Origin of the sequence: Paenibacillus sp. FSL F4-0125, from assembly GCF_038008565.1 — a bacterium.
Lineage (GTDB): Bacteria > Bacillota > Bacilli > Paenibacillales > Paenibacillaceae > Paenibacillus_AQ.
Genome location: NZ_JBBOZJ010000001.1, coordinates 5,940,163 through 5,995,223 on the forward strand (window position 1 = coordinate 5,940,163; position 55,061 = coordinate 5,995,223).

Here is a 55,061-nt window from a genome sequence, read left to right on the forward strand (position 1 = left end):
CATTTATATTCACTCCCTTTCTTAGCCCCAAGCCACTCATTTATATTCTTGAGCTACAATCTGATTATATGAATTAGTTACGGTAATACCGCCTGCAGTCGTTGTGATAGATCGCGTAAACTATTTTGATGCTGTTGTATGCGCAAAAGTACATTACTATTTTCCTCCTTCTAATTCCATACCGCGGCTCCGCGTGCAGAGGCAGTAGAGTAACCTCCACCGAGCGATGCTACTACGACGTGAACCAACATTACCTCACCATCCATATTGAACGGCTTCGAGAAAGATCCGTCCGCCGCAATGTCCCCATCGTGACCGAAGCCCTGCATATATTGGGTACTAGGCATTGTAATTCGCCGCGACCGCTTATCTACTATTAGCCCCGTAGCTTGCTGTGTTGTGCTCATCGACCATCCGTCCACAAAGTGACGAATTAGCACTAACCGATTTCCATGGATGTCCTGCAGCACGATTGAATGATCCTGGTGGCTGTTGTTGTTCGACGTTCCGAAAAGAATCGAGCCAGCAAACGATCCGATAGTGAACCCGGCTGGAAATCTAAACATTTCCTCAGTCTTACCGTTAGCCCCTGCCTGCGTTTCAAAGTCAACCGATGTAAGCCCACCGACCCAGGGTTGGAGTGTGCCAACTAAGGTTCCAATAGAGACACCCGCGCGGACGTTACTAGGTACGAGAGTTGGAAATGTACTTTTTGTCCAGGTAACCCCATTATAGTAGCCCGCTTGCGGCATTAAGAACACCTCGCCTGTCGCCCATATCTCTGCGGCATTTGACGGGGAGTGATTATTCTCCACAGATCTATTGACTATAGCTCCATCCTGCCCAAACATTGATACCCCTCGTAGCCAATTTGCAGGAACAACGTTAGGATCAGTGACTCGTATTTCGGGGTTTCCTACCGCCGTAGTTTTCAAATATGCCCCCGCTGGTATTCGGACCCAGCATCCACCACCCGCTGCCCATGCTGCACTAACGGAATTAGTGTATCCTTCCGTAGCACCTCTTTGTACTATCGCGCCATCAATTAGCCCGCCCTCTGTCCCTATCGTCTTACCCGCTAGCACGTCCGCTGCTGTCGCTGTTCCATAATCACCTCCTTCACCCTGTAAGATAAAAGCCGTCCCATCATATACAACCGTGTAAACTCCGTTCAGGGCAAGTGTTGCCGCATTTCCATTGGGTTTCTTGATTGCTTTGGCCCCTAAAGTATTAGGATTGAGTGTAGGATTGGCTCCGCTAGCAATATGTGTTTTGAAACTAAATTTAAATCCTGCTATCAGCACCGTAGGTGCTGGGCTAAGTGTAAGGGTATATGCGGTGGCTGTACCAGCCGTAGTACCGAATCCAGTGTTGTTATTCAGTAGTGTCTTGTCCGCAGCAGACATCAAGCCATTCGTAGCAGTTGTAGCTACGGCTGTACCGGCTTTAGCATTCCACGCCGTTTTTTCAGCATCAGTAACAAACCGATTACTCGCGTCTTGAGCAATAATAGCTGGTGGGTGGGTAGCCGGGTGTGTATAGTTAGTTGCACCCGCAGCAACACCCGCCAGCTTAGTTTTCTCCGCCGTAGTGTAATCGTTCGTAGACAGCTGTTTGCCAGTAACTTTATCGACCTTGCTAGTAACGGCATTATCCAAGATGTCCATATTCCCATTCAGATCGGCAATATCAACAATATCTGTTCCCTCGGGCTTCTTTAATCCCAAATTTCCTGTGGTTTGCATGTGTCACTCTCCTATCTATAAGTTCTTAATTCGTTCCATGTCTTACTGTGAGCACTCTCCCAAGTCAAAACCTTAACGGAGTCCCACCAGGTATAGCTGAACACAAATTCATAAGCTAAATGCGCAGGTTTTATCTCTTCGATAATTTGAATCAACCCTGCCATATTCGGAGGTATGCCCAGTGTACTCACAAAATGAATCTCAAAACGGTACTCATCAGGCACTTCCTTAACTTCAACCACTCCACCCGAAAAGGCGGACGCCGTCCGCTGGATCATCTCCGGCGTTGTCGTCCCGTTTCCACGCAGCTTCGCTTTAATCATCTCACGGCGTGTGGCATATGACTTGGATGAATCGATATTTAATCCAAGCTCAGCCTCCCAACGTCCAAGACTTACCGTTGCCGTTTCAACAAACGCCTGATCCAGTACATCTATAGTGCCTACCTTCAGTCCACCAATTTCTAGCCCGATGGTCTCCTGAAGCTTCTCCATTTCACGGACACTCTTATAATAATCCGGCAAATACTGCATTAGATCAGGCGCCTCGACTTCACCCGGATGATTCGAATCTTCATCTGCGGAATACAATAATTCGCTGAATAAAGAGTTGCCATAGCTCATCCCCTACACCCCCTTCATTTGATTCCAGGTTAGAGGGCCTTTAGGCAGATAATCATGTGTATGCGTCGCTGGAGGAAACACTGATGGCTTCCCCTCTACCCCCGCCCAAGCTACACTATCCGCTTGTTGAGCAAAATCTACCTTGCCATTGTTATTCGTATCGTAAATGCTTTTCAGCATGTCTCCGGTACTTTGTGCCGCAACTAGCAAGACATTCCCAGCAGCAGAACCGATATATAGCTTACCTGTGTCTGTACAGTAGCCAAGCTCACCAATAGCCAGTGCTCCAATCGCACCTTCCAATCCGCGGCGTATTTGAATCAATGTCTTTAAAGTCATTGTCCCGCCCCCTAGAAAGTTCCGCCATCAATACTGGCTACGGTAAGTTTATTGCCATTCGCCGCATCATAAATGATGCTGCTTCCATCCACACTTACAGCTACACCGGTACCATCTACAGTGATCCCTTTTCCAGCTGTAACCGCAATCGCGTCTGCAGTAACCGTGATCCCATTGCCTGCACCAATATTCAGCGTCACAGCATCGGCCTGTCCACCACCAATCAGTCCGTTTCCAGCTGTAATGGTCTGTAATGCACCACCCGTTCGAACCCATGCGCTGCCGTTCCAGCTATAAATCTTCTGCTCATCATCAACATAAGTGGTCCAGCCTACGGCAGGAACATAAAATACCCAAGCAGCAGATTGGTACTCCACGATTTGATTCGTTTTTCCCGCCCATGCCCCAGTTGCTCCAGCTGGAATAATGTATCGATCACCCTCAACCGGACTGGCTGGTGGAGCCAGCAGGTTCTGATCTTTTACCGACGCTTGCGGTTCGATGTTATGCTTAGCCAGCTCAATTTCATTTCTAATCTTTTGTGCAGACCACAAGTCTGTAATCGTAGTCCCGGCATCATTGATTGTCCGGTGCTTGGTCACATCGTCAATGTGAGTCTTGATCTCAGCGGCAGTCTTTACATTCGTGCCATCTGATACTTTATTGATATGTCCCGCACTAATATCCGCTTTAAGCACCTTCGCGTAGGTTGCTCCATCAGCGATATCGTCAATTGTACCCGTCAGGTCACTAAGCTTCTGCGCATTCACCCGCCGCCAAGCTGCCCCATCATCAAAATATAAATATCCGCTATTCGAACCCGTAGTCACGTAATACAACCGGCCAACGGCTCCAGCAACTGGACGCGAAGCTTCTGGACCCGATAGCGCCCTTCCGACCATGGAATTAGACGTGCCGTCACCAATATAAACTTCCTTAGTATCATTGCAAAAACCAAGCTCACCCGCCTTCAACACGCCATAACTCGTTAGCTCAGCCTTTGTTCCCCGCTTTATTTGTATGGTCTGTGCCATTTTACACCTCTCTTCTGAATGATCCTCCGTCAATCTGACCCTTGTTCTTATACCGTTCTATTTCAGTTTGAACAGCAGTAAGACTTTCCTGCAAACCGTTAATATCCTCTGCTTCAACGGTATCGCCGGGGGTTTCATAAGTCACATAAACCTCGGGCACATCGGCAAAAATCTTGATCAACCGTCGCCACGGCGCTTCATCCGGAAAAGACACCGTAAAATTACGTAGCTCGATCCCGGAATACTGTGACCCTGTGTACACTGCGATGCTCTGATTATTGATGTTGTCATGCGCAAGTGCACCACTATACATGCCATTTACAAGCGATAATCTCTCTTCAATAACATAACTGGCACCGTTTGCTTTTTTATTAAGCTTTTCTTGAAAAATATCAATTTGCTCTGGATAACCCATGCTACACCTCCAGTAAAACATTGCCGAACAACGGCACTTCTTCTTCGCTCAACATTACGTTGCCCGCTCCACTGTTCAGCTTCAGCTCACTGTAATCTGCGACTCCCTCAGTAGCTAGCAATAGTGCACCAATTACAGACTGACTAATATAGGTTGCTGAAAAAGCCTTCTCCTTGCGATAGCTCTCAAGAGTCGCCTTGAATTCTTCATTAACAGCTTGCAGCGCATAACCTGAAGCAAGGGTTACTTTTGCACTTATACTGATGCTTTTGCCCGTTGCCGACGCCACCGATACAACAGCACCTACAGGGGCTTGCCCCTCACCCTCTCCAGAGACCGGATCAATGTAATGCTGAACCTTAGTCACCAGCAGCTCAGAAGCAGGAAGTTTCTCGGCATCTACGATAATCACCTTCACCGTCTTAGGACCATTCCATAATGGAAAAACACGAGCGCCACCTACCCCTGCAACCTGCATTGCCCACTCCATGTAGTGATATTTATTGCCGCTAGTAGCTGGGCGTCTGGCTGAATCCAAATAACGCTGGCGAAGCGATTCATCACTTTCGGCGTTCTCCCCAGGGATCAGAAGAGAAGCTATTTCTCCGCGTGCAAGGTCTGAAATATAATTCACCGGCAGCAAAGAGCCAAAATATCGGTTTCCTTCTTCTCCAGCGGTTTCACTCTCCAACCGATACAATCCAGGAGATAACTTTTCCACAGCCGTATAATTCAGCATATCGAGAGAAAAACGGCTGCCGAGAGGTACATCCAGAAGTCCCCCATCCGCTTTATAAAAAATCCCCTTCAGCTGCGCCTTGCTCGCTTCACGCCTTACAATTCCTGACCAGGCGATACTTCGCTCCAAGTACTCACCGGTAGCCGTATCTGCAAAATACAGATTATTATTGACATCCAGCTCAATGTACATTTGCGCCAGCTCTGCTGCTGCCGGAGCGAGCGCGTCATAAATGATGCTGCCCTCGCGTTTATCCAGACCTGACGGAACCCGGTCCAGCATCCGTTCCAAAAGAGCCTCATACGTCTGATCCTCATACATCCTCATTCCACTCCTTTCTCAGCTGAAAATTCCCATAACGTGTGACCACCTTACAATCAAAGGTTAGATTATCCCCGTTAAAAGAGACCTCAATATTTTCTAAGCTAAGGATTCGTTCATCCTGAAGTAAGGCTTCACTAACGACACGTCTGATTTCAGCTCTGACTAACAGCCGATCCTTACCCAAAACCAGCTGCCACTCTGTTCCGTAATCCGAACTGTAAATCAGATGTTCAAATCTATCGGTTCGCAGAATTTTGGCCGCTGCCTGCTGCACTGCCTCAAGTCCATCCGCTTGGCCAGTGATCCTTTTTCTGTCCCAATCCATTCGGTAGGTGAGACTAGGGTTTTCCCCACGCTCAAGGTTGACCTCGCCTTCAAGAAGGGCAGTTATCGGTCCAGCTTTTCCAATCGCAGGAATCATATTGGACTCACCAGCCGATCCAGAACAATATAACTTTGCCCACCCTGCATCCGAACCATCAGAACCCGATCACCAGAGGCAAGTCCTCGACGCACTACCACTTCTCTACCCTCTAGCTCGACTTTACATTCCATTACCGATTCAGGCAGCACTAGCGCATTCCCCGATAAAATAAAACGTTGATCCACCTGGATCTGTAAAGGAACTGCCTCCGTTACTGTCCCATAAGAAAAAGCCACTGGATTTGTATTTCCCACGGCTCCTAAGCTTGCTTTTTTTATAATATCCAACATCATTTCTACACCACCTTTATATCGAGGGACATCGTATGCTCCCCACCGGAAATCTTATGACTGCATTGATCCACCAGAAACACCTGAGTCTTAAATTCATCAAGCAGGACATATATGAAATTACCAGCCCTTACGCGCATATCACCAATCGCCTGTACGGAGAGACTAAGCTTTTCGCGGTTGTGCATTTTTAGCAGATTATTTGCCTTCTCCTGAATTTGTGCAGCATTCGCTTTGTCATCAGCCTTCTGATACAAGTGGAGGATACCCCAGCGTTTTACATTATCCTTATCGCTAACCGGAAAGAAATCACGCTTACCAGACTTCTCATTATCCTTGTATAAAAAGATCGTGTTGTACGTATCATCATCAATACTTTTTTTGAGCGAATAGTCATACAGATAATGCCCCGCTCCCAACACCAGATTAAGCAGCATAGACTCCGGTTTTCGCAGCGTTAGCTTACCAAAATCATCGTAAAAGGCCATCAACCGCCCCTTATACTGAAGCTCACTGCCGATCGCTCCCATAATGATGTCCAGCAGCTTTTTGTCATCCTCGATTAAAGAGGGAATCCGATACTCTGTATCCTCCAGCACACCTGTCTGCAGTCCGTAGTCTTGCGTTATTTTTTTGATAACATCATTAGCCGTAACACCCTGCAAAACATAACTGCCATTACCCAGCAAATAACGCATCTGATCATAGGCAGTCAGCTTAATCTCCTGATCCGAGCCTGTATCAATACTGAACACAAACCCGTAGAATACATCCACATTATCTTTGCTGAACTGAATAATATCACCGTTACTGATACCGAACTTAGGATGCTGATAGATTCCACTGTCCACAAGTGTTAACTCTAGCGTTGCCGGTTTTCCTGAGCGGGCCGTTTTCCAAGAAATATCGGAGACGATGCCAGAAATATCCCATAGATTACCTTCCTTATTCTTCACAAGCAGTTCCATAACAGCCTCCTACGGCAGCTTAATGACCTTACCGATTGGAAGCTTCCTCAGCTCACTATCTTTAATGCCATTAAGTCTCTGGATTTCCCAACACCTATTACCATCTCCAAGGATTTCTTTAGCGATTTTCCATAGATTATCTTTAGATTTCATGATATACGTTTTAGGTTTGGGAGTTTCGTTCGCCCGCTTCTGTTCTACCTTCACTTCATCCTTGACGACTTTAACAGCTACCGCCTGATAAAATACATACTTTTTGAGAGATAACGAATATTCAATATCCCCTGATGTACCTGCACTCAGCTTCCAAGAGAAGCTTTCAATACTCATAGCCATATTCACACCGAAATCAATCTCTATGGATTTATCCTCACTAGTCGATGAATCCTTTAACCATTTATTGGCGTCGTTTAGCTTCCCATCGGCTTTTTTCAAGTCATCAGTATAGCTCACCCCGGAAAATACAAAACGAATAGGTCTGCGACTAGTCATCCACTTCTTAATCAGCTCCACATATTCAAAAGGTCTCTTCAACCCGTCCTCTTGTACTAATACAAACGGATACCTTTGTGCCGGAAAAATACTTTCGATTGTGATCTCCGTCAGCTTCGGATAAGCAATCGTATTAATCTCACCTAGATCGATAATGGTATAGCTCTTCCCATCCCCGCTTTCCTTAATTTCCAAGGTCTCTGGATTGACTGGCAGTCGGAATGCTTCCGCCTGATTATTAAAACCAAGAAATATCCCGTACTCTTCCACGTTACGTATACACCCCCTGCGCCGTAGAGACAAACTCCTCGTTCAGCTTTTGCCCAATCTTGTTGATAATCGTATCAATGTCTCCGGCATTATTAATATTTCCAGTCGTCACCTGTACCGTAGGCGTCAGCTCCACAAAATTCTGGATCGCCTGAATCTCCGCCAGCTCCCTCAGCATTTTCAGATCATCGCTAGAGATGTCTACAGTGTCGTTGATGGATCCGAGTTCATTCACACGGTTGACGGTGTTTAGATTACCCGGAGCCCCTGCATTTTGAAAAGAACCCGTAGATGAAGGTGTATTCAACGTAGGAACTGCTGGAATTTCAGGTACGGTAGGCGTTTGCAAAGGTTTTGACAAATCCCCTGGATGAGTAGTATTCCACTGATTTAATGTGTTGTTATTACTCTTATTTCCACCTACGTTCAGTTTTTCTTTAAACTTATTGATATCAAAATTTTGGATGTTTTCTGCCCCTGAATTATAAGAAGCTCCAATGTCCATTTGCAAATCCTTTTTGAATTGACTGCTATCAACCTCTTCAATATGAAGATTGATCTCCGACTCTATACCAATAAATTTACCAACAGCTCCAACTACTTTATTTATACTATCTAGCAAAAAGTTCACGGCGCCAATAATACCATTAACAAATCCGGTCCAAAGATCGATAACAAAGCCTACGAATTCTGCAACGAGCTGTCCCAGTCCTCTGAACATATTCGCCAAAAAGTCCCTAACCGGTTGAAGTGCCGCTACTATCCCTAAAAAAGCTACTATTAGCGCAACTATAAGTCCAATTACAAGTGCAATTGGATTAGCACTCATCACAGCGTTGAAAATGCCTTGGGCTGCGGTAGCAATTCCGGTAGCAATAGATGAAATTCTAGTTGCAATTGTTGAGGCATTCATCGCGATTGCTAATGCAATAACTCCAGCAACAACACCCAAAACAATCGGCAAAACAACAGGGTTGCTAAGAACACTCCAGAGATACAATGCACCTTGTACGACCTGCGAGAATACTTGTGCAAGTATCGCCAGTCCAATCGCTATCCCATCGATAATTGGCTGAAAGCTTCCATCTGAAAATGCCTGGTTAAGAATGCCTAATAGTGGTGACAATGCCGCAAGAGCACCTTCTCCCATACCAGCCAGAGAGTTGTTATAGTTTCCAAGAAGAGCTTGCCATTGATTAACGGGTGAATCCATCATGGTTTGCAGCGAATCACTCGTCATACCTGACGTTGTCATAATATCGCCCAAAGTACTCAAAAAGGCTTCCATATTACCTGTTCCGGCCACTAGATCAAGTCCGCCCAGATCCTCTTTATCCACCTGAAGCATGGACGCTAAATCACTGGAATCGCCCTCAAAAGCAGAAGTAATCGCCGATGAAGTATCACCAATATCCTTTCCCTCCGGAGACATCATGCTTAGCCTTGTGGAATAATCCATTAGCTTATCTAGCTGATCTGTATTTTGAGTTTTAGGATAAAACGATAAGACACTCTCCATGGACTTGTTGACATCCTGCCCGGTATCTAGTGCTCTCTTCTTGAATTTATCAAACATAGCCGTACCAACATCAGCATTTCCGGTTTTGACTTTAAAAAGATCTTCCCACTTTTGCTGTTCGGCCGCAGGCGCAAGCACCTTTTCCATAACTCCTTTAACTTTATCCAGCACACCCTTGGCTTTCCCAAAAGCACCTGTAATCTTTTCCCAAGTGCCCGCCTGCTGTTCAGCCCCTGCTGCTCCTTGTTCTGCCGCATCGTTCAGTCTCTCCTGAGCTTGTACTGCGCCTCCAATAGAAGCTTGAATTCTGGTATAAGCTGCACTGTAATTGTTAGTGATGTTGTACACGGGTTTATTGACTATTTTCATACTTATTCGGTTTAAAGTTGCGGAAAAGGAATTTGAAATATTTGCAGAAACCTGAGTTGTAATTTGATTGGTTATATCATTGATCCATTGGTTGGAGACTTGCTGGATTCCAGCTATATTGTTTTGCATACCTGCCATTCATTCACCCCCTATCTCTTCCTCGCCTTACTCCGTGCCTGATCCCGCTTCTCCTTCTCCACCCGAACAGCGATCATCGCATAAATTGCGGCTCGTTCACGTGAGGACAGCTTCATTAGCTCATGCGGTAAAATATGAAGCTCGTGGAGGGCGTAGTAAGCTAAGTTAGCTTCGCTGTCGCCCTCGTTGATTAGTTTTTTACTTCATCCACCAGCTCGTTCATATCTGTACCAAAGCCATTCAAGGCCTGTACCCGTTCACCCAGCGCGGCGAATTCACCTGGGAGCAGCATTTTACGCAGGAGCGTCTCAGCACCAAGAACACCATAAGAACGTTGTAACTCGGCATTTTTCAGATCTGGATGCACCACACTTGAAGTCATCAGCTTAGCCATATAATCATTCGGTTCAATCTCGGAGGTATACACTCCGTTTTTACCTTTGACCTTACGAGTAGCTGCTTTACGGCATTCCTGATTCTCATCCTCGTTCATACTGCGTAGCTCCCAGGCAACTGCGTTCCCTTCCTTATCCTTAAAACGCTGCGATACCACAAACTCCTCGGTCGTGTCACATGCTACATTTTGCGCAAAAAACAAACTTAATTCACTCATTGTCTTCCTCCTAAAATGATTTAGTTTCTTCTAGTACTACTAACTAGACAGAGAAGAGACCCGCCGCTCACCTGCACGCCCGGGCCTTACTTGCTCCTATCTAGTTGTCTTTATTATTTTCCTGAGCCGGCCGGAGCGCCAAAAGCTTGCACAATCTGCACGTCTTCAAAGGTAAAGCTCACTTCTTCTTCCAGCGCATCTGATTCTGTATCAAGAGAAGCCATGATGACACTATCAAGGTTCACGCCTTTTAAGATAATACGTTGTGCTCCCACACTGGACGATGGGTCTTCGTTCGTAACCTCAATATCGAAATACTGATCGACACCTGTGTTCATATAATCAAGCATCATCTGGCGGAAACGGCTAGTCATATAAAAAATCGTCATCGAACCGCTGCCCGACCATCCAGTCGCTTTATGCTGAACACCACGTCGGCCGAGTGTCTTCACTTCCGCCTTTGTTTTTTCTACCGTTGCTTCAAGCGTCTTCACATAGAACATCTCTTCAGTTTGCGTGCCAATCACCGCATACGCACGGCCCTCCTGGCCGGAAATCGTATCGCTAGCTTTTAAAAATGCCATCTTAAACCACCTTCACTTTCATATATACTTTTTCTACGGAATCAACTGGCTTCACTGCTACGTCGAGTACAATACTATCGCTATCGGTACCTGCCACAACGACAACGTCGGTCTGCGCATTAAAGCTTTCAATCGCCCCAATATCCTGCAGATCATTCATGTAAGTTGCACACTGCGACCAGAACAGAGCCCGTCCATCTTCATTATTGGCTACCTTACCAATGTAGTAGTTCTCAAAAATACGCTTCAGATCATTCGCAATCCCATCCAGCACACGCAGCACACGATTTTTGGAGAACGCTTTGCCTTTATCCGGAGAGAATGCCGTAAACGTGTTAATATCCTGTTCCACCACAGCTCGCCCTCCACTGTAAGTAAAGAGCAGTTCACCTTGCAGCAAAGCTGCTGTCGTTTCAGAATGGCTAAGCCGTACATCAGCATCAACCGAGTCGTCATAGCCCTGATAAGTCAGCGATTGATTCACCGCAGCAGCAGCCGTAGCACCGGCCACCCAAGCAACAGCATTGTTGTTATCAATCGTAGTTCCGTCACTCAGTACTACCCCATTCTTCACGCTGATCACACCCTCATGACCCGCAGTAGCATAATCCGATAGTACAGCCTGCACTTTCTTACCTTCCGCATCCCGCAGTCGTCTCACCCAAGAGCTATACAGTGCCTTAAGCGTACTATCCTGCGATACTAGTCCAACCGTTTGGAACTCAAGCACCTCAAGAGCAGATAAGAAATCGCTGTGTGCACCATTTGTCACCGTACCATTAGCTCCGCCAATAAGCGGCATCCCTGCGGTTAGCTTCAAGCCTTCTGCGCCATTTTTCTGGAATTGTACATAATCGTTAGCGACCAACTCTTCAGCCGTTCCAACCGTTTGTTTATTCAGTTCAGCTCCATTCAGCAGTGTCTTTACATCAAAAAGAGCATTATTCTCAATATTCTTCTCAATAACAACAGAAAGATCGTTTCCGCGTACACCACCGTATTTAGCCGTAACCTGTAGACCATTGTTCGTGACCGCCGCTTTAACCCCTTCATTCAATCGATAGAGCAGTAACGTTCCCGCATGTTTCAGCGCTTCGCGTACTGGCAGCAATGTTGGATGTTCCAAATCATAACCTAGTAGCTTATTCACGTCGTCCTGCGGGGTAATCTCCATGATCACTCCAGCTTCTCCCCAAGATAAAGCAAGTGCCAAAGCAGTAATCCCGCGTTCTCCCATTTTGCCGATGGCACCTTGATTCGATGCTACATTTACGTACACCCCTGGGCGCACTTTGTTTTGAGTTGTCCATGTTCCGCCTGCCATTAGTTCAAAACCTCCTTATTATTAAACAATCCCATAGATTGCTTCGCTTCTTCGATCGTATAACTTTTGTTATCCTGCAAAATAACGTTCAGCACATCCTTTTCCTTAGCCGTAAAAAGCGATGAATTCACAATCTGCTCTTTACCAAAACGATCTCCATTACTCACCTTTGTGCTCATTTCAGTCTTTCTCCTCCAATCATTTGCCCCATCTTAATGGGGTCAGGCTTCTCACTTAGCAAATACACCATATAGTCCGTTGTAAAAAGCGGCCCATGCCCCTCTACCCCAGCTTCCCAGGCTTGCCTAGCTACACGAAAGGAGCCACTCTCTTGCTCCATCCCTGCCATTGCCTCACTCAGCTTATCTGCCATTCTCTCAGCTTCCAGCAGACTTCCTTGTTCATAACGGATACCGAAGCGATAGACCGCCAAATATCTGCCTTCCCGCTGCCGATCCAGAGTCGCTGAGATCAGTCCGGGATAAAAATAAGCCGTCTGAGGTTTCTCTCCCTCCACATATACAGGCACATCTGGAAAGTACTTCTCCAGCGCACTCGTAATGTGTTCTCGTAATTGTTGTACCGACATCACTCCATTCCTTTCTGAACTGCGGCGGTTCGCCGATCTTTGATGGTGTTAATCTTCAATTGCATTAACATTAAAGACACCTCCTCTACTAAAACTAAGAACAAAAAAAGGATACTATCCGATGTTGGATAATACCCTTCTATACCAGGCCAATGCCAAAAGAATCTTTCACCGCTAGATTTGTTCTTATCACCACTAGGGTTGAACTATTAGTAGAGCATTCATGCTCTTGCGGTGTTCTTTTTGCTTCATTTGCCATGTTATAAATATACACCCCTATTTGCCTTGCAGAGACGGTATACCGACGAGGTTTAAGCTAGCTTTGGGATGGTATAGAGCGGTTTTTCAGAGGGGTTATCTGTTCATAAAAAAAGACCGCATCATCCGCTCGGATGACACAGTCTCTTAAGTAACCATCTATATCTCTTAGGTAATACTAACCTTCTCTTTCTTCACTCTAGGTGCTGTTATTAAGGTGTTAAGGGACAGTAGACCGAGATCCGTTAAAGCCAAAGCCATCTTATAAAAAGCCTTCGAGCGTATCTTCACGTAAGTGTCCTTACTTACCGGTGGATCAAACACATGATTGTAAATCGTATAATCGTACGTTTCGTCTCTTTTCATATAACGCTCTCTTACTAATTGCTGTTCCCTCGTATCAAGTCTCTCTACCACAGAGTCTATCGCCGAGCAAAAAGCCCTCCTAGCAGCAGGTATATCCACATTATAAGAAGCTATCGCAGCAGTCTGATCAGTAACAGTATTCGTAGGACCATGAAATCTTTCTGTATAAGAATAAGTAGTACTAGCTTCCTTAGCCTCAAATGTAACGGTCTTAAAAATACGGTATTTCTCCAACATACTCTCTATAGCGACCTGGGTTCGGCGACGGTCTAGCTCCGGTAAAGCGGATAAGTTCATCATTTTATGCACTCCTTTAGGTTTGACAGAATGAGATTAAATTGCGGAAGTTTCCTAAGCAATGTGCTAAAATATAAAAGTGTTCGTATTCTGTTCGTATTTTTCTATAATATACCACTTCTCTACCAATCTCGTAAAACCCCGTTTTAGTCTGTTTTGGGCGAAAAAGAATAGCTTTTCCTCCATTATCTTGCCTTTTGGCAATAATATACGCTTTGTTGTTTACCAATTGGCAAAAATGGCTTATATTAATATCATAAGCTTCAGTCTATAAGGAGTGGTTGAGATGAAACAAGAATTTGGGGATTACATGAAGCAACTTCGCGAAACAAAGGGACTCACCATTAATCAATTGGCAGCAGCCGCGGGGATTAGCGGATCACAGATTTCACGGATTGAAAATGGTCTAAGAGGCGTTCCTAAGCCAACTACGTTACGCAAAATAGCTGAGGCCTTAGGTGTCCCGTACGAGCAGCTAATGGATCAAGCGGGGTATTTGCAGGAGCAAGCCCTTCCAAGCGAAGAGATTGTCCCAGATTGGGCTACAAGCAAGGATAAGCGTGACTTTCGTAAAATGCTAGAGGATGATGGAGAGCTGATGTTTGATGGAATTCCACTAGACAAGGAAGACAAGCAGAGGATTAAAGATGTACTGACCGGCTTATTCTGGGAAGCCAAACAGATGAACAAGAGAAATAAATCCAACAACACTTAATAACTACACTAACATGCTGCAGGTGAAGAATATGGATGAACTGATCAATAATCTGATTAAAAAATATAAAACCAACTGTCCGTTCGAGCTGGCCTCAGCGCTGGGTATTCACATTCGTTTCATGAACCTTGGGACAGGCACAAAGGGATTATATTACCGAAAACTAAGAAGAAGATTTATTGTCATTCATAATGAGTTGCCAGTTGAGTGGCAGCGCTTCGTTTGTGCGCATGAATTAGGACATGATCGACTTCATAAGGGGATTAACCGCTTTTTTCTAGAGGAAAGCTCCTATTTCTCTCCTGGGAAGCTTGAACGTCAAGCTAATGTCTTTGCTGTAAAGCTACTATCCACAGGTAGCAATCCTGAGCAAGAAGAATCATGGAAAAGTTATTATTTACGAATTGGTATTCCACCAGAAGTTCAATTTCTTTTGGAAGAAAGATAGAACATATGTTATATCAATACATGCGTATTAAATCATTACATAACAAAAAAGCTCTTACCGAAGTAAGAGCTTCTAAGAGCGATTAAGCTGAGTATCGGGATGACACGATTTGAACATGCGACCCCCTGGTCCCAAACCAGGTGCTCTACCAAGCTGAGCTACATCCCGTTACTATAAAATTATGGAGCGGGTGATGGGAATCGAACCCACGCTATCAGCTTGGAAGGCTGAAGTTCTACCATTGAACTACACCCGCAAAGGTGAAAAATCGGGATGACACGATTTGAACATGCGACCCCCTGGTCCCAAACCAGGTGCTCTACCAAGCTGAGCTACATCCCGTTATAATGCTATGATTGCTTAATAAAAAAATGGCGCGCCCTGAGAGATTCGAACTCCCGGCCTTTTGATTCGTAGTCAAACGCTCTATCCAGCTGAGCTAAGGGCGCAAAAATTATGGAGCGGAAGACGGGAATCGAACCCGCGACCCTCGCCTTGGCAAGGCGATGCTCTACCGCTGAGCCACTTCCGCAAAATATGGTGCGCGTGAAGGGACTTGAACCCCCACGTCGTGAAACGCCAGATCCTAAGTCTGGTGCGTCTGCCATTCCGCCACACGCGCATGTAATAATAAAAGTGAGCCATGAAGGACTCGAACCTTCGACACCCTGATTAAAAGTCAGGTGCTCTACCAACTGAGCTAATGGCTCGCACTTGGCTGGGGATATAGGATTCGAACCTATGAGTGACGGAGTCAAAGTCCGTTGCCTTACCGCTTGGCTAATCCCCATTGATGCTACCTCTATGTTGCCCATAATCTCTCAGGAAGATTATGGTGGAGGCTGAGGGGATCGAACCCCCGACCCTCTGCTTGTAAGGCAGATGCTCTCCCAGCTGAGCTAAGCCTCCATATCTATGGGACCCTCTAAGGGTAAGTACAAGTAAAAGTTGGTGACCCGTATGGGATTCGAACCCATGTTACCTCCGTGAAAGGGAGGTGTCTTAACCCCTTGACCAACGGGCCTTGCAAATCTGTGGAGCTCTCAACCGGATTCGAACCGGTGACCTCTTCCTTACCATGGAAGCACTCTACCTGCTGAGCTATGAGAGCATGGCTCCCCGAACAGGACTCGAACCTGTGACAACTCGATTAACAGTCGAGTGCTCTACCAACTGAGCTATCAGGGAATATCCGCTTGGCGGCGTCCTACTCTCCCAGGACCCTTCGGTCCAAGTACCATCGGCGCTGGAGGGCTTAACGGTCGTGTTCGGGATGGGTACGCGTGGAACCCCTCCGCTATCGCCACCAAACGGGCATTACAGCGTAATGCTCAGGCTTAATCGCCTGAAAACTGAATCCGAATTGAATTTGCGTCTTAAGTATAGGATAAGCCCTCGACCGATTAGTATTGGTCAGCTCCATGCATTACTGCACTTCCACCTCCAACCTATCTACCTCGTCGTCTTCAAGGGGTCTTACTAATTGGGAAATCTCATCTTGAGGGGGGCTTCACGCTTAGATGCTTTCAGCGCTTATCCCGTCCGTACGTAGCTACCCAGCCATGCTTCTGGCGAAACAACTGGTGCACCAGCGGTACGTCCATCCCGGTCCTCTCGTACTAAGGACAGCTCCTCTCAAATTTCCTGCGCCCACGACAGATAGGGACCGAACTGTCTCACGACGTTCTGAACCCAGCTCGCGTACCGCTTTAATGGGCGAACAGCCCAACCCTTGGGACCTACTTCAGCCCCAGGATGCGATGAGCCGACATCGAGGTGCCAAACCTCCCCGTCGATGTGGACTCTTGGGGGAGATAAGCCTGTTATCCCCAGGGTAGCTTTTATCCGTTGAGCGATGGCCCTTCCATGCGGTACCACCGGATCACTAAGTCCGACTTTCGTCCCTGCTCGACTTGTAGGTCTCGCAGTCAAGCTCCCTTATGCCTTTGCACTCTTCGAATGATTTCCAACCATTCTGAGGGAACCTTGGAACGCCTCCGTTACTCTTTAGGAGGCGACCGCCCCAGTCAAACTGCCCGCCTGACACGGTCCCCGTACCCGATTAGGGCACTAGGTTAGAACCTAGATACGATCAGGGTGGTATCCCAACGGCGCCTCCACCGAAGCTTGCGCTCCGATTTCTACGGCTCCCACCTATCCTGTACAGATCGTACCCAAATTCAATATCAAGCTGCAGTAAAGCTCCATGGGGTCTTTCCGTCTTGTCGCGGGTAACCTGCATCTTCACAGGTATTAAAATTTCACCGGATCTCTCGTTGAGACAGCGCCCAAGTCGTTACGCCATTCGTGCGGGTCAGAATTTACCTGACAAGGAATTTCGCTACCTTAGGACCGTTATAGTTACGGCCGCCGTTTACTGGGGCTTCGGTTCATAGCTTCGGGTTACCCCTAACCACTCCCCTTAACCTTCCAGCACCGGGCAGGCGTCAGCCCGTATACTTCGCCTTGCGGCTTCGCACAGACCTGTGTTTTTGCTAAACAGTCGCTTGGGCCTTTTCACTGCGGCCCCCTCGTGCTATTCACACTACCGGGGCACCCCTTCTCCCGAAGTTACGGGGTCATTTTGCCGAGTTCCTTAACGAGAGTTCTTCCGCGCGCCTTAGAATTCTCTTCTCGCCTACCTGTGTCGGTTTGCGGTACGGGCACCTTCTCCTGGCTAGAGGCTTTTCTTGGCAGTGTGAGATCATGACCTTCGCTACTACAATTTTCGCTCCCCATCACAGCCCAGCCTTAACGATGTGCGGATTTGCCTACACATCAGCCTCACTGCTTAGACGGACATATCCATCAGTCCGAGTCACTACCCTCCTGCGTCACCCCATCGCTCATAGCGGATTACGGTGGTACAGTAATTTCAAACTGTTGTCCTTCGACTACGCCTTTCGGCCTCGCCTTAGGTCCCGACTTACCCTGAGCGGACGAGCCTTCCTCAGGAAACCTTGGGCTTTCGGCGGATCAGATTCTCACTGATCTTTTCGTTACTCATACCGGCATTCTCACTTGTATGCTGTCCAGCGCTCCTTACGGTACACCTTCAACCCACATACAACGCTCCCCTACCCCAGATACATACGTATCTAGCCATAGCTTCGGTGGTGTGTTTAGCCCCGTTACATTTTCGGCGCAGAGTCACTCGACCAGTGAGCTATTACGCACTCTTTCAATGGTGGCTGCTTCTAAGCCAACATCCTGGTTGTCTGTGCAACTCCACATCCTTTCCCACTTAACACACACTTGGGGACCTTAGCTGATGGTCTGGGCTGTTTCCCTTTTGACAATGGATCTTAGCACTCACTGTCTGACTCCCGGCAATAAGTATATGGCATTCGGAGTTTGACTGAGCTTGGTAATCCTTGCGGACCCCGCACCCAATCAGTGCTCTACCTCCACTACTCTTATACCGAGGCTAGCCCTAAAGCTATTTCGGGGAGAACCAGCTATCTCCGAGTTCGATTGGAATTTCTCCGCTACCCCCACCTCATCCCCGCACTTTTCAACGTGCGTGGGTTCGGGCCTCCAGTGCGTGTTACCGCACCTTCACCCTGGACAGGGGTAGATCACACGGTTTCGGGTCTACGTCCACATACTCATTCGCCCTATTCAGACTCGCTTTCGCTGCGGCTCCGTCTTCTCGACTTAACCTTGCATGTTAAACGTAACTCGCCGGTTCATTCTACAAAAGGCACGCCATCACCCATAAATAGGGCTCTGACTTTTTGTAAGCACACGGTTTCAGGTTCTATTTCACTCCCCTTCCGGGGTGCTTTTCACCTTTCCCTCACGGTACTGTTTCACTATCGGTCGCCAGGTAGTATTTAGCCTTAGCAGATGGTCCTGCTGGATTCATACGGGGTTTCACGTGCCCCGCACTACTCGGGATCCGTCTCGGAGAGAACACAGTTTAGGCTACAGGGCTTTTACCTCTATCGCGGGCCTTTCCAGACCTCTTCGCCTACCATATTCCTTTGTAACTCCATGTGAGACGTCCCACAACCCCTAAGAGCAAGCTCTTAGGTTTAGGCTGTTCCGCGTTCGCTCGCCGCTACTGACGGAATCACTATTGTTTTCTCTTCCTCAGGGTACTTAGATGTTTCAGTTCCCCTGGTCTGCCTCTACATACCCTATGTATTCAGGTATGAGTAACTGCGAATTACCACAGCTGGGTTTCCCCATTCGGACACCCCCGGATCAAAGCTTGCTTACAGCTCCCCGAGGCAGTTTCGTTGTTCGCCACGTCCTTCGTCGGCTCCTGGCGCCTAGGCATCCTCCGTGTGCTCTTATTAGCTTAACCTTGATTTTTCTTTCGAAAAATCTCACTAATAACATTTACTTGTTTGCACAAGTTGCTAAAAGATGTTCTAAAACGCAAATTCGTTTCGGTATCCAGTTTTCAAGGATCAAAGTTAAAGAAAGTATTGAATTTAAAAATTATGGTGGAGCCAAGCGGGATCGAACCGCTGACCTCCTGCTTGCAAGGCAGGCGCTCTCCCAGCTGAGCTATGGCCCCATAAAGGGATATAAGTTATATGGTGGGCCTTGGTGGACTCGAACCACCGACCTCACCCTTATCAGAGGTGCGCTCTAACCAACTGAGCTAAAAGCCCATATAACATATATAACATTGTGAATCAACCAAAGAATGGTTGTTCGCTTGGCGGCGTCCTACTCTCCCAGGACCCTTCGGTCCAAGTACCATCGGCGCTGGAGGGCTTAACGGTCGTGTTCGGGATGGGTACGTGTGGAACCCCTCCGCTATCGCCACCAAACGCATATGAAAGAGACTTGCTCTTTCAAAACTGAACACGAGTGAGTGTTCGAACCCGAAGGTTCTATTGTGGAAGTTTAACTTCCGATTTGAATGTCTTCATTGCAGAAGACGATTCTCCATAGAAAGGAGGTGATCCAGCCGCACCTTCCGATACGGCTACCTTGTTACGACTTCACCCCAATCATCTACCCCACCTTCGGCGGCTGGCTCCCTTGCGGGTTACCCCACCGACTTCGGGTGTTGTAAACTCTCGTGGTGTGACGGGCGGTGTGTACAAGACCCGGGAACGTATTCACCGCGGCATGCTGATCCGCGATTACTAGCAATTCCGACTTCATGCAGGCGAGTTGCAGCCTGCAATCCGAACTGAGACCGGCTTTGATGGGATTGGCTCCACCTCGCGGCTTCGCTTCCCGTTGTACCGGCCATTGTAGTACGTGTGTAGCCCAGGTCATAAGGGGCATGATGATTTGACGTCATCCCCACCTTCCTCCGGTTTGTCACCGGCAGTCACTCTAGAGTGCCCAACATTACTTGCTGGCAACTAAAGTTAAGGGTTGCGCTCGTTGCGGGACTTAACCCAACATCTCACGACACGAGCTGACGACAACCATGCACCACCTGTCTCCTCTGTCCCGAAGGCCGCTGCTATCTCTAGCAGATTCAGAGGGATGTCAAGACCTGGTAAGGTTCTTCGCGTTGCTTCGAATTAAACCACATACTCCACTGCTTGTGCGGGTCCCCGTCAATTCCTTTGAGTTTCAGTCTTGCGACCGTACTCCCCAGGCGGAGTGCTTACTGTGTTAACTTCGGCACCAAGGGTATCGAAACCCCTAACACCTAGCACTCATCGTTTACGGCGTGGACTACCAGGGTATCTAATCCTGTTTGCTCCCCACGCTTTCGCGCCTCAGCGTCAGTTACAGCCCAGAAAGTCGCCTTCGCCACTGGTGTTCCTCCACATATCTACGCATTTCACCGCTACACGTGGAATTCCACTTTCCTCTTCTGTACTCAAGTCACCCAGTTTCCAGTGCGACCTTAGGTTGAGCCCAAGGTTTAAACACCAGACTTAAATGACCGCCTGCGCGCGCTTTACGCCCAATAATTCCGGACAACGCTTGCCCCCTACGTATTACCGCGGCTGCTGGCACGTAGTTAGCCGGGGCTTTCTTCTCAGGTACCGTCACTCCGGTAGCAGTTACTCTACCGGACGTTCTTCCCTGGCAACAGAGCTTTACGATCCGAAAACCTTCATCACTCACGCGGCGTTGCTCCGTCAGACTTTCGTCCATTGCGGAAGATTCCCTACTGCTGCCTCCCGTAGGAGTCTGGGCCGTGTCTCAGTCCCAGTGTGGCCGTTCACCCTCTCAGGTCGGCTACGCATCGTCGCCTTGGTGGGCCGTTACCCCACCAACTAGCTAATGCGCCGCAGGCCCATCCCTCAGTGACAGATTGCTCCGTCTTTCATTCTTCCTTCAGGAGAAAAAAGAAATTATCCGGTATTAGCTACCGTTTCCGGTAGTTATCCCAGCCTAAGGGGCAGGTTGCCTACGTGTTACTCACCCGTCCGCCGCTAAGTTATTTTGAAAGCAAGCTTTCAAAATAACTCCGCTCGACTTGCATGTATTAGGCACGCCGCCAGCGTTCGTCCTGAGCCAGGATCAAACTCTCCAATTAGTATTGAAAAGAGCGATATGCTCATTTTGAAACATCTGACGAGAAAATTAATTCTCACGATGAAATTTCAAAAGCGTAAGATACGCTGTGAAACTCATCAGTTTTGGATATCACTTTCGTGATTTCCCACTCACTCGTTGTTCAGTTTTCAAAGATCAATGTCTCTCATTTCGTCGTCGTTGTTTGTCAGCGGCGACCTTTATAATATATCACAGTGTTTCGTTATTTGGCAAGTCTTTTTTTTGAAAAAGTTTTTTTCAATTTTTCTTGCCTTCCGCTTCCCTTTTACACAAGCAAAAGGAGCGCGAGATATAATTTATCACGAGCACTCCTTTTTAGTCAAGCTATTTTATTAAAAAATCTTAAATTCATATAAGACTCTTGCATTTACCTCCTATCCTTAGTGTTTATACTGAGAAGAACGTCCACCCCACGCATACTTGGAAAGCTCTTTCTGAGGAGCAAAACGAGCATACATACGAAATACAGTCTTATATCTATTGGCGATGGCATGCCTGATATTTTGGTCCAAGCGCTGATCGCTCAAATCTAACAGCATCTCATCAAGTTCTTTCCGCAAAACATAATCCAGTTCCTTGCATTCTTTTTCGTTGAACAACATTCCCAACATATGCTTGGCCTCCTTCATGAAGTTGCAAGTAACACATTCACTAAAACCAAAAACCCCTTGTACATAATTAGTTAGTCCATCTCATGGAGAAAGCTGCCTTAAGATCCTCTTACACTAGATTAACCGGAGTACTCTTTTTATAACCATAATTATTAAAAATTCCCTTTATGGTTTCGTCACGATTATATACTTCTGACCTTTAGGCAATCCTTGGATGAATAGCTTTAATGTTATGCTCCATTCTCGGAAGTTTTATGATAAAAGAGAAAAAGTTATTGTGCTTTCAATGATGGCTGCAACAAATAACAGGATTACTGTCCAAATAGATGCCGTAAGTGTTTGACGCATGAACGAAGACCAATTAACACCTCTGTTCATTTTTTTAGTGGATGAGCTAAACATACTTGAAAGTACTTTCCCGCCGAACTGAAGTCCAAATGCACAAGCAATAATGATCGCTGGAATCTCTATAATCCCATGTGGCAGCAGTCCTTTTACTATTAGTTCGAACAAATCCTGTCCTTGCAGTGCTGATAAATGAATCAGATAGCCGATAACCGCTCCGTTAATAAATAAGAATATGGCTGGCAGTATACCGAACAACGCCCCTAAAAATATGATAAGAACACCCTTGATGCTGTTATTCAAAAATATAAATACAAAGAAGCTCCATTGCGGATTAGAAGAATCTCTAAGGTTGCCACTGATTTCACTGAGCCCCTCTAATTGCTGAACCAATAGCTTTTCCAGACTGCTAGTAGCTACCCACCCTATAACCGCTCCTACTGCGAAGAGCAGACAGGATAGCAATAAAGCCTTCCGGATCGTTTTTAAATCTTTAACAAACGTGAAGAACGACAACATAAATACCCTCCTGAAATTGTGATCTCTGTTTCTTAGGTCATAACCTTGCGGTACGAGCATACATTTAGAACAAACAAGCATTTCGCATGGGAGAGGAGCGCTGTCATTATGAATTCTTTTTATGTATTCAGCGGCAAAAAGATTAAACGATTCATCTATATCTTCGCCGCTGTGCTTCTTGCTGCTGGAGTTGTATACGTCGAGAGGGGAAACATAACCGTTTTTTCTGAATCCGGACCTTCCGCGATCTACAGTGTACCAACAGAGAAGAAGCTGATTGCCCTGACCTTCGATATTAGCTGGGGGGAGAAAAGACCTGAGCCGATTTTGAAGGTACTTGAAGACAAGAAAGTGGACAAAGCCACCTTCTTCCTGTCGTCACCATGGAGTAAGACTCACCCAGACATTGTAACTAACATCAAGAATGCAGGTTTTGAAATTGGTAGTCATGGTCATAAACACGTCAATTACAGCACACTAAGCAACGAAGAAATTCGCACACAGATCTCGACGGCTCACACCGTACTTACCGAATTAACCGGCACTGAGCCCAATTTGATTCGTATGCCTAATGGGGATTTTGACAAAAGAGTCCTTCAGGTTGCCAGCGATCTCGGTTACAAGGTCATTCAATGGGATACAGACTCTCTGGACTGGAAGAATATCGGCGTAGACAATATCGTGAAGCGTGTAACGACAAAAGCGCATCCAGGTGATATCGTCCTTCTACATGCCAGTGATTCCTGCAAACAAACACATGAAGCACTTCCACTCATTATCGACGAGCTCCGCAGACAAGGTTATGAATTCGTTACCGTCTCTGAGCTGATTAGTCAAAGCAATACCGAAGGTAAAGAAGTTCGCGACTCAGCTTCACTTAGTAATGCCATAGAGGACGCAGCTGGACTGTAAAGTACATTTCAATCTCTGGTGCCGTAATGGATGTTGATTCGTCCAAAGGATTAATGACGTGGAGAAATGAGTTCCGATATGTCGGGTGTGGGGGTATTCAGCTTCGGATAGCTCAGATCCAGACTCTCCAGTGTCTTTACTACGATGGATAAGGTCAAATAGTTGCGGTACCATTGATGATTGGCGGGTATCCAGTACCAGGGTGCTTTATCTATGCTAGTTTCCTTAAAAACATCTTCATATGCTTCTTGGTAATCATCCCAATACTCCCGCTCCTGGAGATCACTTGCATCGAATTTCCAATGTTTCTTGGGATCTTCAAGCCGCTCCTTGATCTTCTTTAACTGCTTCTCTTTAGAAATATGCAGAAAAAGCTTGATAATTGTCGTCCCCTCTTCCACCAACATTTCCTCAAACTGCCGTATGTAACGAAAGCGGTGCTTCAAATCATCTTTTTTTATCTCTCCGTGTACCCGTGGTACCAATACATCTTCATAATGTGAGCGGTTAAATGCAGAGATATAGCCCTTAGGGGGTGTCTTCTGATGTACCCTCCATAGAAAATCATGAGCCTCTTCCTCTAGAGATGGTTTCTTGAAGCTGGTAACTATAAATCCTTGTGGATTGATGCCTGAAAAAATATGCTTAACCGTTCCATCCTTACCACTGGAATCCATTCCTTGCAGAATAACAAGCAGCGAATGCTTTTTCTGAGCAAACAAAATATCTTGCAGCTCTGCCAAACGTGCTTTAAGCTCTTCTGTTTTGGCTTCTGCTTCTTTTTTAGATTTAAAAACACCTGTGTCGTCCGGATCCAGCTTGTTAAGCCGGATTTCTTTTGTGTCTTTTATCATATAGCGCTTGATGTCCATATATTCCCCTCCTAAAAGTTTTGTAAAGCATATGCATCATTGAAGAGCTTCGTACAAAACTCACTTCGGAAGCATAGGCTTAGTTTTGTGGTCGTATCGTTCTTTAAGATTAACCTCCATACTCAAATTTTAATCGTTAAGCTACAGTTAGAGCAAAAAACCCCGTCTTCTGAAATCAGAACACGGGGTTCATTGTTTAGCGCCTTCCCCATTCATTATCCGGATGCCGGCTTCAGAATACGGTGTAGCATCAAAATTTGGAATGCATTACAAGCGATTAGTGGAACAACAATAAATACCGTCGCACTATCAACACCTATACGGAGTACACCAATAACTTCCACAATTGAAATAGCGGTCATAAAAAAGAAGGTTGGAATCAAAGCTGAGATGTTTGTACTTCTCACTTTAAAATAAGACACAATAATAGCTGCTAGCAAAATAACGATTCCTAATATTAGATCAGACATCACATTTCTTTCCCCGCCAACGACGGTACGCAGAAAAATCAGTTCAAGCAATGCGAGCACAGAAAGCACTAGTTGTATGTATTTCCAAACCTTTTGAGGAAAAACGCCGTTGCCCATATAATTCAAAATCAAATAGGCAAAAAAACCAAGTTGCGAATAAACGCTTACAAGCATACCGTAGCCAAGCAGAATCAGCGGGTATAAAAAGAAATCCCCGACACTTTTGAAATCAATCTTACCATTTACGAATTGCAGTGCCAGACCTGCGATTACAGCTCCGCCCGCTCCTATAAGGAGAGTAGTCCAAAATAAATGAAACCATTTTTTTATACTCAGCCAATTCACCTCCTCTTGTCAGATTTATTTTACCAAGGATACCGACAAAACACCATTACACTCACAACATAAATGTGCTCTAATGCGGCATAATACATCTGGAGAATCCTATAAAGGAGGGCAGCGCCAATGAAATGGAGATTTATCGGTTCTGTGGGTTTGGCTTTGGGCTTTGTTATGGCCTTAACGGCTTGCGGAGGTGAGCAGACCAGTTCTTCTTCCGGACAAGGCAGTTATAAAGAAACGAAGACCATGGTTTTAGATATATTGAAAAGCGATGAGGGTAAAAAAGCGGTTGAGGAATCATTATCAAGCTCCAGCTCTGGCGGCACCAGTGGAATGAGCATGAAGATGATGCCGCTTCAAACAACAGAGGAAATCAAAACCGCTGTTAAGGATACTCTCACTGCGCCGGAATATCAGAAGGAAATCGAGAAAATAATGACTGATCCCAAGTTCGCGGGTGATTTTGCTAAAGCCATTCAATCGCAAAGCAAGGAGCTACACCTTCAGCTAATCAAAGATCCCACTTACCAGAAATCAGTCGAAGAAATTATGAAATCCCCAGAGATGATGACGATGTTTCTAAATCTCACCAAAACACCTGATTACCGAAAACAATCGATGAAGACTATGCAGGAATCCATGCAAACCCCATTATTCCGTATGGAAGTATTGAATTTACTTAAAAAAGTTGTGCAAGAAGAACTCGAACCAAAGGAGAAAAAAGATAAAGCCAGCGAAGGTGCCGACAAACAGGAAGGCAGTGGCAGTGGCAGTGGCGGCGGTAGCGGCGATGATTCAAGTTCTTAAAAAAGAGGCCTCATCCCACTAATAAAGTGTGGGACGGCCTCTTTTTACATGCACAAAAATTAGTGCTCGTATTTTGCAATGATTTTATCAGCGATATCGGCAAATATCAGTCCTGTCGATGTCTCTTCTTTGTATACAGAAGGTGAGAAATCGGATTCGGAAATATGGTTGTCCGGTGCACCTAGCGGCACTTGAGCAAGCAGCTCCGTATGAAGCGTCTCGGCAAGCCTTGCTCCTCCGCCTCTGCCAAAGATATAATCTTTCTTACCGCAGTCAGTACACTCATAATAAGCCATGTTCTCAATGACTCCAATAATCTCATGATCTGTCTGTAGAGCCATAGAGCCCGCTCTAGCCGCCACAAACGCAGCTGTAGCATGAGGTGTCGTCACTATGATCTCTTTGCTGTGAGGCAGCATCTGATGCACGTCAAGCGCCACATCACCTGTACCTGGGGGAAGATCAAGCAGCATATAATCAAGTTCACCCCAACCGACATCATTGAAGAATTGGCGAAGCATTTTACCAAGCATAGGCCCCCGCCAAATCACTGGACTATTCTCACGGATAAAGAAGCCCATAGACATGACCTTCACTCCGAAACGTTCCACAGGAATAATCGTTCCTTCTTCAACAACCGGCCCCTCTTCAATCCCCATCATATCAGGAATGCTGAAACCATAAATATCGGCATCGATTAGACCCACTTTTTTTCCTTTTCTTGCTAGGGCTACGGCCAAATTCACTGTTACAGTGGATTTACCAACTCCACCTTTACCGCTGGCCACGGCGATAAAGTTCACACCAGAGCTCTCGCTAATTAATTCATGGTCATCAAGGCCCGCAGCATGTCCTTTAAGTTTCCCAGGTTCATCAACTTCCTCTGCACTCTCTCCGCGAAGGATAGCACGTTCATAATCCGTTGCATCACGAAGCCGGATATGTACATTTGAAGCCCCACCCGCTTCAAGCAATTCACGAACCTGTTGTTCTAGATCCATGCGACTTTGCTCTTCAGGATTCAGACATACGATTGATAAAGAAATACGATCTTCTTTAATCATAATGTCACGAATCAGCTGTAGTTCCACAAGGCTTTTTCCAGTTTCCGAGTCTGTTAATGGCTGCAGTATTTCCTGAATTTGTTCCTTAGTCAGCATGGAAAGCACCTCTGTTTCCTTTCCGGTTAAGAAATTCTCCGGAGTTTTTGTCTATTATAACATTACCTGTCTCCCCATGAGTAGTCCTTACTGCTCGGAGGCGTACCGAAGAATGCCGCGATAAATGCTAGTTGCTACCTTCCGCTGGTAGACATCATTTCCGAGTAGAGCGGATTCCTGGGGGTGTGATAAGAAGCCTACTTCTACAAGCACCGCTGGTATTTTTAATGCTTTTAGCAGATATACAGTATTCACTGTCTTCGCCACACGATCGGTATTCTCTAGCGTAGTCTTCAGCTCACTCTGCACAAACTCCGCAATTGCTTTATTATCCTTATGATTGGGGTAGTAAAAGGTCTGCGCTCCGCTCCAACGATTCGAAGGGACACTGTTCATGTGAACGCTTATAAAAAGGTCTGCGCCTTTCTCTTCGATGCTTCTTACCCTTTGTTTAAGATCTTCCGTCTTGCGCTTAGAATAGCCCTTAGTGCCTTCCAGAGCCAAATCGTAATCACCCTCACGAGTCATTACTACAATAGCCCCTGCCTGTTGCAGATAATCACGCAAATACAGCGATACCGCGAGATTAATATCTTTCTCAATTAGCCCTTCCCGGCTAACCGCTCCTCCATCAGCTCCACCATGTCCCGCATCGAGAGCAATAACTTTTCCTGACAAGGGCAGACTCCAATAATTTAGTGTTTTAGCGGTAGGCATGTCATACGCTATAATCCCGATCATTATAGCCAGCAGTGTCGCGCCAAGCATACTTTTTTTGATACTGCTCCATGAAATCCAGACCGAGACTTTATTCTGCTTTCGGCCAGACATAACAAAGACCCCCTCGCCCCGATAGATAATACTCATCTATATGGGACAAGAAGGTCAAATAGTACTAGCTGACAGTGATTAAGCTGTAACTTCTTGAGTCATACCTTCAATCAGAATCTGCGCAACCTCAGGCCGTGTAAATTCTGGCGGAGGACATTGGCCGTCACGGAGCAAAGCCCGTACCTTCGTACCCGACAATGTCATATGATCATCGCTAGGATGAGGGCAAGTTTTACTAGAAGCCATATTTCCGCATTTTTTACAGAAGAAGCTGTGTTCAAAAAATAATGGAGTTATATCAAGCTCCTCAGCACTAAAATTCGAGAAAATTTCCTGTGCCTCGTAAGTTCCGTAGTAATCCCCTACACCCGCATGGTCACGACCCACGATGAAGTGGGTACAGCCGTAATTTTTGCGAACCATGGCATGGAAAATCGCCTCCCTAGGACCTGCATAACGCATTGCCGCTGGAAAAACACCAAGGAAGGTGCGATCCTCAGGATAATAATTCTCCAAAAGCGCCAGGTAGCTCTTCATCCGCACATTTGCCGGTACATCATCCGATTTCGTCTCACCCACAAGTGGATTTAGAAATAGAGCGTCTACAACCTCCATAGCGCACTTTTGAATGTATTCATGAGCTCGATGAACCGGATTACGTGTCTGGAACCCTACAACCGTTCTCCAGCCCTTATCAGCAAATATTTTTCGCGTATCCGCAGGATCAAAATAAAACTCGCTGAACTTCTCAGGCTGTGGTCGATTCAAGACTGTAATCGGTCCTCCAACATAAGTCGAAGGACGAGCCAGTAACTTACTCACTCCAGGATGTTCAGGATCTGTTGTTTTGAAGACATTTTGTGCTTCAATCGTTTGATCAACAGTATAAATACTTTCAATATCCAATAAACCGTAAATCTCGCCATCTTCTTCACCGATTAGAGAAACTTTGTCCCCAATTGATAATCCGGCAGCCACATCATCTTCTACAGCCAGTGTTATTGGAATGCTCCACACAGTGCCATCTGCTAAACGCATGCTTTTTACCACTGAAAGATAGTCTTGCTCATTTAAAAAGCCAGTTAGTGGGGAAAACGCACCTACAGCGATAAGATCCAAATCGGATAAAGTCCAGGTATTCAAGACAATTGCCTTGTTGTCACGTGCGAGATTTAGCAATTCTTCTCTTTCAGTTCCCTCTACTACACGGTTAACCAAAGTTCCGCCATGCGGACGTATTGAAGTCATCTTAGTCTCTCCTTCTATGTTCCCACAGGGATATGTCTTATTTGTGCAAACCGCATTCTGTCTTTTCTGATCCAGACCAACGGCCAGCACGCGGATCTTCACCTGGCATAACCTGACGAGTACATTGTTCACAGCCGATACTTGGATAGTTACGGTCGTGTAGAGGGTTATAGATTACGTCGTTTTCACGAATATAGTTCCATACATCTTCTGAAGTCCAATCTGCAATAGGATTAAACTTTACTAAACCAAATTTATAATCATACTCAACCTTTTTAGCATTTGCACGGGTAGGTGCTTGGTCACGGCGAATTCCAGTTATCCATGCCTCATATTGAGATAATATACGAGTCAGCGGTTCAACTTTACGAATTCCACAACATTGGTTAGGATCCACAGTCCATAACGCATCACCGTATTGAAGTGCTTGCTCCTGCGTTGTGAGTTGTGGAGACACACGTACAAACTCTAGTCCGTATTTGTCTGCCATTAAATCTCTGGTTTCGTAGGTTTCCTTAAAATGATAATCTGTATCGAGATAAAAGACGTCAGTAGATGGACTAACTTTGTGAAGCATATCAACAAGCACTACATCTTCGGCACCAAAGCTGCAGGCAAAAGTAATGTTAGGAAATGTTTCAACAGCCCAGCGGATAATTTCCTCGGGTGAAGCACTCTCTAATTCTTCGGCCTTTATTCTGATCAAATCTTCTTTCTCAAGCAGGTTCATTAAGGTATTCCTCCATCCAAAATATTAATCGTATGAATAAATGAGGTAAAAGAAGTAATAAAACCAACTATTTCTATATGAAATAGTATATAACTTTTACGGAGGAAGTCAATGAATTTCACTACTCAAGATTAGTAAATGAATGCAAAAAAAGCCCATTTTTTGTTCAAAAGGGCTTCAGAGTAAAAAAATAAAACCCTCGACCATAGAGGCCAAGGGTTGAATTCTTGATAAATATTAACGTTTCGAGAACTGAGGCGCACGACGTGCAGCCTTCAAGCCGTATTTCTTACGTTCCTTCATACGAGGGTCACGAGTCAAGAAACCAGCTTTCTTCAATGCACCGCGATATTCAGGATCAACTTTAAGCAATGCACGGGAGATACCATGACGAATTGCTCCAGCTTGACCGGAAATGCCGCCACCATGTGCAAGAACGATTACATCGTAGTTGCCCAGTGTTTCAGTCAGGTTCAAAGGTTGTTTTACGATCATTTTCAGTGTTTCAACACCGAAATATTCGTCCATCTCACGTTTGTTAATGACAATGCGTCCTTCACCCGGTACAAGGCGAACACGTGCTACCGAATGTTTACGACGACCTGTCCCATAGTATTGTACTTGTGCCATGAAACTGTCCTCCTCTATTCTTATCCGCGAAGTTCGTAAACTTCAGGTTTTTGTGCTGCATGTGGATGCTCGGCGCCTGCATATACTTTCAATCTCAGCTTCATGTGGTCCCCTTGACGAGTCTTAGGAATCATACCATGAACAGCGAATTCAATTACGCGTTCTGGTTTAGTATTCAGCAGAGTTTCAGCATTAGTAACTTTCAAGCCACCTGGGTGCATCGAGTGACGGTAGTATTTCTTGTTTTGCAATTTCTTACCGGTCAAGTGAATTTTCTCAGCGTTGATTACGATAACGAAATCTCCTGTGTCAACGTGTGGAGTGAATTGCGGTTTGTGTTTGCCACGGATCAAAGCAGCGGCTTCGCTGGCCAAACGACCGAGTGTTTTGCCTTCGGCATCAATAATGTGCCAATTGCGTTCAACTTCGTTCGGCTTCGCCATATAGGTGGTACGCATGAATGTTTCCTCCTTGTTCTCGTACGAAAATCTTCTGTTTCGTATATCTTGTTTCTCATTGAATTACATTTATGTGAGTTAAGCAAAGCATTTTTTTGGCATTTCCTTGATCGGGGCTGTGGGATAGCCATCAAGAAAACACAACTTTTATATTACAGTATAAACATAACAAGTGCAAGTGATTTTTAAACATTCAACCTATTATTTAGGAAGAAATTTATACAAGCATAAAGGCCTCTATCGTCCCTAGAAGGACGGTTAGCGTTTATGCGAGAAATATAAGGATAATGTATTTCGTGAAACTTATACATTCTTATATTTGAAAAAAAGATTCACTTTCGGTCTCATCATATTCTACACTCCACAAAGCCAACCCCTTGGCCATAGCTGTTGGACCAGCAGCAGAACGATCACATGCCGCTAATATCTCAGCAACATGATCAGCATCTATTTTACCTTCCCCCACATGGATCAAAGTCCCCATAATAATGCGAACCATATGCTGAAGAAATCCACTACCCGTTATATAAGTTTGGATCACTCCCTGATCTAATGAAGAGGGTCGGCACATACTGCGATCTACTTCCATATGAGCTTCAAAGATCGTTCGTACATGAGAGGTCTTAGTAGACCTCCGAGAAGCAAACGAAGTGAAGTCATGTGTCCCTAAAATATGCGTTAAGCCTTGTTGCATCGCAGGAATATCCAACTGCACCGGATGGTGAAGCTGCCAGCGCCGTTGAAACGGATCTGGAAACCTGTTGCCGTTAATCGTGTATCGGTAAGTTTTACGCTTAGCTCCTCTACGAGAGTGAAACGTCAGCGGTACTTCCCTAGCCTCAGTAACCACGATATCTTGTGGCAGCCGGGCATTAAGCGCCAGACACCAACGTTCAAGCGGGATTCGAGAGGAGGTCGTAAAGTTAAAAGGCTGACCATAGGCATGTACTCCGGCATCTGTACGACCAGAAGCTGTAATCTTAAGCTCCTCACCCGTCAGATGGAGTATCGCTTGCTCCAGCCGATCCTGAATCGTATTGCCCTGAGGCTGGGTCTGAAAGCCATCATAATTTGTTCCGTCATAATTGACCTTCATCAATAGATTACGCATTCCGTTCTCCTTTATAAACCGTTCAGCAGAAACGTCGATCGAAGCACTGTCTGATCTTATTCACGAGGAAGAAATGGCTTTGCCGTCCCTAGAAGGACGGCATCCATTAACACTTCGCTCCATTATTTCAAAAAAAAGAGCCCCTGCGGGAGCTCCTTCAATTGAACCAAGGTGATTCCCACGGTTATTAATACAGCAGAGTCTTGCGCCTCTGCAGCACAATAACGCTGATATTTCCCCCATCTTTACTCCAAAGAGGGCCGGATGAAAGGGAAGCATCGGAAATCAATACTTGTGATACTACGCGCGGTCTACCAATTCAAGATAAACCATAGGCGCAGCGTCGCCACGACGAGGTCCTAGTTTCAGGATACGAGTGTATCCACCTGGACGCTCCGTGTAACGAGGAGCAATGTCAGAGAACAATTTTTGAATTGCATCTTGTTCACCATCAACAGTCTCGCGGCGAACAAATGCAGCTACTTGACGACGAGCATGAAGATCGCCTTTTTTAGCTTTAGTGATCAACTTTTCAGCGATAGAACGAACTTCTTTCGCTTTAGCTTCCGTTGTTTGGATGCGCTCGTATAAAAATAGATCCGTTACCATGTCGCGAAATAACGCTTTACGCGCACTGGAATCACGGCCCAATTTTTGGTATGCCATGTGTTTTCCCTCCTTTACTGTAGCAATCTGTAGCTATTCTTCTGTACGGAGTCCCAAACCAAGTTCCTCAAGCTTCTCCTGAACTTCTTCCAAAGATTTACGACCAAGGTTACGCACCTTCATCATATCTTCTTCAGTCTTCGTGGTAAGCTCTTGTACGGTATTAATACCAGCACGTTTGAGGCAGTTGTAGGAGCGGACAGAAAGATCAAGCTCTTCGATTGTCATCTCAAGCACTTTTTCTTTTTTGTCTTCTTCTTTTTCAACCATAATTTCGGCGTCTTTCGCTTCGTCCGTAAGACCTACGAACAGTACGAGGTGCTCGTTCAAAATTTTGGCTCCGAGGCTTACAGCCTCTTCCGGTCTAATACTGCCATCTGTCCAAATTTCAAGCGTCAATTTGTCGTAGTTAGTCACTTGACCAACACGTGTATTGTCTATGCCGTAGTTAACGCGTGAAATAGGAGTGTAGATGGAGTCAACCGGGATAACGCCAATTGGCTGATCGTCGCGTTTGTTCCGGTCCGCTTGGACGTAGCCGCGACCACGGCCTGCAAAAATACGCATGTGAAGTCTCGCACCAGGTCCCAGCGTTGCAATGTGAAGATCCGGATTCAGGATCTCAACATCGCTGTCCGCACGGATATCACCTGCGGTAACGATGCCTTCCCCTTCGGCATCAATCTCAAACACTTTTTCCTCGTCTGAATGAATCTTCAATGACAAGGCTTTAAGGTTTAGAATGATCTCCGTCACATCTTCCATTACGCCTGGAACGGTCGAGAACTCATGCAGAACGCCGTCAATTTGGACCGAAGTCACTGCGGCTCCTGGAAGCGAAGAAAGCAATATCCGGCGAAGTGAATTCCCCAGAGTCGTGCCATACCCACGTTCCAACGGTTCAACTACGAATTTCCCATAGGTACCTTCATCATTAGCTTCTACGGTCTCAATCTTCGGCTTTTCGATTTCTATCACGAGTTTACCCCTCCTTCAACGTCGCTCCTATATGAAACTGTCACCCCATCAGGTGCATCATGTAGTATGCCTAAACACCTATTATTAGCAGATGCGTCAGAATTATACCACATTTACAATACTGATTTCACTATACGCGACGACGTTTCGGCGGACGGCATCCATTGTGAGGAACCGGAGTTACGTCTTTAATAAGGTTAACTTCAAGCCCTGCAGCTTGAAGGGAACGGATGGCTGCTTCGCGGCCCGCGCCCGGTCCTTTAACCATAACCTCAACCGATTTCATGCCGTGCTCCATAGCTGCTTTAGCTGCTGATTCAGCTGCCATTTGCGCTGCGAATGGAGTCGACTTACGGGAACCTTTAAATCCTTGGCCGCCGGAGCTTGCCCAGGAAATTGCATTTCCGTGTGGATCTGTGATGGTAACGATGGTGTTGTTGAACGTGGAACGAATATGTGCCACGCCGGATTCGATATTTTTACGGTCGCGACGTTTAGTACGTACGACTTTTTTCGGTTTAGCCATTGTCTCTTATCCCCCCTTATTATTTCTTCTTGTTTGCTACCGTACGACGCGGGCCTTTCCGGGTACGGGCATTGGTTTTAGTACGTTGACCGCGAACAGGCAATCCACGACGGTGACGAACACCGCGGTAACAGCCGATCTCAGTTAGACGTTTAATATTCAAGGAAATTTCACGACGCAGGTCACCTTCAACCTTAACCGTTTTGTCGATCGTTTCACGCAGTTTGCTGACTTCATCTTCCGTCAAATCACGGACACGTGTATTAGCGCTAATGCCTGTTTCATTAAGAATTTTCTGAGAAGTCGTTTTACCGATTCCGAAAATATAAGTCAAGGCGATCTCAACGCGTTTGTCACGTGGCAAATCCACTCCAGCTATACGAGCCATTTTACGCTACACCCCCTTCTTAACCTTGTTTTTGTTTGTGTTTCGGATTTTCGCAAATCACCATAACAGTCCCTTTGCGGCGGATTACTTTACATTTCTCGCAAATGGGCTTTACAGAAGGTCTTACCTTCATGTTAATTACCTCCTCAAAGTTTTGCGAAGCAAAACTTTTTTCGTAGTTCCCATCTATTTACGGTAAGTTATACGACCTTTTGATAAATCATAAGGCGATAACTGCACGACCACTTTGTCTCCGGTCAAAATACGGATAAAGTGCATCCGCAGTTTACCGGATACATGGGCAAGTATTTGATGACCGTTCTCAAGCTCAACCTTAAACGTTGCATTTGGCAACGGTTCAAGGACAGTACCTTCTACTTCAATGACATCTTCCTTAGCCACAGTTAGTCTCCTTTCTCATCAGCACTTATTCCGGTGGGTCCAGCATACTTCATGACTGCGTAACGCAGCTTTCCGTTTGTTACCCGGCCAGTTTCTTCCAAACTATTCACAACCTCACTGCTGATGAAGGGTATGAGCTCAAGATGAAGAATATTCTTCTTCTTTGGCCCATCAAACTTACGTTTGTCTCCATCTGCAATGTATACAAATCTGCTATCAACAACTGCGATAACAACGGCTGCCTCTCCGGCATCTTTGCCTTTGAGAATTCTCACTAATTGACCAACCTGCGGGCTGCTCACAGTATTCAAGTGGAGATCACCTACGCATTCAGTTTTGTGAAAATTTCCATGCCGTCCGGAGTAACTGCTACTGTATGCTCAAAGTGGGCACATAGTGAGCCATCAACCGTAACGACAGTCCAGTTATCTTCCAGCGTTCTGACATGTCTCTTCCCTACGTTTACCATCGGCTCAATCGCGAGTACCATACCCGGTTTCAGACGTGGTCCGCGGTCCGCTATGCCATAATTCGGAATTTGCGGTTCTTCATGCAGTTTTGCCCCAATGCCATGACCAACATACTCGCGTACGACTGAGAAACCAGCCTCTTCGATGTATTGTTGAATAGCATGGGAGATTGTAAACAAGCGCACATCCGGTTTGACTAACGCCAGTCCCGCGTACAAGGAGCCTTCCGTAACGTCCAGCAAACGCTGAGCTTCTTCGGAAATGCTGCCCACACCGTAGGTCCAGGCGGAATCACCGTGATAACCGCGGTATTCTGCACCGATATCCAGCGTTACTATATCGCCTTCGATCAGTTTGCGTTTACCTGGAAATCCATGCACTAATTGTTCGTTGACTGAAGCGCAAATGCTGGCAGGAAAACCGTTGTAGCCTTTGAAAGACGGCACAGCACCTTGACTGCGAATGTATTGATCGGCGATTCTGTCGAGCTCCCCCGTTGTAATGCCAGGCTCAATGGCTTCAGCAATTAGACGGTGACTCTCGGCAACAATACGACCAGCTTCCCTCATAAAGGCAAGTTCCTGTTCGGATTTACAAATGATCATTACATTAACCCCGCAATAAAGATACGATTTCAGAAGAAACGACATTGATTTCGTTTTCTCCATTTACCTGACGCAAAAGACCTTTATTATCATAAAACGCAAGCAGCGGCGCTGTCTTATTATCATACTCATCCAGACGCTTGCCTACACTTTCTTCGTTGTCATCCGGACGTTGATACAATTCACCGCCATCAATGTCGCAAATGCCATCTTGCTTCGGCGGGTTGAAGATTAAATGGTAGGATGCTCCGCAAACTGTACAAATGCGACGTCCAGTAAGACGTGCCATCAGTAGTCCACGGTCAACATTCAAGTTGATGACATGATCCAAAGAAGTGTTCAAACGGCTAAGAATTTCATCCAGCGCTTCCGCTTGCGAAAGAGTTCTTGGAAAACCATCCAATAGAAATCCTTTTTCGCAATCGGACTGCTGAAGCCGTTCTTCAACTATGCCAATGGTCACATCATCTGGTACAAGCAAACCTTGATCAATAAAGGATTTGGCCTTCAATCCAACTGGAGTCTCTTGTTTGATAGCCAAACGGAAAGCGTCTCCTGTCGAAATATGAGGAATTCCAAATTCTTTAATGATTTCAGCTGCTTGTGTTCCCTTGCCTGCCCCAGGAGGGCCCATGAATAATATGTTCACGATTTCTCTCTCCCCCCAAAAGTTCGCCACCAAGCAAGAAACAGCACAATAGGTGCCGGGAAGAATAAAATCTTAAGCTTCACCGGAACCTATCGCCTATTTATTGATGAAGCCTTTGTAATGGCGTTTGATCAATTGGCTCTCGATCTGCTTCATAGTATCCAATGCCACACCGATTACGATTAGCAGTGAAGTACCGCCAATTCGAACTTCTTTAGGCAATCCAGATAAAGCACCGAAGAACATCGGCAATACAGAGATCAAAGCCAAGAACAATGCGCCGGACATAGTCAGACGAGACATTACTCTAGTCAAATACTTCTCAGTAGCTTTACCAGGACGGATACCTGGAATGTAACCACCATTCTTCTTCATGTTATCAGCCATCTGTTGAGGATTCATCTGCACGAACGTATAGAAGAACGTGAACCCGATGATCATCACTACATACAGAAGCATACCAAGTGGTGCATCAGTTGCCAAATACTTAGCAATCCATTGAGCCCAGGCATGTGTTGACCAGAAACTGGAGAGAACAACTGGGAACTGAAGCAGTGATACGGCGAAGATAACCGGAATTACACCAGCCGCATTAATTTTCAGCGGAATGTGCGTATTCTGTCCACCGTACATCTTGTTGCCGACTACGCGTTTAGCGTATTGAACAGGAATCTTCCGAATACCTTGCTGTACGAAGATAACTGCTGTAATAATCGCTACAATCACAATCAGCACAATAACGACTTTAAGAATATTCAGGAACACTTGATCCGGCTGAATAAAGCTTGAGTTAGCCGTACTCGTGATATATCCCGGGATAGCGGCGACGATTCCCGCAAAAATCAGGATCGAAATCCCGTTCCCGATTCCCTTTTCGGTAATCTGTTCACCAAGCCACATCAGGAAAGAAGTACCAGCCGTCAAGATAATGGCAACCAGTAAGTAGTCAGCAAATGTCGCATTCGGCATCATTTGAGTTCCATAAATCCGGTTAAACCCTATCGACGTAGCAAAACCTTGGATCAGGGCCAAAATCACAGTACCATAACGAGTGATTTGCGCCAGTTGTTTTTTACCGTGCTCCCCTTGTTTAGCCCATTCAGCAAACTTAGGAACAACATCCATCGACAGCAATTGCACAATGATAGATGCTGTAATGTACGGATAAATACTGATCGCAAATATCGAGAAGTTTTTGAGCGCTCCGCCCGAGAAGGTGTTCAAAAGTCCCATCAAAGCGTCACCGCTCTGATTTGCTGTTTCCAGTACATCTTTGTTCACACCAGGAACCGGTACAAACGAACCGATACGGTAGATAATCAGAATGAACAAGGTAAACAGGATCTTTTTGCGCAAATCTTCCACATGCCAGATATTCTTAAGCGTCTTGAACATTAGATCACCTCGGTTTTACCGCCGGCAGCCTCGATTTTCTCTACCGCAGATTGAGAGAACTTATTTGCTTGTACAGTCAATTTAACGGTTAACTCACCATTGCCGAGAATCTTAATGCCGCTTTTGGAATTCTTGACAACACCAGTTTCAAGCAACAACTGCGGAGTCACTTCAGTTCCTTCTGCAAAGCTATTCAGATCTTCAAGGTTCACAATCGCGTACTCTTTACGGGTAGGATTAATGAAACCACGTTTAGGCAGACGACGATAGAGTGGATTTTGTCCACCCTCGAAGCCCGGACGAACACCACCGCCAGAACGTGAGTTTTGACCTTTGTGACCGCGACCGGAAGTTTTACCATTTCCGCTACTTGGACCACGACCAACGCGGTTGCGTTCTTTTCGTGAACCAGGAGCCGGAGCAAGTTCATGTAACTTCATCGTTTGCACCTCCTTATGTTTGTTAATTTATGCGAGGCGTTTAGCCTTCAATTTCAGTTACAGATAGCAAGTGACTCACTTTATTGATCATTCCGCGAATTGCAGGACTGTCATTGTGAACCACTGTCGTGTTGAGTTTACGTAGGCCGAGCGTCTTAACAGTAACACGTTGTGTTTCTGGACGTCCGATTACACTACGTACGAGGGTAATTTGCAATTTTGCCATTGACGTTCCCCTCCTTAACCGCGCAATTCTTCGACAGATTTGCCGCGAAGTTTCGCGACCTCTTCAATGCGTTTCAGACGGGATAGTCCCTCCAAAGTTGCATTGACCATATTCATGGAATTCGAAGAACCCAGTGATTTTGTCAAAATGTCGCCAACGCCTGCCAATTCCAATACTGCACGAACTGGACCGCCAGCGATAACGCCAGTACCCTCTGATGCTGGTTTCAGCAACACACGTCCTGCGCCGAAGTGGCCAGTAACGAGATGGGGAATCGAAGTTCCTACGATTGGAATGTGAATCAGGTTTTTCTTGGCGTCTTCAATGCCTTTACGGATGGCATCCGGAACTTCGCCGGCTTTACCGATACCAGCACCGACGTAGCCATTGCCATCGCCCACAACAACGAGTGCACTAAAGCTGAAACGGCGTCCGCCTTTTACAACTTTTGCTACACGGTTAATGTGTACAACTCTTTCTGTCAGTTCTAAACTGTTCGGATCTACACGCAAGTCGTTAACCTCCTTTTAAGAATTATTCTAGAATTCAAGACCAGCTTCACGAGCTGCGTCAGCCAATGCTTGAATCCGTCCATGGTACAAGTAACCTCCGCGGTCGAATACGACCACTGCATAGCCTTTTTCTTTAGCGCGCTCAGCGACCAATTGGCCAACTTTTGCTGCAGCTTCAACGCTGCCGCCATTACCGATATTAGCGCTCAATTCTTTATCAAGAGTAGAAGCGGATACGATAGTAACCCCTTTAACATCATCGATCAGTTGAGCGTAGATGTGTTTCGAAGAACGGAACACGTTCAAACGTGGACGCTCAGTAGTACCCTGGATCTTCTTACGAACACGCAGGTGTCTTTTGAGACGAGCCTTGTTTTTATCTTCTTTTGTAATCATGACTTCCCTTTCACTCCCTTCAGTTTGCCGTAAACAGCTTCACTTTAAGATGCACGGGGTATCTTACAATTAAGTTTAAACTGGTTATTTCTTCTTACCAGCTTTACCTTCTTTGCGGATGATACGCTCGCCTTCATATTTGATACCTTTACCTTTATACGGTTCTGGTTCACGAACGGAACGAATTTTAGCAGCGTATGCGCCAACGCGTTCTTTATCGATACCTTTAACGATGATCTTCGTGTTCGCAGGAACTTCGAACTCGATACCTGCTTCCGGTGTAATTTCAACCGGATGGGAGTAACCAACGTTCAGAACGATTTTATCTCCGGATTTGCTTGCACGATATCCGACCCCAACCAATTCCAGAGATTTCGAGAAACCTTCAGTCACGCCTGCTACCATGTTGCTGACAACGGAGCGGGTTGTGCCGTGAAGTGAACGATGCAATTTGTTATCCGACGGACGAACAACGGTAATTTCGTTATTTTCAACTGTAACCTTCATGTCTTTATGAAGCTCACGAGTCAAAGAACCTTTTGGACCTTTTACTGTAATAACGGCGTTGTCCAAAGTGACATCTACACCGCTAGGTACTGCGATTGGTTTACGACCAATACGAGACATGTGTTGCACCTCCTTATCTTGTGACGTTTATTACCAAATGTAGCAGACAACTTCTCCGCCAGATTTTGATTGACGAGCTTCTTTGTCGGTCATAACTCCCTTAGATGTGGAGATAATCGCGATTCCAAGACCACCGAGTACACGAGGCACTTCATTGCTCTTCGTGTATACGCGAAGGCCTGGTTTACTGATTCTTTTCAAACCAGAAATAACACGCTCTTGGTTAGGGCCGTATTTCAAGAAGATACGGATAATCCCTTGTTTGCTATCTTCAACGAATTCCGCATCGCGGATGAAACCTTCACGCTTCAAAATGTCAGCGATTTGTTTCTTCATAGTAGAAGCAGGCATTTCTACCGTTTCGTGACGCACAATGTTAGCGTTACGAATACGAGTAAGCATATCTGCAATAGGATCAGACATAGTCATGTGTGTAAACCTCCTTCCCGTTTATAAACTTCTTACCAACTTGCTTTTTTCACGCCAGGGATCTGGCCTTTATAAGCTAATTCACGGAAACAAATTCTGCAAATTTTGAACTTTTGCAGTACCGAATGTGGACGACCACAACGTTCGCAACGTGTATATGCACGTACTTTAAACTTAGGCGTACGTTGTTGTTTAACTTTCATCGAAGTTTTTGCCACTTAGCCTGACACCTCCTAAACATTTTCGGAGAAAATGGATTAACCGACTTTATTTTGCGAAAGGCATTCCCAGCTGACCCAGCAGCTCGCGGGATTCCTCGTCCGTCTTAGCAGTAGTTACAATAACGATGTCCATACCGCGGACTTTATCCACTTTGTCATATTCGATCTCCGGGAAGATCAATTGTTCTTTAAGACCAAGTGTGTAGTTACCACGGCCGTCAAAGGCTTTAGTGGAAACACCACGGAAGTCACGTACGCGTGGAAGCGTTACGTTGAACAATTTGTCCAAGAAGTAATACATACGCTCACCGCGTAGTGTTACTTTAACCCCAATCGGCATATTTTCGCGTAGTTTGAAACCAGCGATGGATTTTTTAGCTTTAGTGATTACTGGTTTTTGACCAGCGATCAACTGCATGTCATTAACTGCAGCATCAAGTACTTTGGAGTTTTGAACAGCGTCACCCACACCCATGTTGATGACAACCTTCTCGATCTTAGGCACTTGCATAACAGTTGTATAGTTAAACTTCTGCATCAAAGCAGGTGTTATTTCATTGAGATAACGTTCTTTCATTCTTGCTGCCATGAAGATTTAACCTCCTTTCTTAAGGGCTAGATTAGTCGATAATCTCTCCGGATCTTTTTGCAATCCGAACTTTTTTACCGTTGTCCAATACTTTGTAACCGATACGTGTTACTTTGCCGGTCTTCGGATCGATGTGCATTACGTTGGACACATGAATCGAAGCTTCCTGCTCAATAATTCCACCCTGTGGATTCAGCTGGTTCGGCTTTTGGTGTTTCTTCACCATATTGACGCCTTCTACCAGAACGCGGTTTTCACGAGGATAAGCAGCGATGACACGGCCTTTTTTGCCTTTGTCTTTACCACTAATCACAAGCACCACATCATCTTTCTTCACGTGCAGTTTATTGTTATGGGATTCCAGAACTTTTTTCACTCTAGGCATTTATTACACCTCCTATAACTAACCTTCAACTTATTGGTGCTCGTGTTTATTAGATTACTTCCGGTGCCAAGGAAACGATCTTCATGTAGTCTTTATCGCGAAGTTCGCGAGCAACTGGTCCAAAGATACGTGTTCCACGAGGGCTTCTGTCGTCTTTAACAACAACAGCTGCATTTTCGTCGAATGCGATGTAAGATCCATCTTTACGACGAACGGAACGTTTCGTACGAACAACTACCGCTCTAACAACATCACCTTTTTTGACAACGCCGCCTGGTGTTGCTTGTTTTACGGAACAAACGATCAAATCACCGATTGCTGCTGTACGGCGTCCAGTACCACCCAGTACGCGGATACACATCAGTTCCTTCGCACCAGAGTTGTCAGCCACATGCAAACGTGTAAATGGTTGAATCATTATAATTTCCTCCTTCCGGAAAAACTCTTTTGATTATCTTAGATGATAACCGCTTTTTCAACCACTTCAACTAGTCTCCAACGTTTGTCCTTGGACAACGGACGAGTTTCCATGACTTTTACGGTATCGCCAATTTTTGCAACGTTTTCCTCATCATGTGCTTTGAATTTCTTCGTAGACTTGATGCGTTTGTGGTACAAGTTGTGTTTCTTATAGGTTTCAACAGCGACTACGATGGTTTTATCCATTTTATCACTGACCACTTTACCGATTAGCACTTTACGTGCATTACGTTCTTCGCTCATTAGTTAGCCTCCTTCCTGAATACGGATCTGAGATCCGTCTCACTTAACTAATCCCAAGCACTCTTTGATGGATCACGGTTTTAGCACGAGCTATTTCCTTACGCACGTCACGAATCCGAGTCGGGTTGTCCAGTTGGCCTGTTGCCAATTGAAAACGGAGATTAAAAAGTTCCTCTTTGAATCCAGCGATCTTTTGTTCAATCTCAGCAGTGGTTAAGTTGCGAAGTTCATTAGCTTTCATTTGCTTCACCACCCAATTCTTCACGTTTCACAAACTTAGTCTTAACAGGCAGCTTGTGAGCGGCAAGACGCATCGCTTCACGAGCGATTTCTTCCGACACGCCTCCGAGTTCGAACATAATCTTGCCCGGTTTAACTACGGCTACCCATTTCTCAACGTTACCTTTACCACTACCCATACGAACCTCGAGAGGCTTTTGAGTAATAGGCTTATCTGGGAAAATCTTGATCCAAACTTGACCGCCACGTTTGATATAACGTGTCATCGCGATACGAGCAGCTTCGATCTGACGGTTAGTGATCCAAGACGGTTCCATTGCAACTAGGCCGAATTCGCCGAAGTTCAATTCAGTACCGCCTTTTGCCATACCCTTCATGTGTCCGCGTTGTTGCTTGCGGTGTTTTACGCGTTTTGGTACCAACATGATTAGTTGCCTCCTTCCTGAGCAGCTTGTTTCTTAGCTGGGGGAAGAACTTCTCCACGGTAGATCCATACTTTTACGCCGATAAGACCGTAAGTTGTATGTGCTTCAGCCGTTCCGTAATCGATATCGGCACGAAGCGTATGAAGTGGAACTGTTCCTTCGCTATAACCTTCTGAACGAGCGATCTCGGCTCCGCCAAGACGTCCGCCTACTTGAGTTTTAATCCCTTTTGCGCCAGAACGCATAGTTCTTTGAATCGCTTGTTTGAGTGCACGACGGAACGATACACGACGTTCCAATTGTTGAGCAATGCTCTCAGCTACAAGAATTGCATCCAATTCAGGGTGCTTGATTTCATTGATGTTGATGTGTACTTTTTTGCCACCAGCGATTGCTGTAACTGCGCTGCGAAGTACTTCTACTTCTGCTCCGCCCTTACCAATAACCATACCTGGTTTAGCAGTATGAATTGTAACGTTCACTCGGCTAGCCGCTCTTTCGATCTCGATATGGGAAACAGCGGAATCCTTCAACTTACCTTTAAGGTATTCCCGGATTTTGACGTCTTCCATCAGAAGAGTACCGAAATCTTTTCCTGCATACCATTTAGATTCCCAATCGCGAATAATACCGATTCGGAGTCCGATTGGATTTACCTTTTGACCCACGTGTTATCCCTCCTTATTTCTCAGATACCACCAGTGTAATGTGGCTCGTGCGTTTATTGATCCGACTTGCGCGGCCCATGGCGCGCGGACGGAAACGTTTCATAGTAGGTCCTTGGTTAACGAAAACCTCGCTAACGAACAAACTGTTCACGTCCAAAGAATAGTTATGCTCAGCATTCGCAATTGCCGAATTAAGCAACTTCTCAACGACCGGAGAAGCGGATTTCGGAGTGTGGCGAAGAATTGCAATTGCTTCCCCCACTTGCTTACCACGAATCAAGTCAACAACCAGTTTCGCTTTACGAGCGGAAATCCGCACCGATCTTGCATGTGCTTTTGCTTCCATTGTTTAACCTCCTTTCAAACAGAGACCTTATTATTATCTTCTTGTTTTCTTATCGTCACCCGCGTGGCCTTTGTAAGTACGTGTTGGCGCGAACTCGCCCAACTTGTGACCTACCATATCTTCTGTTACGTATACAGGCACGTGTTTACGGCCGTCATATACACCAAACGTATGTCCGATAAACTGAGGGAAAATGGTTGAGCGACGGGACCAAGTTTTAACTACAACCTTTTTCTCAGCCTCGTTCAGTTCCTCAACTTTTTTAAGCAGGTAGCCATCGATAAACGGCCCCTTCTTTAAACTGCGACCCATGTGTGAATCCTCCCTTCATCCGGTTCTTCAAACCGCGAATCGACGCTTCGCGCTTTATTAACTTGCCAGAAGCGTCTTATTTAGTGCGGCGGCGAACGATATATTTATCAGATGCCTTGTTTTTCTTACGCGTTTTGTAACCAAGGGTTGGTTTACCCCATGGAGACATAGGCGATTTACGTCCGATTGGAGCGCGGCCTTCACCACCACCGTGTGGGTGATCGTTAGGGTTCATTACTACACCGCGAACTTCAGGGCGACGGCCCAGCCAGCGACTACGTCCAGCTTTACCGATTTTGATCAATTCGTGATCTTCGTTACCTACGGAACCGATAGTTGCACGGCATACGCTAAGGATCTTGCGAACCTCACCGGATGACAAACGAACGGAACAGTATTTTTCTTCTTTACCAAGCAATTGAGCTTCTGTACCAGCAGCACGAACCAATTGTCCGCCTTTACCTGGTTTCAACTCGATGTTGTGGATAACTGTACCCACTGGAATGTTTTCCAGTGCAAGAGTGTTACCAATTTTGATGTCGGCTGTTGGGCCGGACTCTACTTTATCCCCAACTTTTAGGCCTTTAGGAGCGATGATATAACGTTTCTCTCCATCAGCATAGTGGATCAAAGCAATATTAGATGTACGGTTCGGGTCATACTCGATTGTAGCAACGCTACCTGGTATGCCGTCTTTAGTACGTTTGAAGTCGATAATACGGTATTTACGTTTGTGTCCGCCGCCATGGTGACGAACCGTAATTTTACCTTGGTTGTTGCGTCCCGCATGTTTGAACAGCGGAGAAAGCAACGATTTCTCTGGCTGGTTTGTTGTAATTTCTTCAAACGTAGACACAGACATGTGTCGTCTTGCCGGAGAGGTCGGTTTGTACTTTTTGATTGGCACTATAGTTTCCTCCTTACTTTAAGAGTATTATTCTACCGCTTCAAAAAATTCAAGCGGCTTGCTGTCCGGGCTAAGCTTAACGATGGCTTTTTTCCACTCTGGAGTGTAACCAGAATATTTACCATAACGTTTCAATTTGCCAGGCACGCGCATTGTGTTCACATTAGTTACTTTTACTTTGAAAATAGCCTCGACAGCTTTTTTGATTTCGGTTTTGTTAGCACGGATATCCACTTCAAAAGCGTATTTCATTTCGCTCATGTAGTCGGAAGTACGTTCCGTAATCACCGGACGTTTGATAATATCACGAGGATCTTTCATTACGCGAACACCTCCTCTACCTTCAGAACTGCTTCTTTAGTGATGATCAGTTTGTCGTACGTTAGTACGTCAAGAACATTAATGCCGTCAGCCGCTACGAATTTCACCCCAGGGATGTTACGAGCGGAAAGCGCTACGTTATCATCATAGCTAGTTGCTACGATCAACGCTTTACGATCTACTTTCAGGTTGTTCAAGATTGCTGCGAATTCTTTCGTCTTCGGAGCATTCATTGTCAAGCTATCCAATACGATAATGTCATTCTCGAGTACTTTCGAGGACAAAGCGGATTTGATGGCCAAACGACGAACCTTCTTAGGCAGTTTCCAGGAATAGCTACGTGGTGTTGGTCCGAAGACAACGCCGCCGCCTTTCCATTGTGGAGAACGAATGGAGCCTTGACGAGCGCGACCTGTACCTTTTTGTTTCCAAGGTTTACGTCCACCGCCACGAACTTCAGAACGTCCTTTTACTTTGTGTGTACCACGACGCAGGGAAGCTCTTTGCATAAGCGCAGCTTCATGTAGAACGTGCTCATTCGGTTCAATACCGAATACTGTATCGCTCAGTTCCACTTCACCAACTTCGTTGCCACTAATATTAAAAAGTGTTACTTTTGGCATTTCATGTTCCTCCTTTCTTCAGTAATTATTTCTTAACGGTTTGTTTAACTTTCACGAAGCTGTTTTTAGGACCTGGGATAGCGCCTTTTACCAGCAATACGTTACGTTCAACATCAACCTTGATAATTTCAAGCTTTTGAACCGTAATAGTCGTGTGACCCATATGTCCTGGAAGGCGTTTGCCCTTAGGAACACGGTTAGCTTGGATAGAACCCATGGAACCTGGTCTTCTGTGGTAACGCGATCCGTGTGCCATTGGTCCGCGGCTTTGTCCCCAACGTTTGATGTTACCTTGGAAACCTTTACCTTTAGATGTGCCAGTTACGTCAACAAATTCGCCCTCAGCAAAAATATCAGCTTTCAGTTCTTGTCCAACCTCGAGAGACCCGAGGTCAACACCGCGAATTTCACGAACGTAGCGCTTAGGTGTTGCATTTGCCTTTTTGGCGTGACCCTGTTCAGGCTTATTGGAGCGTTTTTCTTTTTTATCAGAAAAGCCCAATTGCACTGCTTCATATCCGTCGATATTCAGGTCTTTCTTTTGCAGTACTACACAAGGTCCTGCTTCGATAACAGTAACAGGAATTACGTTACCTTCTGGAGTAAACACTTGAGTCATACCGAGTTTTTTTCCTAAGATACCTTTCAATGTTGACACCTCTTTTCTTTTCCTAAGTTGCTAAAAATGAATTACAATTTGATTTCGATATCTACACCGGACGGTAGATCCAAGCGCATCAAGGCATCCACAGTTTGTGGTGTTGGGTTCACAATATCGATCAAACGTTTGTGAGTCCGTTGCTCAAACTGTTCACGGGAATCCTTGTACTTGTGTACCGCACGGAGAATAGTAATGATTTGCTTCTCAGTTGGTAACGGAATCGGCCCGGATACACCTGCACCCGAACGTTTTGCTGTTTCAACAATCTTCTCAGCGGATTGATCAAGAATTCTGTGGTCGTATGCTTTCAAGCGAATACGAATTTTTTGCTTTGCCATTTTAGTCCCTCCTTCTATCGCCCAATTTGGTATCGGACATACTCCGTGAAAATTTTCTGACCTCGCCCCCATGGCAAAGGGGCCGGGTGTGTCAGTAACCTCTCACATCATCGCAACGTCTCAGAACAACATTTATTATTATATATAATAGGCGGCAGTATTGCAAGCTAAAATAACAAAACAACGCATATTTTTTTCATACGTTGTTTTGTTTCTATTATATAGGTTAGAGATTCTCAGTTGCAGACTTGAAAAACTCAGCTGACTCCGCTGTCTGCGCTGTTGCTGAACCTATTCCTTCTATAGTCTGAATCAATGTCCTTATTTCTTCTTCTACTACAACTATCTCCTGTGTGCTACTGCTCATTGCCTCTACAATATCGGAAAACAAAAGACTAGTCTCAAGAGATTGATGCTTTCCACTTTTGGTTAGCTCTTGCACCTTACGTATCTCCTCAACAACCTGTTGTGTGAGACTGCCCGATTTATTAGTTAGCTCCACGATCTGAATTACAGTATTCTTCGTATCTTCTGCCAACCGACTAACTTCTTGGGCAACTACACTAAACCCTTTACCGTGCTCTCCGGCTCTAGCAGCTTCTATTGTTGCATTAAGAGAAAGGATTTTAGTTTGATCAGCTATATCTTTCACTGAGTTTACGATTTTTTGTATTTGATTAGAGGAATTGCTTAATTCATAAATGGAGTGTTCCATCTCACTAGTGCTTTGATAAATAAGGTTAATCTGTCCTGTTAAGCTATCCAAATGTTCATGTCCATCTGTAGCCAGCCCCTGTGACTCTACAGAGGATCTAGCTGTACGTTGGAATGTTCTACTTACTTCATTACTACTGGCTACTAGCTGCTTCACAGCGGCATTTGTATCGATGCTAAAATCTATTAATTCGCTGCTAAATTCAGCAATTTTCTGCTTTAATTCATTTTTAACCAATAAGTACTGTTGTTCTTTTTCTTTGACGTTCTCTTTCTCGTATTCCTCTAAAACAAGTTGTTGCTCGAGGTTTAGCAGCTTAGTCACAGTCTGAACTACTTGTAGGCGTGCTTTGTCATCATTGGTTTCTTTATAGATAACTTGTATAAATACGTTCTGAAGATTTTGAAAAGCGGATAAGTACCATTTTGGCTCAAGTCCGACCCTTTTATGAATATTAGCAATCTTCAAGCGCTTTGCTATGTATTCATCATCAACTTTGCCATCAAAAATTTCGATGATATGCTCTCGGAGCGTTGTTTTCAATCTCTCGATGCTGCTATGCTTCAAAATTATGGCCTCAAGCTTATTAACACCTAACACCGAATTGTAAAATTGATCAGTAATGTAGTCTATATTCTGTTCAACAATAGGCTTCACCCTACGCAATAAATTCAAATCTGATTCAGTTAGATCAATCATCTTCATTTGTTCATTGAGCTCGCCATGACCTTCAATAGTATGAAATAAAAACTCAGTAGGCTTGCTCTGTTCCTTGATATCTAAGGAATGAGAGGCAGGAGAATCCACATTGTTTTTACGTGCAGTTAGCGCATGCATGAAGGAAAAAGGACATTTCCCCATATTACCACTCTCCCTTAATTCCTATATTTTTACATTATTAATCCTCCTTCATTTTACTCTATGATTAGTATAATTGTAAACAATTGATTGATGTATTTTGACGAATTATGTAGAAACAACTCATATTAATGCGTTTTATTTATCATTAAATGTCGAAAAATATATTATGATTTTCTGAACACAAAAAGCCCCGGATTCTCCGCAAGAAGAATCCGGGGCACTATGATTCAGAGTCTACCCGCAGATAGAATCTAATTTATTTTTGGATGGAAGCTACGCTACCTGCTCCAACTGTACGTCCACCTTCGCGAATGGAGAATTTAGTACCTTCTTCAATAGCGATAGGGGAGATCAAAGCAACAGTTACAGTGATGTTGTCACCAGGCATAACCATTTCAGTACCTTCTGGCAAGTTGATGATGCCAGTTACGTCAGTTGTACGGAAGTAGAACTGTGGACGGTAACCAGTGAAGAATGGTTTGTGACGTCCGCCTTCTTCTTTAGTCAAAACGTAGATTTGAGCAGTGAACTCAGTGTGTGGTTTAACAGAGTTCGGTTTAGCCAATACTTGGCCACGCTCGATCATAGTACGGTCTACACCACGAAGCAAAGCTCCGATGTTGTCGCCCGCTTGAGCGGAATCCAGCAATTTACGGAACATTTCTACGCCCGTAACTACGGATTTCTTAGTTTCTTCGTGAATACCAACGATTTCGATTTCTTCTCCGACTTTAACTGTTCCGCGTTCTACGCGACCAGTTGCCACAGTACCGCGGCCAGTGATGGAGAATACATCTTCGACAGGCATCAAGAATGGTTTGTCAGTTTGACGCTCTGGAAGTGGAATGTACTCGTCGATTGTTTCGAACATTTCAACAATCTTCTTAGCATATTCACCATCTGGGTTTTGAAGAGCTTCACGAGCAGAACCACGAATGATTGGAGTGTCGTCGCCTGGGAAGTCATACTCGCTCAGCAAGTCACGAACTTCCATTTCAACCAATTCCAACAACTCTTCGTCTTCAACCATGTCGCATTTGTTCAAGAAAACAACGATGTATGGAACACCTACTTGACGGGACAACAGGATGTGCTCGCGAGTTTGTGGCATAGGGCCATCAGCTGCGGATACAACCAGGATAGCTCCGTCCATTTGCGCTGCGCCAGTGATCATGTTTTTAACATAGTCGGCGTGACCAGGGCAGTCTACGTGAGCGTAGTGACGGTTAGGAGTTTCATATTCAACGTGGGAAGTGGAGATTGTGATACCACGTTCGCGCTCTTCAGGAGCTTTGTCGATTTGATCGAATGCGATAGCTGCGCCACCGTAAGTTTTGGACAATACAGTAGTGATTGCAGCAGTCAGAGTCGTTTTACCATGGTCGACGTGACCAATAGTACCGATGTTAACGTGCGGTTTGTTACGTTCAAACTTTGCCTTTGCCATTTGAACAGTTCCTCCTTAATGTGGGGTTCCTTATATTTGAGCCGTCCGCCTATATGTTTATCTTAGATGACTGAGTGTTTATACCCGGACGGCAAGTTAAAACTAGTAATTATTCTACGCCTTTGTTCTTAGCAGCGATCTCTTCCGCAATGGATTTAGGAACTTCTTCATAGTGAGAAAGCTCCATTGAGAATACGCCACGTCCTTGAGTACCAGAACGTAGAGTTGTAGAGTATCCGAACATTTCGGAAAGAGGCACCTTAGCACGGATAATTTGCGCTCCACCACGGGAATCCATACCTTCGATACGGCCACGGCGGGAGTTCAGCATACCCATAACATCACCCATATATTCCTCAGGAACAGTTACTTCTACTTTCATGATTGGCTCAAGCAGGACAGGTTTACACTTGTCTTTAGCTGCTTTAAGTGCCATCGAGCCGGCAATTTTAAATGCCATTTCGTTGGAATCGACATCATGGTAAGAACCATCAACGATGGTAGCTTTAACGTCTACAAGCGGGAAGCCTGCAAGTACGCCGTTTTTCATTTGTTCTTCGATACCCGCAAGTGCAGGAGCGATGTACTCTCTAGGAACCGAGCCACCAACAACTTTACTTTCGAATTTGCTACCAGTACCTGGCTCGAGGGGTTCAAATTCAACCCATACGTGACCGTATTGACCACGACCACCAGATTGGCGTACAAATTTACCTTCGACGCGAGCAGGTGCCTTGAACGTTTCGCGGTAAGCAACCTGTGGTTTACCCACATTGGTTTCTACTTTGAACTCACGACGCATACGGTCGATGATGATGTCCAAGTGAAGTTCACCCATACCAGCCAGGATAGTTTGGCCTGTTTCTTCATCAGTATGAGCACGAAGAGTTGGATCCTCTTCAGTCAATTTACCGAGAGCAACGCCCAATTTATCTTGGTCAGCTTTTGTTTTTGGTTCAACAGCGATTTCGATAACTGGATCAGGGAAGTTCATTGATTCCAGAATTACTGGATGCTTCTCATCACACAGTGTATCACCTGTACTGGTGTCTTTCAAACCAACTGCTGCAGCGATGTCGCCAGAATACACGATGGAAATCTCTTGACGGCTGTTAGCATGCATTTGAAGAATACGACCAATACGTTCACGCTTGTTCTTAGTAGCGTTAACTACGTAAGATCCGGACTCTAGAATACCAGAGTATACACGGAAGAACGTAAGTTTACCTACATAAGGGTCAGTCATGATTTTAAATGCCAAAGCTGCAAACGGTTCTTCATCCGAAGAATGACGAACTGCTTCAGTTCCATCATCTAGATGTCCAGTGATAGCTGGAACGTCAAGAGGAGATGGCAAGTAATCAACAACTGCATCCAGCATAAGCTGAATTCCTTTGTTACGGTAGGAGGATCCAACAATTACAGGGAACAATTTAACTTCAACTACGCCTTTGCGCAGTGCAGCTTTAATTTCCGGAACTGTAATTTCTTCGCCTTCCAGGTACTTCATAGTCAGATCTTCATCAAGTTCAGCAACTTTCTCGATCAACTCGAGACGCAGCTCCTCAACTTTGGCCAAATATTCTTCCGGAATATCCGTTACTTCGATGTTTTGGCCTAGATCATCTCTAAACATGTGTGCTTTTTGCTCAACAAGGTCGATAATACCAGTGAAATCACTTTCAGCACCAATTGGCAATTGAATAGCAACTGCATTGGCTTGAAGACGATCACGCATAGTTTCGATTACGTTAAGGAAATCCGCACCGATAATGTCCATTTTGTTCACATATGCAATACGTGGAACGTTATAACGGTCAGCCTGTCTCCATACGGTTTCAGACTGAGGTTCAACGCCCTCTTTTGCACTAAATACACCTACTGCCCCATCCAATACACGCAGGGAACGTTCAACTTCAACAGTGAAGTCAACGTGTCCTGGGGTATCAATGATATTGATGCGGTGACCTTTCCACGCAGCAGTGGTAGCAGCGGACGTAATCGTGATTCCGCGCTCTTGTTCTTGCTCCATCCAGTCCATTGTAGCAGCACCTTCGTGAACTTCACCGATTTTGTGCGTACGGCCTGTATAGAAAAGAATCCGCTCTGTGGTAGTTGTTTTACCAGCATCAATATGCGCCATGATCCCGATGTTACGTGTATTTTTTAAGGAGAACTCTCTAGCCATGAAATGGATCTCCCTTCAAAATATAAGTTATTTGAATGACCTTAATCCTACCAACGGTAGTGAGCGAACGCTTTGTTTGCTTCAGCCATTTTGTGTGTATCTTCGCGTTTCTTAACAGAAGCGCCTGTGTTGTTGGAAGCGTCGATGATCTCAGCCGCCAAACGCTCTTCCATCGTCTTCTCACCGCGGTTGCGAGAGTAGTTTACGAGCCAACGTAATCCCAGAGCAGTACGTCTCTCTGGTTTAACCTCGATAGGTACTTGATAGTTAGCACCACCGACACGACGAGCTTTGACTTCCAAAACCGGCATGATATTCTTGATGGCAGCTTCGAAAACTTCCATCGGATCTTTACCCGTACGTTCTTCAATCAACTTGAATGAATTGTACAGAATGCTTTGAGCGACACCTCTTTTACCACCCAGCATAATGCGGTTAATCAAACGAGTAACCAACTTGCTATTATACAACGGATCTGGCAATACGTCTCTCTTAGTAACTGGACCTTTGCGTGGCATGGATATCCCCCTTTCTTAAATGTTTATTATTCTAGTACTTTTTCTTATTTCTTAGCCTTAGGACGTTTAGCACCGTACTTAGAACGAGCTTGCATCCGGTTAGCTACACCTGCTGTATCCAATGCACCACGAACGATATGGTAACGAACCCCTGCAAGGTCCTTTACTTTACCTCCGCGAAGTAATACAACACTGTGCTCTTGTAAGTTATGTCCGATACCCGGGATATAAGCTGTTACCTCGAGACGGTTCGTCAAACGAACACGGGCATATTTACGAAGCGCTGAGTTTGGTTTACGTGGAGTCATTGTACCAACACGAGTGCACACACCGCGTTTTTGCGGAGCGCTCAAATTTGTAGCCTCACGCTTGAGGGCGTTATACCCTTTTTGAAGAGCGGGAGATTTAGATTTTTCGATTTTGGCTTGACGGCCTTTACGAACCAATTGGTTAATTGTTGGCATGTTGTTGCCACCCCCTTCCTGAAATGATAGCCGATTTAAGAACTCTAAGCCCACAGACCCAGGCGGTTCATAAAAAGACAAATGAAAAGTTCTTGCCGCTGGAGTTCACTCCAGTACAAAAACATTTCCGTAGCTATTGTTTTAAGACGGCTGCCATCGCAGCGCCAACTTCTATTCCGCAGGCCTTGCCCAAATTCAGCATCGTATCCACATATGTGATCTTAACACCTTGTTTGTTACAAAGCATAACTATCCTGGAAGTAAGCCTTTGATCTCCGTCCTCTGCCACATAGACTTCTGCGGCTTGGCCCAACTCTACCGCCTTGACGGTTTGTTTGGTACCGATCTTGACCTGAGCATCCTGTAGTCCTCTATCATCAGTCATAATCATTACCTCCAATGAACAAGGATAACATGGCTACTCACGCACCTTAGACATTTTAGCATTATCAATAGATGGTGTCAAGAAATTCAGCAATAATTTTTATGAATATTGTACACAGCAGATATTCGTGTCACACCTATGAATAGGTATGACACGAGTACACTACCATGGTTGCTAATTTATTCAGCAGGAACCGTCTCTAAAGATTCAAGCGCGCTTTCTGCATTTGGATCACTTAGTTTAACATTACGGTAACGATTCATACCAGTACCGGCAGGAATCAACTTACCGATAATAACATTTTCTTTGAGTCCAAGCAACTTATCTACTTTGCCTTTGATAGCAGCATCTGTTAAGACGCGAGTAGTTTCTTGGAAAGACGCTGCTGACAAGAAGGAATCTGTCTCAAGAGACGCCTTGGTAATACCGAGCAAGACTGGTTTAGCAACTGCAGGCTCTTTACCAGACAAGATGGCTTCCTTGTTAGCACCTTCATATTCATGAATATCCGCAAACGCGCCCGGCAACAGACTTGTGTCACCCGCGTCAATGATACGGATCTTCCGAAGCATTTGTTTGATCATAACTTCAATGTGC

At 45.4% G+C, this 55,061-nt stretch carries 71 protein-coding genes, 14 tRNA genes and 4 rRNA genes (2 of these 89 only partly in view); 4 read left to right on the forward strand and 85 right to left on the reverse strand.

Translation table 11 applies throughout. The annotated features are described in order from the left end of the window. The 18 genes from NST74_RS26400 to NST74_RS26485 form a co-directional block, all read right to left on the reverse strand. Positions 1-3: the start of a hypothetical protein gene (locus NST74_RS26400; RefSeq protein WP_341115324.1), read on the reverse strand. 438 nt of this gene lie to the left of the window's left edge; only the first 3 of its 441 coding nucleotides appear in the window; it begins with the start codon at positions 1-3; the stop codon falls past the left edge of the window. A 167-nt stretch (positions 4-170) separates the two neighbouring features. Next, positions 171-1,745, reverse strand: coding sequence for a hypothetical protein (locus NST74_RS26405; RefSeq protein ID WP_341115325.1), 1,575 nt, complete (start codon positions 1,743-1,745; stop codon positions 171-173). 11 nt (positions 1,746-1,756) lie between these two features. Further along, complete coding sequence (locus NST74_RS26410; protein WP_341115327.1) at positions 1,757-2,368, reverse strand: putative phage tail protein; 612 nt, start codon at positions 2,366-2,368, stop codon at positions 1,757-1,759. Positions 2,369-2,371: 3 nt separating this feature from the next. Next, complete coding sequence (locus NST74_RS26415; protein ID WP_341115329.1) at positions 2,372-2,707, reverse strand: hyaluronate lyase N-terminal domain-containing protein; 336 nt, start codon at positions 2,705-2,707, stop codon at positions 2,372-2,374. Positions 2,708-2,718: 11 nt separating this feature from the next. Then, entirely contained in the window at positions 2,719-3,741 is a 1,023-nt protein-coding gene (locus NST74_RS26420) for a DUF2793 domain-containing protein (protein WP_341115331.1), read from the reverse strand. A gap of 1 nt (position 3,742) precedes the next feature. Next, a complete protein-coding gene (locus NST74_RS26425) occupies positions 3,743-4,156 on the reverse strand; it encodes a hypothetical protein (protein ID WP_042131191.1) in 414 nt (137 codons plus the stop codon). Between the two features lies 1 nt (position 4,157). Beyond that, positions 4,158-5,216: a baseplate J/gp47 family protein gene (locus tag NST74_RS26430; protein ID WP_341115332.1), complete on the reverse strand. Its 1,059-nt coding sequence runs from the start codon at positions 5,214-5,216 to the stop codon at positions 4,158-4,160. Beyond that, positions 5,209-5,640: a DUF2634 domain-containing protein gene (locus NST74_RS26435; protein ID WP_339288275.1), complete on the reverse strand. Its 432-nt coding sequence runs from the start codon at positions 5,638-5,640 to the stop codon at positions 5,209-5,211. Before NST74_RS26435 ends, NST74_RS26430 begins: the two co-directional genes overlap by 8 nt. Beyond that, entirely contained in the window at positions 5,637-5,933 is a 297-nt protein-coding gene (locus NST74_RS26440; RefSeq protein ID WP_341115987.1) for a DUF2577 domain-containing protein, read from the reverse strand. The genes NST74_RS26435 and NST74_RS26440 overlap by 4 nt, the downstream gene beginning before the upstream one ends. A 5-nt stretch (positions 5,934-5,938) precedes the next feature. After that, positions 5,939-6,901, reverse strand: a complete 963-nt coding sequence (locus NST74_RS26445; protein ID WP_341115334.1) for an XkdQ/YqbQ family protein — start codon at positions 6,899-6,901, stop codon at positions 5,939-5,941. Positions 6,902-6,910: 9 nt separating this feature from the next. Next, positions 6,911-7,663, reverse strand: coding sequence for a LysM peptidoglycan-binding domain-containing protein (locus NST74_RS26450; RefSeq protein WP_341115337.1), 753 nt, complete (start codon positions 7,661-7,663; stop codon positions 6,911-6,913). 1 nt (position 7,664) lies between these two features. Beyond that, positions 7,665-9,689 (reverse strand): hypothetical protein, encoded by a 2,025-nt coding sequence (locus NST74_RS26455; RefSeq protein ID WP_341115339.1) that lies wholly within the window; start codon positions 9,687-9,689, stop codon positions 7,665-7,667. Between the two features lie 190 nt (positions 9,690-9,879). Continuing rightward, complete coding sequence (locus NST74_RS26460) at positions 9,880-10,302, reverse strand: phage tail assembly chaperone (protein ID WP_341115341.1); 423 nt, start codon at positions 10,300-10,302, stop codon at positions 9,880-9,882. A 113-nt stretch (positions 10,303-10,415) separates the two neighbouring features. Continuing rightward, positions 10,416-10,886 (reverse strand): phage tail tube protein, encoded by a 471-nt coding sequence (locus tag NST74_RS26465; protein ID WP_042131198.1) that lies wholly within the window; start codon positions 10,884-10,886, stop codon positions 10,416-10,418. 1 nt (position 10,887) lies between these two features. Then, positions 10,888-12,210, reverse strand: coding sequence for a phage tail sheath family protein (locus NST74_RS26470; RefSeq protein WP_341115343.1), 1,323 nt, complete (start codon positions 12,208-12,210; stop codon positions 10,888-10,890). Then, positions 12,210-12,389: a hypothetical protein gene (locus NST74_RS26475; protein ID WP_341115344.1), complete on the reverse strand. Its 180-nt coding sequence runs from the start codon at positions 12,387-12,389 to the stop codon at positions 12,210-12,212. Before NST74_RS26475 ends, NST74_RS26470 begins: the two co-directional genes overlap by 1 nt. After that, entirely contained in the window at positions 12,386-12,799 is a 414-nt protein-coding gene (locus NST74_RS26480; protein ID WP_341115345.1) for a phage tail terminator family protein, read from the reverse strand. The genes NST74_RS26475 and NST74_RS26480 overlap by 4 nt, the downstream gene beginning before the upstream one ends. 426 nt (positions 12,800-13,225) lie before the next feature. Then, positions 13,226-13,720, reverse strand: a complete 495-nt coding sequence (locus NST74_RS26485; protein ID WP_042132515.1) for an ArpU family phage packaging/lysis transcriptional regulator — start codon at positions 13,718-13,720, stop codon at positions 13,226-13,228. A gap of 286 nt (positions 13,721-14,006) precedes the next feature. Between NST74_RS26485 and NST74_RS26490 the strand changes: the two genes are divergently transcribed. Both NST74_RS26490 and NST74_RS26495 read left to right on the forward strand, forming a co-directional pair. After that, the gene (locus tag NST74_RS26490) at positions 14,007-14,435 is read left to right on the forward strand and encodes a helix-turn-helix domain-containing protein (protein WP_341115347.1); all 429 of its coding nucleotides are present in this window, start codon (positions 14,007-14,009) and stop codon (positions 14,433-14,435) included. A 31-nt stretch (positions 14,436-14,466) separates the two neighbouring features. After that, on the forward strand, positions 14,467-14,883 hold the full coding sequence (locus tag NST74_RS26495; RefSeq protein WP_341115989.1) for an ImmA/IrrE family metallo-endopeptidase: 417 nt from the start codon (positions 14,467-14,469) through the stop codon (positions 14,881-14,883). 94 nt (positions 14,884-14,977) lie between these two features. Here NST74_RS26495 and NST74_RS26500 read toward each other — a convergent pair. The 20 genes from NST74_RS26500 to NST74_RS26595 form a co-directional block, all read right to left on the reverse strand. Then, positions 14,978-15,051 (reverse strand) — tRNA-Pro (locus NST74_RS26500). 14 nt (positions 15,052-15,065) lie between these two features. Beyond that, a tRNA-Gly gene (locus NST74_RS26505) sits at positions 15,066-15,139 on the reverse strand. Positions 15,140-15,151: 12 nt separating this feature from the next. After that, positions 15,152-15,225: transfer RNA gene (locus NST74_RS26510), tRNA-Pro, on the reverse strand. 30 nt (positions 15,226-15,255) lie between these two features. Next, positions 15,256-15,332: transfer RNA gene (locus NST74_RS26515), tRNA-Arg, on the reverse strand. Positions 15,333-15,340: 8 nt separating this feature from the next. Continuing rightward, positions 15,341-15,415: transfer RNA gene (locus NST74_RS26520), tRNA-Gly, on the reverse strand. Positions 15,416-15,421: 6 nt separating this feature from the next. Beyond that, positions 15,422-15,505, reverse strand: a tRNA-Leu gene (locus NST74_RS26525). A gap of 15 nt (positions 15,506-15,520) precedes the next feature. Further along, a tRNA-Lys gene (locus tag NST74_RS26530) sits at positions 15,521-15,593 on the reverse strand. A 5-nt stretch (positions 15,594-15,598) separates the two neighbouring features. Beyond that, positions 15,599-15,673, reverse strand: a tRNA-Gln gene (locus NST74_RS26535). A gap of 43 nt (positions 15,674-15,716) precedes the next feature. Next, positions 15,717-15,792, reverse strand: a tRNA-Val gene (locus tag NST74_RS26540). 40 nt (positions 15,793-15,832) lie between these two features. Continuing rightward, positions 15,833-15,907: transfer RNA gene (locus NST74_RS26545), tRNA-Glu, on the reverse strand. Positions 15,908-15,918: 11 nt separating this feature from the next. Continuing rightward, positions 15,919-15,994, reverse strand: a tRNA-Thr gene (locus tag NST74_RS26550). Between the two features lies 1 nt (position 15,995). Continuing rightward, a tRNA-Asn gene (locus NST74_RS26555) sits at positions 15,996-16,071 on the reverse strand. Positions 16,072-16,077: 6 nt separating this feature from the next. Then, a 5S ribosomal RNA gene (gene rrf, locus NST74_RS26560) occupies positions 16,078-16,194 on the reverse strand. 72 nt (positions 16,195-16,266) lie between these two features. After that, a 23S ribosomal RNA gene (locus tag NST74_RS26565) occupies positions 16,267-19,195 on the reverse strand. A 140-nt stretch (positions 19,196-19,335) separates the two neighbouring features. Beyond that, positions 19,336-19,411 (reverse strand) — tRNA-Ala (locus NST74_RS26570). A 20-nt stretch (positions 19,412-19,431) separates the two neighbouring features. Then, positions 19,432-19,508: transfer RNA gene (locus NST74_RS26575), tRNA-Ile, on the reverse strand. A 45-nt stretch (positions 19,509-19,553) separates the two neighbouring features. Beyond that, positions 19,554-19,670 (reverse strand): 5S ribosomal RNA (gene rrf / locus NST74_RS26580). Between the two features lie 124 nt (positions 19,671-19,794). Then, positions 19,795-21,352 (reverse strand): 16S ribosomal RNA (locus NST74_RS26585). Together the 16S, 23S and 5S rRNA genes with 14 tRNA genes alongside form the textbook arrangement of a ribosomal RNA operon. A 400-nt stretch (positions 21,353-21,752) precedes the next feature. Further along, a complete protein-coding gene (locus tag NST74_RS26590) occupies positions 21,753-21,983 on the reverse strand; it encodes a hypothetical protein (RefSeq protein ID WP_036680631.1) in 231 nt (76 codons plus the stop codon). Between the two features lie 252 nt (positions 21,984-22,235). After that, positions 22,236-22,844 (reverse strand): stage II sporulation protein M, encoded by a 609-nt coding sequence (locus tag NST74_RS26595; RefSeq protein WP_445668219.1) that lies wholly within the window; start codon positions 22,842-22,844, stop codon positions 22,236-22,238. Between the two features lie 111 nt (positions 22,845-22,955). Between NST74_RS26595 and pdaB the strand changes: the two genes are divergently transcribed. After that, on the forward strand, positions 22,956-23,759 hold the full coding sequence (pdaB, locus tag NST74_RS26600) for a polysaccharide deacetylase family sporulation protein PdaB (RefSeq protein ID WP_042192142.1): 804 nt from the start codon (positions 22,956-22,958) through the stop codon (positions 23,757-23,759). A 50-nt stretch (positions 23,760-23,809) separates the two neighbouring features. Here pdaB and NST74_RS26605 read toward each other — a convergent pair whose 3' ends face one another. Continuing rightward, positions 23,810-24,631, reverse strand: a complete 822-nt coding sequence (locus NST74_RS26605; protein ID WP_341115352.1) for a polyphosphate kinase 2 family protein — start codon at positions 24,629-24,631, stop codon at positions 23,810-23,812. Between the two features lie 215 nt (positions 24,632-24,846). After that, entirely contained in the window at positions 24,847-25,437 is a 591-nt protein-coding gene (locus NST74_RS26610) for a KinB-signaling pathway activation protein (RefSeq protein WP_341115990.1), read from the reverse strand. A 129-nt stretch (positions 25,438-25,566) separates the two neighbouring features. Here NST74_RS26610 and gerD point away from each other — a divergent pair, with 129 nt between their 5' ends. Further along, positions 25,567-26,250 (forward strand): spore germination lipoprotein GerD, encoded by a 684-nt coding sequence (gene gerD, locus NST74_RS26615; protein WP_341115354.1) that lies wholly within the window; start codon positions 25,567-25,569, stop codon positions 26,248-26,250. A gap of 59 nt (positions 26,251-26,309) precedes the next feature. Here gerD and NST74_RS26620 read toward each other — a convergent pair whose 3' ends face one another. The 45 genes from NST74_RS26620 to rpoC all read right to left on the reverse strand — a co-directional run. Further along, a complete protein-coding gene (locus tag NST74_RS26620; RefSeq protein WP_341115355.1) occupies positions 26,310-27,410 on the reverse strand; it encodes an Mrp/NBP35 family ATP-binding protein in 1,101 nt (366 codons plus the stop codon). A gap of 87 nt (positions 27,411-27,497) precedes the next feature. Further along, a complete protein-coding gene (gene cwlD, locus NST74_RS26625) occupies positions 27,498-28,241 on the reverse strand; it encodes an N-acetylmuramoyl-L-alanine amidase CwlD (RefSeq protein WP_042131209.1) in 744 nt (247 codons plus the stop codon). 78 nt (positions 28,242-28,319) lie between these two features. Next, complete coding sequence (sat, locus tag NST74_RS26630; RefSeq protein ID WP_341115356.1) at positions 28,320-29,489, reverse strand: sulfate adenylyltransferase; 1,170 nt, start codon at positions 29,487-29,489, stop codon at positions 28,320-28,322. Between the two features lie 37 nt (positions 29,490-29,526). After that, positions 29,527-30,219: a phosphoadenylyl-sulfate reductase gene (locus NST74_RS26635; RefSeq protein WP_042131211.1), complete on the reverse strand. Its 693-nt coding sequence runs from the start codon at positions 30,217-30,219 to the stop codon at positions 29,527-29,529. A 237-nt stretch (positions 30,220-30,456) separates the two neighbouring features. Then, a complete protein-coding gene (gene rpsI / locus NST74_RS26640; protein ID WP_025706574.1) occupies positions 30,457-30,849 on the reverse strand; it encodes a 30S ribosomal protein S9 in 393 nt (130 codons plus the stop codon). A 20-nt stretch (positions 30,850-30,869) separates the two neighbouring features. Continuing rightward, complete coding sequence (gene rplM, locus NST74_RS26645; protein ID WP_036680589.1) at positions 30,870-31,307, reverse strand: 50S ribosomal protein L13; 438 nt, start codon at positions 31,305-31,307, stop codon at positions 30,870-30,872. A gap of 313 nt (positions 31,308-31,620) precedes the next feature. Next, complete coding sequence (gene truA, locus NST74_RS26650) at positions 31,621-32,418, reverse strand: tRNA pseudouridine(38-40) synthase TruA (protein ID WP_341115358.1); 798 nt, start codon at positions 32,416-32,418, stop codon at positions 31,621-31,623. Between the two features lie 300 nt (positions 32,419-32,718). Next, positions 32,719-33,084, reverse strand: coding sequence for a 50S ribosomal protein L17 (rplQ, locus tag NST74_RS26655; RefSeq protein ID WP_019908254.1), 366 nt, complete (start codon positions 33,082-33,084; stop codon positions 32,719-32,721). A gap of 33 nt (positions 33,085-33,117) precedes the next feature. Then, positions 33,118-34,062, reverse strand: a complete 945-nt coding sequence (locus NST74_RS26660; RefSeq protein ID WP_036680585.1) for a DNA-directed RNA polymerase subunit alpha — start codon at positions 34,060-34,062, stop codon at positions 33,118-33,120. 130 nt (positions 34,063-34,192) lie between these two features. Next, positions 34,193-34,588, reverse strand: a complete 396-nt coding sequence (gene rpsK / locus NST74_RS26665; RefSeq protein ID WP_019908251.1) for a 30S ribosomal protein S11 — start codon at positions 34,586-34,588, stop codon at positions 34,193-34,195. A 19-nt stretch (positions 34,589-34,607) separates the two neighbouring features. After that, positions 34,608-34,976 (reverse strand): 30S ribosomal protein S13, encoded by a 369-nt coding sequence (gene rpsM, locus NST74_RS26670; protein WP_036680583.1) that lies wholly within the window; start codon positions 34,974-34,976, stop codon positions 34,608-34,610. A 19-nt stretch (positions 34,977-34,995) separates the two neighbouring features. Then, positions 34,996-35,109, reverse strand: coding sequence for a 50S ribosomal protein L36 (gene rpmJ, locus NST74_RS26675; protein WP_003322638.1), 114 nt, complete (start codon positions 35,107-35,109; stop codon positions 34,996-34,998). 53 nt (positions 35,110-35,162) lie between these two features. Next, positions 35,163-35,378 (reverse strand): translation initiation factor IF-1, encoded by a 216-nt coding sequence (infA, locus tag NST74_RS26680; protein ID WP_036652996.1) that lies wholly within the window; start codon positions 35,376-35,378, stop codon positions 35,163-35,165. 2 nt (positions 35,379-35,380) lie between these two features. Beyond that, the gene (locus tag NST74_RS26685; RefSeq protein WP_042131215.1) at positions 35,381-35,689 is read right to left on the reverse strand and encodes a KOW domain-containing RNA-binding protein; all 309 of its coding nucleotides are present in this window, start codon (positions 35,687-35,689) and stop codon (positions 35,381-35,383) included. A gap of 11 nt (positions 35,690-35,700) precedes the next feature. Beyond that, positions 35,701-36,453, reverse strand: coding sequence for a type I methionyl aminopeptidase (map, locus tag NST74_RS26690; protein WP_042131216.1), 753 nt, complete (start codon positions 36,451-36,453; stop codon positions 35,701-35,703). 4 nt (positions 36,454-36,457) lie between these two features. Beyond that, a complete protein-coding gene (locus NST74_RS26695; protein WP_042131217.1) occupies positions 36,458-37,102 on the reverse strand; it encodes an adenylate kinase in 645 nt (214 codons plus the stop codon). Positions 37,103-37,198: 96 nt separating this feature from the next. Continuing rightward, a complete protein-coding gene (gene secY, locus NST74_RS26700; protein ID WP_042131218.1) occupies positions 37,199-38,497 on the reverse strand; it encodes a preprotein translocase subunit SecY in 1,299 nt (432 codons plus the stop codon). Continuing rightward, positions 38,497-38,937: a 50S ribosomal protein L15 gene (gene rplO / locus NST74_RS26705; RefSeq protein ID WP_042131219.1), complete on the reverse strand. Its 441-nt coding sequence runs from the start codon at positions 38,935-38,937 to the stop codon at positions 38,497-38,499. The genes secY and rplO overlap by 1 nt, the downstream gene beginning before the upstream one ends. A gap of 40 nt (positions 38,938-38,977) precedes the next feature. Next, entirely contained in the window at positions 38,978-39,163 is a 186-nt protein-coding gene (rpmD, locus tag NST74_RS26710) for a 50S ribosomal protein L30 (protein WP_036680567.1), read from the reverse strand. 14 nt (positions 39,164-39,177) lie between these two features. Further along, on the reverse strand, positions 39,178-39,675 hold the full coding sequence (gene rpsE, locus NST74_RS26715) for a 30S ribosomal protein S5 (protein ID WP_036652980.1): 498 nt from the start codon (positions 39,673-39,675) through the stop codon (positions 39,178-39,180). Between the two features lie 27 nt (positions 39,676-39,702). Further along, complete coding sequence (rplR, locus tag NST74_RS26720; RefSeq protein ID WP_042131220.1) at positions 39,703-40,071, reverse strand: 50S ribosomal protein L18; 369 nt, start codon at positions 40,069-40,071, stop codon at positions 39,703-39,705. A gap of 84 nt (positions 40,072-40,155) precedes the next feature. Continuing rightward, a complete protein-coding gene (gene rplF, locus NST74_RS26725) occupies positions 40,156-40,698 on the reverse strand; it encodes a 50S ribosomal protein L6 (protein WP_042131221.1) in 543 nt (180 codons plus the stop codon). 30 nt (positions 40,699-40,728) lie between these two features. After that, entirely contained in the window at positions 40,729-41,127 is a 399-nt protein-coding gene (gene rpsH / locus NST74_RS26730; protein WP_036680560.1) for a 30S ribosomal protein S8, read from the reverse strand. Positions 41,128-41,159: 32 nt separating this feature from the next. Beyond that, complete coding sequence (locus tag NST74_RS26735) at positions 41,160-41,345, reverse strand: type Z 30S ribosomal protein S14 (protein WP_013312154.1); 186 nt, start codon at positions 41,343-41,345, stop codon at positions 41,160-41,162. 49 nt (positions 41,346-41,394) lie between these two features. Beyond that, complete coding sequence (gene rplE / locus NST74_RS26740) at positions 41,395-41,937, reverse strand: 50S ribosomal protein L5 (RefSeq protein WP_042131222.1); 543 nt, start codon at positions 41,935-41,937, stop codon at positions 41,395-41,397. A gap of 31 nt (positions 41,938-41,968) precedes the next feature. Continuing rightward, positions 41,969-42,322: a 50S ribosomal protein L24 gene (rplX, locus tag NST74_RS26745; protein WP_076099615.1), complete on the reverse strand. Its 354-nt coding sequence runs from the start codon at positions 42,320-42,322 to the stop codon at positions 41,969-41,971. Between the two features lie 49 nt (positions 42,323-42,371). Further along, positions 42,372-42,740 carry a 50S ribosomal protein L14 gene (gene rplN / locus NST74_RS26750; RefSeq protein ID WP_036680556.1) on the reverse strand — a complete coding sequence of 123 codons (369 nt, stop codon included), beginning with the start codon at positions 42,738-42,740 and terminating at the stop codon, positions 42,372-42,374. 38 nt (positions 42,741-42,778) lie between these two features. Continuing rightward, positions 42,779-43,045 carry a 30S ribosomal protein S17 gene (gene rpsQ / locus NST74_RS26755; protein ID WP_042131223.1) on the reverse strand — a complete coding sequence of 89 codons (267 nt, stop codon included), beginning with the start codon at positions 43,043-43,045 and terminating at the stop codon, positions 42,779-42,781. 43 nt (positions 43,046-43,088) lie between these two features. Beyond that, on the reverse strand, positions 43,089-43,286 hold the full coding sequence (gene rpmC / locus NST74_RS26760) for a 50S ribosomal protein L29 (protein ID WP_019908232.1): 198 nt from the start codon (positions 43,284-43,286) through the stop codon (positions 43,089-43,091). Further along, a complete protein-coding gene (gene rplP / locus NST74_RS26765; protein WP_042131224.1) occupies positions 43,276-43,710 on the reverse strand; it encodes a 50S ribosomal protein L16 in 435 nt (144 codons plus the stop codon). The genes rpmC and rplP overlap by 11 nt, the downstream gene beginning before the upstream one ends. A gap of 2 nt (positions 43,711-43,712) precedes the next feature. Further along, entirely contained in the window at positions 43,713-44,378 is a 666-nt protein-coding gene (gene rpsC / locus NST74_RS26770) for a 30S ribosomal protein S3 (RefSeq protein WP_038573452.1), read from the reverse strand. A gap of 13 nt (positions 44,379-44,391) precedes the next feature. Beyond that, a complete protein-coding gene (rplV, locus tag NST74_RS26775) occupies positions 44,392-44,724 on the reverse strand; it encodes a 50S ribosomal protein L22 (protein WP_036680546.1) in 333 nt (110 codons plus the stop codon). 33 nt (positions 44,725-44,757) lie between these two features. Further along, positions 44,758-45,036: a 30S ribosomal protein S19 gene (gene rpsS, locus NST74_RS26780; protein WP_036652940.1), complete on the reverse strand. Its 279-nt coding sequence runs from the start codon at positions 45,034-45,036 to the stop codon at positions 44,758-44,760. A gap of 76 nt (positions 45,037-45,112) precedes the next feature. Next, positions 45,113-45,943: a 50S ribosomal protein L2 gene (gene rplB, locus NST74_RS26785; RefSeq protein ID WP_042131225.1), complete on the reverse strand. Its 831-nt coding sequence runs from the start codon at positions 45,941-45,943 to the stop codon at positions 45,113-45,115. Positions 45,944-45,970: 27 nt separating this feature from the next. Then, positions 45,971-46,264, reverse strand: coding sequence for a 50S ribosomal protein L23 (gene rplW, locus NST74_RS26790; protein ID WP_036680537.1), 294 nt, complete (start codon positions 46,262-46,264; stop codon positions 45,971-45,973). Then, complete coding sequence (gene rplD / locus NST74_RS26795) at positions 46,264-46,887, reverse strand: 50S ribosomal protein L4 (RefSeq protein ID WP_036680536.1); 624 nt, start codon at positions 46,885-46,887, stop codon at positions 46,264-46,266. Before rplD ends, rplW begins: the two co-directional genes overlap by 1 nt. Positions 46,888-46,912: 25 nt before the next feature. Next, entirely contained in the window at positions 46,913-47,536 is a 624-nt protein-coding gene (gene rplC / locus NST74_RS26800; protein WP_036680532.1) for a 50S ribosomal protein L3, read from the reverse strand. Between the two features lie 41 nt (positions 47,537-47,577). Continuing rightward, the gene (gene rpsJ, locus NST74_RS26805) at positions 47,578-47,886 is read right to left on the reverse strand and encodes a 30S ribosomal protein S10 (RefSeq protein ID WP_017692074.1); all 309 of its coding nucleotides are present in this window, start codon (positions 47,884-47,886) and stop codon (positions 47,578-47,580) included. Positions 47,887-48,112: 226 nt separating this feature from the next. After that, entirely contained in the window at positions 48,113-49,462 is a 1,350-nt protein-coding gene (locus NST74_RS26810; protein ID WP_341115362.1) for a globin-coupled sensor protein, read from the reverse strand. 256 nt (positions 49,463-49,718) lie between these two features. After that, a complete protein-coding gene (gene tuf, locus NST74_RS26815) occupies positions 49,719-50,909 on the reverse strand; it encodes an elongation factor Tu (protein WP_042131227.1) in 1,191 nt (396 codons plus the stop codon). A gap of 109 nt (positions 50,910-51,018) precedes the next feature. Continuing rightward, on the reverse strand, positions 51,019-53,097 hold the full coding sequence (gene fusA / locus NST74_RS26820) for an elongation factor G (protein WP_042131228.1): 2,079 nt from the start codon (positions 53,095-53,097) through the stop codon (positions 51,019-51,021). A gap of 47 nt (positions 53,098-53,144) precedes the next feature. Next, complete coding sequence (rpsG, locus tag NST74_RS26825; protein WP_036680520.1) at positions 53,145-53,615, reverse strand: 30S ribosomal protein S7; 471 nt, start codon at positions 53,613-53,615, stop codon at positions 53,145-53,147. A 44-nt stretch (positions 53,616-53,659) separates the two neighbouring features. Next, positions 53,660-54,079 (reverse strand): 30S ribosomal protein S12, encoded by a 420-nt coding sequence (rpsL, locus tag NST74_RS26830; RefSeq protein ID WP_036680518.1) that lies wholly within the window; start codon positions 54,077-54,079, stop codon positions 53,660-53,662. A gap of 133 nt (positions 54,080-54,212) precedes the next feature. Then, positions 54,213-54,464, reverse strand: coding sequence for a ribosomal L7Ae/L30e/S12e/Gadd45 family protein (locus tag NST74_RS26835; RefSeq protein WP_042131229.1), 252 nt, complete (start codon positions 54,462-54,464; stop codon positions 54,213-54,215). Positions 54,465-54,643: 179 nt separating this feature from the next. Then, a protein-coding gene (gene rpoC, locus NST74_RS26840) for a DNA-directed RNA polymerase subunit beta' (RefSeq protein ID WP_339288290.1) crosses the window boundary here: on the reverse strand, positions 54,644-55,061 show its final stretch. Its footprint extends 3,194 nt past the window's final position; the window shows 418 of its 3,612 coding nt (coding positions 3,195-3,612); the start codon falls outside the window, past its right edge; its stop codon occupies positions 54,644-54,646.

Bases quoted from the DNA above. Each gene is read 5' to 3' on its own strand.
- NST74_RS26455 (WP_341115339.1), bottom strand. From the start codon at position 9,689: ATGGCAGGTATGCAAAACAATATAGCTGGAATCCAGCAAGTCTCCAAC.
- rplV (WP_036680546.1), bottom strand. From the start codon at position 44,724: ATGGAAGCAAAAGCACATGCAAGATCGGTGCGGATTTCCGCTCGTAAA.
- NST74_RS26490 (WP_341115347.1), top strand. From the start codon at position 14,007: ATGAAACAAGAATTTGGGGATTACATGAAGCAACTTCGCGAAACAAAG.
- rpsQ (WP_042131223.1), bottom strand. From the start codon at position 43,045: ATGAGCGAAGAACGTAATGCACGTAAAGTGCTAATCGGTAAAGTGGTC.
- rpmJ (WP_003322638.1), bottom strand. From the start codon at position 35,109: ATGAAGGTAAGACCTTCTGTAAAGCCCATTTGCGAGAAATGTAAAGTA.
- gerD (WP_341115354.1), top strand. From the start codon at position 25,567: ATGAAATGGAGATTTATCGGTTCTGTGGGTTTGGCTTTGGGCTTTGTT.
- rplN (WP_036680556.1), bottom strand. From the start codon at position 42,740: ATGATTCAACCATTTACACGTTTGCATGTGGCTGACAACTCTGGTGCG.
- rplM (WP_036680589.1), bottom strand. From the start codon at position 31,307: ATGCGTACCACCTATATGGCGAAGCCGAACGAAGTTGAACGCAATTGG.
- rpsL (WP_036680518.1), bottom strand. From the start codon at position 54,079: ATGCCAACAATTAACCAATTGGTTCGTAAAGGCCGTCAAGCCAAAATC.
- NST74_RS26410 (WP_341115327.1), bottom strand. From the start codon at position 2,368: ATGAGCTATGGCAACTCTTTATTCAGCGAATTATTGTATTCCGCAGAT.
- NST74_RS26605 (WP_341115352.1), bottom strand. From the start codon at position 24,631: ATGGACATCAAGCGCTATATGATAAAAGACACAAAAGAAATCCGGCTT.
- NST74_RS26635 (WP_042131211.1), bottom strand. From the start codon at position 30,219: ATGAACCTGCTTGAGAAAGAAGATTTGATCAGAATAAAGGCCGAAGAA.
- NST74_RS26480 (WP_341115345.1), bottom strand. From the start codon at position 12,799: ATGTCGGTACAACAATTACGAGAACACATTACGAGTGCGCTGGAGAAG.
- NST74_RS26460 (WP_341115341.1), bottom strand. From the start codon at position 10,302: ATGAGTGAATTAAGTTTGTTTTTTGCGCAAAATGTAGCATGTGACACG.
- rplW (WP_036680537.1), bottom strand. From the start codon at position 46,264: ATGAAAGATCCTCGTGATATTATCAAACGTCCGGTGATTACGGAACGT.
- map (WP_042131216.1), bottom strand. From the start codon at position 36,453: ATGATCATTTGTAAATCCGAACAGGAACTTGCCTTTATGAGGGAAGCT.
- rpsM (WP_036680583.1), bottom strand. From the start codon at position 34,976: ATGGCTCGTATAGCTGGAGTGGATTTGCCACGTGACAAACGCGTTGAG.
- pdaB (WP_042192142.1), top strand. From the start codon at position 22,956: ATGAATTCTTTTTATGTATTCAGCGGCAAAAAGATTAAACGATTCATC.
- NST74_RS26835 (WP_042131229.1), bottom strand. From the start codon at position 54,464: ATGACTGATGATAGAGGACTACAGGATGCTCAGGTCAAGATCGGTACC.
- fusA (WP_042131228.1), bottom strand. From the start codon at position 53,097: ATGGCTAGAGAGTTCTCCTTAAAAAATACACGTAACATCGGGATCATG.
- NST74_RS26590 (WP_036680631.1), bottom strand. From the start codon at position 21,983: ATGTTGGGAATGTTGTTCAACGAAAAAGAATGCAAGGAACTGGATTAT.
- NST74_RS26435 (WP_339288275.1), bottom strand. From the start codon at position 5,640: ATGATTCCTGCGATTGGAAAAGCTGGACCGATAACTGCCCTTCTTGAA.
- NST74_RS26425 (WP_042131191.1), bottom strand. From the start codon at position 4,156: ATGGGTTATCCAGAGCAAATTGATATTTTTCAAGAAAAGCTTAATAAA.
- sat (WP_341115356.1), bottom strand. From the start codon at position 29,489: ATGACTTCAATACGTCCGCATGGCGGAACTTTGGTTAACCGTGTAGTA.
- NST74_RS26415 (WP_341115329.1), bottom strand. From the start codon at position 2,707: ATGACTTTAAAGACATTGATTCAAATACGCCGCGGATTGGAAGGTGCG.
- rpsK (WP_019908251.1), bottom strand. From the start codon at position 34,588: ATGGCTAAACCGAAAAAAGTCGTACGTACTAAACGTCGCGACCGTAAA.
- rpsJ (WP_017692074.1), bottom strand. From the start codon at position 47,886: ATGGCAAAGCAAAAAATTCGTATTCGCTTGAAAGCATACGACCACAGA.
- NST74_RS26405 (WP_341115325.1), bottom strand. From the start codon at position 1,745: ATGCAAACCACAGGAAATTTGGGATTAAAGAAGCCCGAGGGAACAGAT.
- tuf (WP_042131227.1), bottom strand. From the start codon at position 50,909: ATGGCAAAGGCAAAGTTTGAACGTAACAAACCGCACGTTAACATCGGT.
- rplF (WP_042131221.1), bottom strand. From the start codon at position 40,698: ATGTCTCGTATTGGTCGTAAACCAATCGCAGTACCTAGCGGTGTAGAT.
- truA (WP_341115358.1), bottom strand. From the start codon at position 32,418: ATGCGTAATCTATTGATGAAGGTCAATTATGACGGAACAAATTATGAT.
- rplP (WP_042131224.1), bottom strand. From the start codon at position 43,710: ATGTTGGTACCAAAACGCGTAAAACACCGCAAGCAACAACGCGGACAC.
- rpsG (WP_036680520.1), bottom strand. From the start codon at position 53,615: ATGCCACGCAAAGGTCCAGTTACTAAGAGAGACGTATTGCCAGATCCG.
- NST74_RS26445 (WP_341115334.1), bottom strand. From the start codon at position 6,901: ATGGAACTGCTTGTGAAGAATAAGGAAGGTAATCTATGGGATATTTCT.
- secY (WP_042131218.1), bottom strand. From the start codon at position 38,497: ATGTTCAAGACGCTTAAGAATATCTGGCATGTGGAAGATTTGCGCAAA.
- NST74_RS26620 (WP_341115355.1), bottom strand. From the start codon at position 27,410: ATGCTGACTAAGGAACAAATTCAGGAAATACTGCAGCCATTAACAGAC.
- NST74_RS26495 (WP_341115989.1), top strand. From the start codon at position 14,467: ATGGATGAACTGATCAATAATCTGATTAAAAAATATAAAACCAACTGT.
- NST74_RS26465 (WP_042131198.1), bottom strand. From the start codon at position 10,886: ATGGCATTTTTAAAAGCTAGCGATACGATTTCCGGCCAGGAGGGCCGT.
- rplO (WP_042131219.1), bottom strand. From the start codon at position 38,937: ATGAAGTTACATGAACTTGCTCCGGCTCCTGGTTCACGAAAAGAACGC.
- rpsS (WP_036652940.1), bottom strand. From the start codon at position 45,036: ATGGGTCGCAGTTTAAAGAAGGGGCCGTTTATCGATGGCTACCTGCTT.
- rpmC (WP_019908232.1), bottom strand. From the start codon at position 43,286: ATGAAAGCTAATGAACTTCGCAACTTAACCACTGCTGAGATTGAACAA.
- rplE (WP_042131222.1), bottom strand. From the start codon at position 41,937: ATGGCAGCAAGAATGAAAGAACGTTATCTCAATGAAATAACACCTGCT.
- NST74_RS26470 (WP_341115343.1), bottom strand. From the start codon at position 12,210: ATGGCAGGCGGAACATGGACAACTCAAAACAAAGTGCGCCCAGGGGTG.
- rplD (WP_036680536.1), bottom strand. From the start codon at position 46,887: ATGCCAAAAGTAACACTTTTTAATATTAGTGGCAACGAAGTTGGTGAA.
- rpmD (WP_036680567.1), bottom strand. From the start codon at position 39,163: ATGGCAAAATTGCAAATTACCCTCGTACGTAGTGTAATCGGACGTCCA.
- rplQ (WP_019908254.1), bottom strand. From the start codon at position 33,084: ATGGCATACCAAAAATTGGGCCGTGATTCCAGTGCGCGTAAAGCGTTA.
- NST74_RS26440 (WP_341115987.1), bottom strand. From the start codon at position 5,933: ATGTTGGATATTATAAAAAAAGCAAGCTTAGGAGCCGTGGGAAATACA.
- NST74_RS26475 (WP_341115344.1), bottom strand. From the start codon at position 12,389: ATGAGCACAAAGGTGAGTAATGGAGATCGTTTTGGTAAAGAGCAGATT.
- NST74_RS26485 (WP_042132515.1), bottom strand. From the start codon at position 13,720: ATGAACTTATCCGCTTTACCGGAGCTAGACCGTCGCCGAACCCAGGTC.
- NST74_RS26430 (WP_341115332.1), bottom strand. From the start codon at position 5,216: ATGTATGAGGATCAGACGTATGAGGCTCTTTTGGAACGGATGCTGGAC.
- rpsH (WP_036680560.1), bottom strand. From the start codon at position 41,127: ATGACTATGTCTGATCCTATTGCAGATATGCTTACTCGTATTCGTAAC.
- rplR (WP_042131220.1), bottom strand. From the start codon at position 40,071: ATGATTACAAAAGAAGATAAAAACAAGGCTCGTCTCAAAAGACACCTG.
- NST74_RS26810 (WP_341115362.1), bottom strand. From the start codon at position 49,462: ATGGGGAAATGTCCTTTTTCCTTCATGCATGCGCTAACTGCACGTAAA.
- cwlD (WP_042131209.1), bottom strand. From the start codon at position 28,241: ATGTCTGGCCGAAAGCAGAATAAAGTCTCGGTCTGGATTTCATGGAGC.
- NST74_RS26420 (WP_341115331.1), bottom strand. From the start codon at position 3,741: ATGGCACAGACCATACAAATAAAGCGGGGAACAAAGGCTGAGCTAACG.
- rplX (WP_076099615.1), bottom strand. From the start codon at position 42,322: ATGCCTAGAGTGAAAAAAGTTCTGGAATCCCATAACAATAAACTGCAC.
- rpsI (WP_025706574.1), bottom strand. From the start codon at position 30,849: ATGGCACAAGTACAATACTATGGGACAGGTCGTCGTAAACATTCGGTA.